Here is a 57671-nt window from a genome sequence, read left to right on the forward strand (position 1 = left end):
ACCACGACATCGTTCGGGCCGGGATCGGGAATGGTGATCGTTTCGATCGAGACGGGTGCGCCCTTGCTCTTGGCAACGACGGCACGGACCTGCTGGGGCATTGTTGGCACTCCTGAGTTGGACGGAGCAGAGGCGCGAGCCCGCTGCTGATATTGAAATGTCGTTAATATATCAGTTACCGAACAGTAACGAATGTTAAATGCGAGTATCGAGTTGGGGCGTCCAGTGCCGATCGGAGTCGCATACTCCCAGCTCCAAGCCTATGCGCTTGGGTAATGGGCGCGACGAGCGCGGTGAAACGGTCGACGAACTCTTGACATCGACCTCACGTCGGCTCACTCTTGTTCGGGTTCAGGCAATTCCGAGTTGCGCACAGAGCAACGCGTCGCGCATCTTCCGACAACCCCACGCTGCGTACACGGGCGACATACCTATTCGGCGAAAGCCGGAGGGAGAACGATGTGACAACGAACAGCAAACCCCGGAGCGACAAGACTCGGGTCGTGGCATCCGAGAAACATGCCCCCCATCATTACGGTCCCCTCGAGGTCTATCACCATGGAGAGGAGGGCAAGCCGCGCACAGACAAGGTGGTCTTCGGTATCACCGCCGCCATCGTGATCGCGATCCTGGCGTGGGGTGTCCTCGGAACCGAGAACATGAAGTCCGTCAACGCGTCCGTACTCGACTGGGTCGTGACCAACATCGGCTGGCTGTTCATCTTCTCGGCCACCGGATTCGTGATCTTCGCGATCTGGCTCGCGCTCAGTCGATACGGAAAGATTCCCCTCGGCAAGGACGGTGAAAAGCCGGAATTCAACACCGTCAGCTGGATCGCGATGATGTTCAGCGCCGGCATGGGAATCGGGCTGATCTTCTGGGGAGTGGCCGAGCCGCTCACTCACTTCGTCACCCCGCCGCCCGGAATCACCGATTCGACTGTGGGAACCGCACTCTCGACCGCCATCTTCCATTGGGGTTTGCATCCCTGGTCCATGTACGCGGTGGTCGGCTTGTCCATCGCGTACGGAACGTACCGAATGGGCCGTAAGCAGCTCATCAGCTCGTCGTTCATTCCGTTGATCGGACGACATGCGGAAGGGCCCATAGGCAAGGTCATCGACATCCTGGCGATCTTCGCCACGATGTTCGGAACGGCCGCCTCGCTCGGACTCGGTGCGCTCCAGATCGGCTCGGGCATAGAGGTTCTCGGTTGGGTCAACCAGGCCGGGACGCTTCTGCTCGTCGCTGTCGTCGCCATTCTGACGCTCGCCTTCGTGGCGTCGGCAGTGTCCGGAATCTCCAAGGGGATTCAGTGGTTGTCGAACATCAACATGGTGCTGGCCCTGGTGCTCGCTCTGTTCGTGTTCGTCGCCGGACCTACGGTCCTGATCCTGAACCTGCTGCCCACCACGCTCGGTGACTACGCCGCGCACATCGCCGGCATGTCGGCGCGTTCGGCTGCGTCGGGTGGCCCCGAGACCGAATCCTGGCTCTCATCCTGGACCATCTTCTACTGGGCCTGGTGGATCTCGTGGACCCCCTTCGTCGGAATGTTCCTCGCGCGCATCAGTCGCGGCCGCACCATCCGCCAGTTCGTCATCGGCGTCATTCTGATTCCGACGTCGGTGAGCCTGGTCTGGTTCTCGATCTTCGGCGGCGCAGCAATCGGGGAGCAGCAGAAGGGGACCGAGGATCTGGTGGCTCTCGGCGCGCCGGAATCGCAGCTGTTCGCGGTTCTCGACCAATTTCCGTTGGCCGCCATCTCGTCGGTGCTGGTGATGGTGTTGGTCGGCATCTTCTTCGTCAGTGGGGCCGATGCCGCCTCGATCGTGATGGGCACCCTGTCGCAGGGTGGCACCCTCGATCCCTCACGTGGTGTTGTCGCCTTCTGGGGTGTGGTCACCGGCGGAATCGCGATCCTGATGTTGTGGACCGGAGGATCCGATGCCTTGAGCGGGTTGCAGACGATGACGATCATCGTGGCGGCGCCGTTCGTGCTGGTGATGATCGGAACGTGTGTGTCGCTCTACAAGGACGTCACCAGTGATCCGTTCATCCTTGCAAGTCAGAAAAAGGTCAAGTCCGATAGATGAAGTGAGCCGATGGTGCGGGACGCGTCCAGACGCTCCCGCACCATCGGCGTTTCGGGGGTTGACCATGTCCATCTCTGCCCATACTCTTGATATATCAATTTCTGGTTAGTTGTCGTGCAGACCGTTGGTTCCTTCGGTCGAGCTCCATCTCTCCACCCCGATACGGAAGGACCACCATGGGTTCACCGAGAGTTGTCATCATCGGCGCCGGCATCGTCGGTACCAACGTGGCCGACGAGCTCACCGCACGCGGTTGGGATCGCATCACCGTCCTCGATCAGGGGCCGCTCCCTCTCACGGGTGGATCCACCTCGCACGCACCGGGTTTGGTGTTCCAGACCAATGCATCGAAGACGATGACCGAACTCGCCCGGTACACGGTCGAGAAGTTCATGGGCCTCGAGGTGGACGGGCAGTGGTGCTTCAACCAGCTCGGCGGGCTCGAGGTGGCAACCACCGAGGAGCGGCTCGCGGATCTGCATCGTAAGCAGGGGTGGGCCACGTCCTGGGGCATCGAGGGATCGGTCATCGACCCGTCCGAATGCGCCAAACTGCATCCGCTGATCGACCGTTCGCGTGTTCTCGGCGGCCTGTACGTCGAGACCGACGGACTCGCCAAGGCGTCACGCGCCGTCGTGGCACTGACCCGTCGCGCAGAATCGCGCGGAGCCGTCTTCCGTGGTTCCACCAAGGTTGTCGGTATCGAACAGACCGGCGGCCGCGTCACCGGTGTGGCGACCGATCAGGGCGTCATCGAGGCCGACATCGTGGTGTCCTGCGCCGGCTTCTGGGGCCCCGATGTGGGCGAACTGGTCGGCATGAAGGTGCCGCTGCTGCCCCTGGCGCACCAGTACGCCAAGACCGACCAGATCCCGGAACTGGTGGGACGCAACACCGAAGCGGCCGAGGCCGGCATGCCCATTCTTCGACATCAGGACCAGGACCTGTACTTCCGCGAGCACGTCGACCGTCTCGGTATCGGAAGCTACGCACACCGGCCGATGCCTGTCGACACCAAGACTCTGCCGGGCGGCAACGGTGTATCCGACGACGCCATGCCGTCCATGCTTGACTTCACGCAGGAGGATTTCGCCCCGTCGTGGGAGCAGTCCAAGCTGCTGTTGCCCTGCCTCGAGACCGCGAAGATCGACCACGCCTTCAACGGAGTCTTCTCGTTCACACCGGATGGCGGACCGTTGCTCGGCGAGTCCCCGGACATCAAGGGCTTCTGGATCGCCGAGGCCGTCTGGGTCACGCACTCGGCCGGCGTCGGCCGGGCCATTGCGCAGTTGCTGGTCGACGGGCGTTCCGAGGTGGAACTGCACGGATGCGACGTCAACCGTTTCGAGGACTTCCAGCTCGATCCCGCGTACGTCAGCGAAACCTCGCAGCAGAACTTCGTCGAGATCTATGACGTGTTGCATCCTTCGCAGCCGCGGTTGTCCCCGCGCGACGTGCGGGTGAGCCCCTTCAACGCGCGGCAGCAGCAACTCGGTGCGGTGTTCCTCGAAGGCGGCGGGTGGGAACGCCCGCACTGGTACGAGGCCAATGCCGATCTGGTGCAACAACTTCCCGCCGAGTGGCAGCCGCCCAGGCGCGACGAATGGGCCTCGATGTTCCATTCGCCCATCGCTGCGGCCGAGGCGTGGAAGACCCGTACGTCCGTTGCCATGTACGACATGACCCCGCTCAAGCGACTGCGGGTGCGCGGGCCCGGTGCGCTGGCACTGTTGGAAGGATTGACGTCCGGCAAGATGGACAAGTCCGTCGGGGCCGTCACGTACACCCTGGCTCTCGACGAAAAGGGCGGCGTCCGAAGCGACCTCACCGTCGCGCGGTTGTCCGCCGACGAGTTCCAGGTCGGTGCCAACGGCAACCTCGACTACGACTACCTGCGCCGCGAAGCGCCCAATGACGGCAGCGTCACCGTCGACGACATCACCGGATCCACGTGCTGCATCGGCCTGTGGGGCCCGCACGCCCGTGAGGTCGTCGAGAAGCTGACCCAGGACGACTTCTCCAACGAGAACTTCAAATACTTCCGCTGCAAGCAGGTTCGGATCGGGGGAGTGCCCGTCACCGCGATGCGATTGTCTTACGTGGGCGAGCTCGGGTGGGAGCTGTACACCACTGCCGATTACGGCCAGCGCCTGTGGGACATGTTGTGGCAGGCCGGTTCCGAGTTCGGCATCATCGCCGGTGGACGCGCTGCGTTCAACAGCCTGCGCATGGAGAAGGGCTACCGGTCCTGGGGCTCGGACATGACCACCGAGCACAACCCCTACGAGGCAGGGCTCGGCTTCGCGGTACGTCCGGCCAAGGGTGAATTCCGCGGCCGCGCCGCCGTGCTGGAAATGTCCGACGACACCGTCTCCAAGAAGCTGGTGTGCCTGAAGATCGACGACGGCACGTCGGTGGTCCTCGGCCACGAGCCCGTCCTGGTGAACGGTGAACCTGCCGGTTACGTCACCAGTGCCTCGTTCGGACATACCGTCGGTGCGCCGATCGCCTATGCCTGGGTGCCGGCCACCAGTGCAGAACCCGGTGCAGCAGTACAGATTCGATACTTCGACCGGCTCGTGTCCGCCACCGTCGTGGCCGAGCCCCTCGTCGACCCCGAGATGGCCAAGATCCGCAGCTGACGACCCACCAGTACCAGGAGATTCGATGACCGAGAACTTCACCCTCACGCTCAGCTGCGGACAGCGGCCGGGCATCGTCCGGGCCGTCAGTGCGTTCCTGTTCGACAACGACTGCGACATCGCCGAACACCAACAGTTCGACGACTCGACGGACGGGTCGTTCTTCCTGCGCACCTCGTTCGTAGCCGGTGGCAGCACCGACATCGAGAAACTGACCGAGAGCTTCCGCGAGGTGGCCGACCGATTCTCGATGATGTACACGTTCAACGGCTGCAGTCAGCCGCGCGTGTTGGTCATGGTCTCCAAGATGGGGCACTGCCTCAACGACCTCATCTTCCGTTGGCGCTCCCAGAATCTCGGCGGAGAACTGGTGGCCGTGGTGTCCAACCACGAGGTGCTGCGGCCGATGGCCGAGGCTGCCGGGCTGCCGTTCGTCCACGTTCCCGTCACCCCGGGTACCAAGGCCGAGGCCGAGCAGCGACTACTGGACCTCGTCGCCGAATACGAGGTGGACCTGGTGGTGCTGGCCCGCTACATGCAGGTGCTCTCCGACGAGACGTGTCGCGCGCTGCACGGCAAAGCCATCAACATCCACCACTCGTTCCTGCCCGGCTTCAAGGGTGCAAAGCCCTACCACCAGGCGTTCGATCGAGGCGTCAAGCAGGTCGGTGCCACGGCCCACTACGTCACCCCCGATCTCGACGAGGGCCCGATCATCGAGCAACAGGTCATTCGCATCGACCACACCCATGACCCGTCTCGTCTCGCCACCGTCGGGCAGGACGCCGAGGCGCTCGCACTGTCGCGAGCAGTGCGCTGGCACTGCGAAAATCGCGTGCTGCTGCACGGACATCGGACGGTGATCTTCAGCTGAGCCGACACACGAGGGGCCCGTACCGAATCGGTACGGGCCCTTCGTTGTTGTGGTGGTCGAGGGGAGTGGGGGGACCTCACACCTTTTCTGCCTAGTGCGCGCGTGTTCTCTTTGCGAAGAACACGCGCGCACCTTGCAAAAACGGTGTGAGGTCCCCGCTCCACGCTCTAACATTCAACGAAGTTGACCGGCACGTTGATTGCGAGGCCGCCGCTGGAGGTCTCCTTGTACTTCGAATGCATATCGGCACCGGTGGAGCGCATCGTCTCGATCACCTGATCCAGGCTGACGCGATGAGTACCGTTGCCGCGCAGCGCCATTCGAGCTGCGTTGATCGCCTTGCCGGCCGAGATGGCGTTGCGTTCGATGCACGGTATCTGCACCAGCCCGCCGATGGGGTCGCACGTGAGACCGAGGCTGTGTTCCATCGCGATCTCGGCGGCGTTCTCCACCTGTTCGGGCGTGCCGCCGAGTACCTCGGCCAGACCGGCTGCGGCCATCGACGCCGCCGAACCCACCTCGCCCTGGCAGCCCACTTCGGCCCCGGAGATCGAGGCCATCTCCTTGTAGAGCGATCCGATCGCGCCTGCGGTGAGCAGAAAGCGCACCGTGCTGCCGTCGGGATCGGCGATGCCTGCAGCGGTGTAGCGAGTGGCGTAGTGCAGCACGGCCGGGATGATGCCGGCCGCGCCGTTGGTGGGTGCCGTGACGATACGGCCGCCGGATGCGTTCTCCTCGTTGACCGCGAGCGCGACGAGATTGACCCAGTCCTCGGCGAATTCGCTCGAGCGGTGTGGATCCTCGGCATCGAGCCGGAGGAACCAGTCCCGTGCTCGACGCCGCACTCCCAGCGTGCCGGGGAGGTAGCCGTCGCGCGAGATGCCACGATTCTCGCATTCGACCATGACGTTACGAATGTGCAGCAGGCCGTCGCGAATCTCGTCGAGCGTCCGACGTTCGAGTTCGACCTCGGTCATGACGTCGCTGATACTGCAGCGTCGACGCTCGCAGAGCTGCAGTAGTTCCTTGGCGGACCCGAAGCCGTTCGCGGAGGCGAGGGGTGCTACGGCCTCGATGCTCTCGGCCTCGGTCACCACGAAACCGCCGCCGACGGAGAAATAGACCTCACTGTGCAGTTCGGTCGAATCCGACGCGCGAGCGGTCAGTTTCATTCCGTTGGGGTGGAACGGCAAGACCGTCAACGGACGCAGCACGATGTCGTCGACGGCCAGATCGATCTCGCGGTCACCGCCGAAAAGGATGCGCCCGGTGGCCGCCATCGAAGCCTGCCGCTCCTCCATCACCTCGGTCGTGATGCTCTCTGGTGCATGGCCTTCCAGCCCCAGCAGCACAGCGGTCATGGTGCCGTGGCCCGCTCCGGTCGCGGCCAGTGAGCCGTACAGGTCCACGGTGACGTCTCGAACGTCCTCGAATGCAGACATGGTGCGCAGATCGTCGACGAATCGAGCGGCCGCCCGCATCGGGCCGACGGTATGCGAGCTAGACGGGCCGACGCCGACGGAGAAGAGGTCGAACACACTGATCGTCATGGGTTTGCCATTCCTGCGCCGGTGGACTCGCGCGTGGTCAGGTCGTCGAACGTCGAGGCTGCGGGAGTCAGTACGGCGAACAACCAGCCGGCACCGAGCGGATCGGACACGACGATGGACGGGTCCTCGCGCACAGCCGGATTGACGATCGTGACCATGCCACTGGCCGGAGCGAACACCGTGACGGATCCGGCGGAGGTATGGATGGTCCCGCACGCCTCACCGGCGGTGAGCACGGTGCGAACCGCAGGCAGGTCGACGCCGACAATGTCGACCGCATCGCCCAAAGCCTCCGGTGTCACGCCCACGCGGCTCGGCGTCTGTGCGGGTGAACCGAACGGGTCGACGGCCATCCAGCCGTGGTCGGCACTGAAGAGTCGGCGGGCGGAGGAGAGAGATGCGGTCATGAGGTGGCCTCGGCATTCTTCGTGGATTGGCCTGGAATCGCGGCGAGTGAACGCAGTGCCCGCAGCACGGCCAGTGCGTCGATGGTGGCGGCGACGTCGTGCACCCGGAGGAGCGACGCCCCGTTCTGGGCCGCGATGATCGCGGCGGCGAGCGAGCCGGCGAGTCGGCCGTCGACCTCTCTGCCGGTGATGGCACCGATCATTCCCTTTCGCGACACACCCGCCATGATCGGCCGCCCGGCCGCGGTGAGATCCCGAAGGCTCTGCAGCAGTTGCAGATTGTGTTCGAGTGTCTTGCCGAATCCGAAGCCGGGATCGACCAGGATGCGGTACGCCGGGATACCGGCCCGGATGCACTCGGAGGCTCGGTCGTCGAGAAACCCGCGTACCTCGGCGGCGACGTCGCCGTAGTGAGGGCGGTGCTGCATCGTCGCCGGTTCGCCTTGCATGTGCGTCAGGCACACGGCGACGTCCAGCTCGGCCGCTGCGGCGAGCGCACCCGGAAGACGAAGAGCGCGGACGTCGTTGATGACGCTCGCCCCGGCGCGCACCGCCTCCCGCATCACCTCGGGACGTGAGGTGTCGACCGACAGCGGTGTCGAGGTGAGCTTGGACAGCGCCTCGATCACCGGGACGACTCGGGCGATTTCCTCGTCGACAGTGGGTGGAACCGACCCCGGCCGGGTCGACTCACCGCCGATGTCGAGCAACTCGGCTCCCTCGTCGACCATCGACAGTGCATGCGTCACAGCGCGATCCGAGTCCAGGAACATGCCCCCGTCGGAGAACGAATCCGGGGTGACGTTGACGATCCCGCAGACGACGGGATGTGAGGTCGTCAACCGGGTCAGCAGTCGGTCGCGCGCGTCGGCGGCCCGTGTTGCTGTGGATACGGTCGTGAGCACAGTGATCACCTCTTCTCTCGCGCAGTGCAACGGAAACGATCAGGCGTCGGTGTATTCCTCGGCCGCGTCGGTCAGCCAGTCAGCGAGATACCGTGCGAACGACGAGCGCACGAGGATGCGGTAGTCCGTTCCGGTGTCGTCACAGGCGATGAGGATCATGCCTGCCATCGCGAGCATCGTCTGTACCGTCGACCCGGCAGGAAAGACGCGGGGGTGCAGATCGATCGAGCATCCCTTCGCCAACACCTCGCGGGCTCGGGAACCGCTCAACCGCAGACTGGTTCGCTGCGCGGACACGTCCGTCGCTGCGCCCCGGTGTTCACGTACGGCCGAGCCGAGACGGTGTTCGAGCTCGACCGGATCCATGCCCGCTCCGATCACGAGCCACTCCTCGGGGCCGAGCCAGATCGACGTGGTGTTCGTGCCCTCGGCGACACGGCCGGGTCCGGGGAGTTCGGTGCCGAGCTCGGTCGAGGCAGCGGCACCGCCCGGTCCGTTCGGGTCGACCCACAGGTCGATTCCGGCGAGGAAGGGTTCCTCGACGATGCGGACGGCAGGCGAGTCCGGTAGCGCTGTTTCTGCGAGCGGGCTTCTGGCGGCGAGTCGGTCAGCCATCACGGCGGTTACCTTCCGGGTCGACGAGTACGGAGCCGGTGACTTCCACGGCGACGAGGGTGTCGCCCACCGGGACGTGCAAGATGTCGCCGAGTCGGTCACGGCCGGCCTCGAGCAGGGCCAACCCGAACGGTCGGCCCAGTTCTGCGCTGGCGTAACTCGACGTGACGTGGCCGAGCATCGGTACCGGCAGTTCGGGCAAAACACCGCTGTCGGAGTGTTCGATGATCTGCGAACCCTCTGGAAGGACGGTCTCGCGATCGACGGGCAGGAGTCCGACGAACTGCTTGCGCAACGGGTTTCGGTTCTCGGCCCGGTCGAACGACCGCTTTCCGATGAAGTCGAGCTTCTTCTTCGATACCGCCCAGCTCATGCCGAGATCCTGCGGGGTGACGGTGCCGTCGGTGTCCTGACCGACGATCGGGTAGCCCTTCTCGGCCCTCAGCACGTGCATGGTCTCGGTGCCGTACGGGGTGATGCCGTACTTCTCACCCGCCGCGATCAGCTGCGACCACAGTGCGTGGGCATGCCAGGAATCGATGTTCACCTCGAAGGCGAGTTCACCGGAGAAACTGATGCGCGCCACGCGCACCGGTACACCGTCGATCGAGGCATCTCGCCAGGCCATGAACGGGAACGCCTCGTTGGAGACGTCGAGCTCGGGGAAGATCTCGCCGACGAGATCGCGGGAGCGCGGCCCGACGACGGGGAAGGTGGCCCACTGCTCGGTCACCGAGGTCAGCCGAACCGCGAGGTGCGGCCACTCGGTCTGCAGCCATTCCTCCATCCAGTCGAGCATTCCGGCCGCGCCGCCGGTGGTGGTGAAGACCTGGAATCGGTCGTCCGCCAACCGCATCACGGTGCCGTCGTCGATCACCATGCCGTCGGCGCCGCACATCACGCCGTACCGAACCATGCCGACTTTCAGATTGCTCATCATGTTCGTGTAGAACATGTCCAGCACCGCGCCGGCGTCGGGGCCCTGCACGTCGATTTTGCCCAGGGTCGAACCGTCGAGCATGCCGACTCCCGCACGCACGGCCGCACATTCGCGGAGCACGGCATCGTGCATCTCCTCGCCGGGCAGTGGGTAGTAGCGGGGCCGCTTCCACTGTCCGACGTCCTCGAAGACCGCGCCGCGGGCGACGTGCCAATCATGTACTGCAGTAACGCGTTCCGGGTCGAAGGCCATGCCGCGGTTGCGGCCGGCCAACGCCGCGAACGCCACCGGGGTGTACGGCGGGCGGAACGTGGTGGTGCCCAGGTTCTCCACCGGCTTGTCGAGCAGTTCGGCCACGATGCCCGAGGACACCACACCGGAGGTCTTGCCCTGATCGTGCGCGGTGCCGATCGTGGTGTAGCGCTTGATGTGTTCCATCGACGACATGCCTGCCCCGACCGCGCGGACCAGATCGGCCACCGTCGCGTCACGTTGTACGTCGACGAATTGGCTGTCGGCTCCGAAGTCGTCGCGCACCCGCCACAGCACCAGTGACGGGCTGCTGGGTTCGGAAGCGACTGCTGGTGAGAGGGTTTCGGAAACAGAGAAGCCCAGACGGTTCAGCGCGCCGGCCGCTGCCGAGCTGCCGCCATCGATGCAGCCGGCCAGGTCGAACACCCCCGAGGCCGACCCGGCGACACTGATGCCCTCGACGTCGTCTGCGGGTACGAATGCGCCGAGTGTGCCGTCGTAGCGCAGTTTGCCGCGGGCCTGGCTGAACAGGTGCACCGCGGGGTTCCAGCCGCCACTGACGAGCAGTACGTCGCACGCCACGGTGTCGGTGGCACCGTCCGCCCCGGTGACCAGTGCGTGGGTGACGCGGGAGTCGCCGCGGGTGCCGGAGACGACGCTTCCGGTGCGCACCTCGATACCGCGCTCGCGGCACAGGCCGAGCCAATGTTCCGGTGCCTCGGAGCGGGCCTCGACGATGCTCGCGATGCGGACCCCGGCGTCGTGCAGATCGACGGCGGCCTTGTATGCGCTGTCGTTGGTGGTGAAGACGACGGCCTCGGTTCCCACCGTCACGCCGTAGCGATGCAGGAACGTCCGTGCGCTGTGCGCCAACATGATTCCGGGGCGGTCGTTGTCGGTGAACACGACGGGACGTTCGTGAGCACCAGTGGCCACCAGTATGTGCCGCGAACGAATACGCCAGACGCGCTGGCGGCTCAGTGCTGCAGGCGCTTCGAGACCCAGGTGATCGGTGCGGCGCTCGAGCGCGAGGACGAAACCGTCGTCGTAGGAACCGAACGCGGTGGTGCGGCGCAGCACCCTCGCATCGGGGAAGGTCGACAACTCGGTCACCGCATCGGCCACCCAGTCCAACGCGGGCTTGCCGTCGATGACGTCGTCGGAACCGAGGAGGGAGCCGCCGAACTCGCACTGATCGTCGACCACGATCACGCGAGCGCCGCTGCGGGCCGCGACCAGAGCGGCGGTCAGCCCGGCCGGGCCTGCGCCGACGACCAACAGGTCGGCGTGGGCGTGCATGGCGTCGTACTTGGCGGAGTCGGAGATCTCGGCGAGACGCCCCTGCCCGGGGATGCCGCGGGCGACCAGGCCGTCGTACAGCTCGATCGTTGTGGCGAGCAGCATCGGCTCGGGGAACGGCTCCTCGATCTGTACGAGTCCGCCGGTGTCCTCGGCCCACGCTGCGGTGAATCCGCGGGGCCTGCCGAGCTTGATGCTGGTGGTGACCTGATGGATACCGTTGGCGAGCAACGCAGATGCCAGCGTGTCGCCCGGGTGGCCCTGCAGGGCCGAGCCGCCGAATGTGAATTCGAAGGTGCTCGTGCGGTCGATGCGGCCGCCGGATGCGGTGCGGAATGCGGTCATGGATTCACCGGCTTCGGGTCGTCGAGGCGATAGACACTGTGGATTCGGTAGGAGGCGGTGTCTCGTACAGCGTTGAACCAACGCCGGCACCCTGCGCTGTGGCTCCACCGTTCCGCGAAGAGCCCCTTGGGGTTGTCGCGGAAGAACACGAAGTGCGCCCACTGTTCGTCGGTCAGGGCCGAGGGATCCTCGGGGTAAGCGATGTGCGCCTGGCCGCCGTAGTGGAACTCGGTCTCTTCTCGACTCCCGCACCACGGGCATTCGATCAATTGCATTGCCACTCCAAGATTTCTCGTTCGGGTGCTGCGTGGGTCGGGGCGGAGCAACTAGTGCGCGACGCCTGCGGCACCGTGCTCGTCCACCAGTGCGCCGGTGACGAATCGGTCCAGACTGAACGGTGCGATGTACTCGTGCACCTCGTCGTTGGCGATGGTGTCGGCCAGGCACCAACCGGCACCGGGGGTCGCCTTGAATCCACCTGTGCCCCAACCGCAATTGAGGAACACGTTGTCGAACGGCGTGCGCCCGACGATGGGGGAGGCGTCGGGACAGACGTCGACGATGCCGGCCCAGGTGCGCAGCAGATGCGCGCGAGCGAACACGGGGAACAACTCGACCGCAGCGGCCATCTGCCGTTCGATGATATGGAACGCACCGCGCTGGCCGTAACCGTTGTAGGAGTCGACGCCTGCACCCATCACCAGTTCACCCTTGTGGGCCTGGGAGACGTAGACGTGCACGGCATTCGACATGACCACCGTGGGATGCACCGGCTCGAGCAGCTCCGAGACGAGGGCCTGCAACGGATGGCTCTGCAGCGGAGTCTTGATGCCGAGCATGTCCGTGAGAGTCGAGGTGTGGCCGGCCGCGCACAGAGCCACCTGGCCGGTGGCGACGTCGCCGCGCGTGGTCTTGACGCCGGTGACGCGGTTGCCGTCGGTGGTGAAGCCGGTGACCTCACAGTTCTGGATGATGTCGATACCGGCGGCGTCGGCGCGTCGGGCAAATCCCCACGCGACGTAGTCGTGCTTGGCGATGCCGGCGCGCGGCTGATACGTCGCGCCGAGTACCGGGTATCGAATGTCGCTGGAGATGTTGACGATCGGGCACAGCTTCTTGACCTCGTCGGGGTCGACCCACTGAGCGTCGATGCCGTTGAGTCGGTTGGCCTCGACGCGTCGCACGCTGTCGCGCACGTCCTGCAGGCTGTGCGCGAGGTTGAGGACTCCGCGCTGGCTGAACAGGATGGGGTAGTCGAGGTCGTCGGCGAGCCCCTCCCACAGCTTCAGAGAGTGCTCGTAGATGCGCGCGCTCTCGTCCCACAGGTAGTTCGAGCGGATGAGGGTGGTGTTGCGCGCCATGTTGCCGCCGGCGAGCCAACCCTTCTCCAGCACAGCCACATTGGTGATGCCGTGGTTCTTGGCGAGGTAGTGCGCGGTGGCCAGGCCGTGTCCGCCGCCGCCGATGATCACGACGTCGTAGGACTTCTTGGGCTCGGGGTTGCGCCACAGGAAGTCCGGGTGGTCGGGCAGATGTGCGCCCGGTGGGGTTGCGGGGGCGGTCATCGGTAGCCTTCCGTCAGGTCTGGGTAGAGGGGGAACTGCGCGGCGACGGCTTCGACCCGGGTGCGCAGTGCATCGAGTCCGCGGTCGTCGGTGTCGGGACGCAACGCGTGGGCGATGACGTCGGAGACCTCGGCGAACGCCGTGGCGTCCAGGCCGCGGGTCGCCAGAGCCGGGGTGCCGATTCGGACTCCCGAACTCACCATGGGCGGTCGGGGATCGAACGGAACTGCGTTGCGGTTCACGGTGATTCCAGCGTGGTGGAGTCGGTCCTCGGCCTGCTTGCCGTCGAGCTCGGACTTGCGCAGGTCCACGAGAACGAGGTGGACGTCGGTGCCGCCCGAGACCACATCGATGCCTGCGGCTGCGGCGTCGTCGGTCAGTAGTCGATCCGCCAGGATCTTCGCGCCTTCGAGGGTGCGCTCCTGCCGTTCCCGGAAGTCCTCTTCGGCAGCGAGTTTGAAGGACACTGCCTTGGCCGCGATGACGTGCTCGAGCGGTCCGCCCTGCTGACCGGGAAAGACCGACGAGTTGAACTTCTTCGCCAGAGCGGCGTCGTTGGTGATGATCACACCGCCGCGTGGGCCGCCGAGCGTCTTGTGCGTGGTCGAGGTGACGACGTGTGCGTGCGGTACGGGCGACGGGTGCAGGCCGGCGGCAACGAGCCCGGCGAAATGCGCCATGTCCACCATCAGATAAGCACTGACGTCGTCTGCGATGCGGCGGAATTCGGCGAAGTCGAGGTGACGCGGGTAGGCGGACCACCCGGCCATGATCAGCTTGGGGCGGTGCTCGTGTGCGAGGCGCTCGACCTCTGCCATATCGACGAGATGGTCGTGCTCACCGACGTGGTAGGCCGAGACGTCGTACAGCTTGCCCGAGAAGTTCAGCTTCATGCCGTGCGTGAGGTGACCGCCGTGGGCGAGTGCGAGACCGAGAATGGAATCACCCGGCTGCAGAAGTGCCGCCATCGCAGCAGCATTGGCCTGCGCGCCGGAGTGCGGCTGCACGTTGGCGAACGACGATCCGAACAAGGTATTGAGCCGGTCGATCGCGAGTTGTTCGATGAAGTCGACATTTTCGCAACCGCCGTAGTAGCGGCGGCCGGGGTAGCCCTCGGCGTACTTGTTTGTCAGTACCGAACCCTGGGCCTGCATGACGGCCAGCGGTGCGAAGTTCTCGCTGGCGATCATTTCCAGGGTGTTCTGCTGGCGGCCGAGCTCGGCACTGATGGCGCGGTGCACCTCGGGGTCGAGATCGGCGAGAACACGGTTCGTCACGCCCCTCGGGTGCGGTGCCGTCGCCGTCGGTGCGAAGTCCTGCGTCACGATGGCCGCCCTTCTGGAAGATCAATGGTCTGGAACTGATATATCAAGATGCCAATAGAGTAAGATCACAAAGCAGAGCCGTCAAGGGCGGGGCATCGACCGGGAGTGAGCAGACAAGATGACAATCGGAATCCAGCCGGTGATCGATGCAACGCAGTTTGTCGGAACCAATGCCGATCGGGCCTACGAAATAGTGCGTGAGCAGCTGATCATGCTGGAGATTCGTCCCGGTGAACCCATCAACGACGACCGTCTGGCCGAGCAGTTGGGGCTGGGCCGCACGCCGATCCGTGAGGGTCTCAAACGACTCGAGCGGGAGCGACTCGTCGTCGCTTACCCCCGTCGTGGAACCTTCGCCACCGCCGTCGACATGACCGACCTGGCCAACATCTCGGAAATTCGTAAGCAACTCGAACCCGCGGCCTCGGCCCGTGCGGCGCGCACGGCCACCCGAGCTGCGCGAGACCGGCTGGCGGAACTCGCGGCCTCCATCGCGAGCATCGAGGACACCGACGATTCACGCGAAGTTCTGCGCAAAGATGTTGCGGTGCATCGGGAAATCTATCGAGCGTCGGGCAATCCCCACCTCGAAGACATTCTGGTCAGCCTCGACGCGCACGCCACCCGCATCTGGTGCATGTTCCTCGACCGACTGCCGAACGTGGCCGGCCATGTTCGCGAGCACGTCGTGCTGTTGCAGGCCATCATCGACGGCGACGCCGACACCGCTGCCGAACTGACCCTCGAGCACGTCACCGGTTTCGAGAATGCCATCCGGGAACTGCTGTAGCCCTTGTGCGTGTTTTGCGTACCTGCAGGGGCGCAAAACGCGCACGACCCGAGCTCGTGCACTATCAGGCTGGCTGCTGACAGTCGGATAGGTTTCCATTCATGAGCTCTGTACGCCACGAGGCGTCGACCGTGGATCCGACGCGCATTCCGGTCATCGTGGCCGTCGGTGAAGCAAGTGGCCGCGGCGAACCCCTGGGCGTCGAACCCATCGAACTGATCGCACTGGCTGCGAGATCGGCACTCGAGAATTCACGTACGACGGAGCCGTGGATTCGCCGTGCGGACAGCATCGCGTTCTGTCATATAGCCAGTTGGGCGTACGCGAGCCCCGCCGCTGCGCTGGCCCGTCGGTTCGATGCCACACCCGTAGATCTGTTCGATGCTCCGATCGGTGGGCAATGGCCTGCGCGGCTTCTGGACCGCGCTGCCGCGCGCATTGCATCCGGAGAGTCGACGGTGGCGGTGATCGCGGGCGGTGAAGCCCAGGCGACGATGAGCGCTCTGATCAAGGCGGGTCGAGAGCCTGTGCGAGACGCGGGGTGGAGCGCAGACCCGGGAGGTCCGCCCACCTTCGATCTCGACCAACTCGGCAGCGCTGCAATGCAACAAGCCGGCTGATCTCACCGGTCCGAATCTACCCCCTGTTCGAGAGCCGCTTCAGATTCGAGGCCGGCTTGGATCCGGAGTCTCGACTGGCCGAGTGCAGCGACCTGTATGCCGCATTCTCCGTCATCGCCGAGAAGAACCCGTATTCGTGGAACGGTCGAGCGCGGACGGCTACCGACATCGGCACACCGTCGCCGAAGAACCGCATCGTCTGCGAGCCGTATCCGCTGTCGATGAACGCCATGCCGTTTGTCGACCAGGCCGCGTGCATCGTGTTGACGAGCCTGGCCGAAGCCCGTGAACGCGGTGTGCCGGAGAGCGACATCGTGTACGTCTGGGGCGGTGCTGGTGCCGAGGACTCCGTGGACATTCTCGCGCGCAACAGTTTCGGACGTTCGGCGGCGATGGAACACGCACTGGATCGAGCGATGAATGCAGCAGAGATCGGGGTCGAGCAACTGGACGTGTTGGACGTCTACAGTTGCTTCCCGATCGTGCCGAGTCTGGCCACCCGCCACCTGCAGACGCCGACGTCGTTGATTCCTACTGTCACAGGCGGACATTCGTCGTTCGGCGGGCCGCTCAGCAGTCATTCGTTGCATTCCATCACTGCATCCGTTCGTGAGATTCGTGGTGGCAAGAAGTGCGCGTTGGTCCACGCCAACGGCGGCTACCTGACGTATCACCACTCCGTGTTGCTCAGTGGCGATCAGCATCCACTCGGCTACGTCAGTGATCCCGAACCTGCAGTGTTGCAATCGGATCCACCGCATCGCGTACCTGTCGAGGACGGCGACCTCGTGGTGGAGACAGTGTCCGTCGAGCATTCGCGGCAACAAGAACCGAATCAAGCGTTTCTCGTTGCGCTGGACGAGCATGGTCGACGCGTCGCCGCCCAGACAGCCCCCGGGGATACGGCCAGTGCCCATGCGCTGTCTCTCTACAGGAGCGACCCTGCACGCGAAATCATCGGCAGCACAGTCACTGTCGACATCATCGAAGGGAACATCCGTGTCCGAAGCAGCTAGCACCGAACCTGTCGTCCTGACGAGTCGGGAGGGCCATGTACTCGTCGTCACGATCAACCGTCCGAAAGCGGCCAACAGCATCGATGCCCGGGTTCACACGTTGCTCGGGGAGGCGTGGGAGTCGGCCGAGGAAGATCGCGACATCCGGGCCGTCGTCCTGACCGGGGCGGGGACGTCGACCTTCTGCGGTGGTGCCGATCTGAAGGCTTTAGGTACAGGCGGGCCCGCCGCGGTCACCCCACCCGAGACCGAGCACTGGGGATTCGCCGGAATCGTGCGGCACCCTATCTCGGTTCCCGTCATCGCGGCGGTGAACGGGTCTGCCATGGGAGGCGGAACCGAGATCGCCCTGGTCTCCGATATGGTCGTCGCCTCGGACACGGCCGTGTTCGGTCTGCCCGAGATACACCGTGGACTCATCGCCGGTGCCGGGGGAGCGTTCCGGCTGATGTCCGCGGTGCCGGAACACATCGCGTTGGAGATTATCTTGACGGGCCGGCCGATCTCAGCGCAGGACGCCGCACGGTGGGGACTGGTCAACAGGGTGGTCGCACCGAACGACGTCCTCGATACGGCACTCGGTCTTGCTCGGCTCTGCGCGGAGGGCGCGCCGCTCGCTGTGCGCGCATCCAAGCGGCTGGCCAGGCGTATCACCGACGGCAATATTGCCCACGAGGAACATTCGTGGGTACAGAACCGTCAGGAACTGGATCGACTCACCACCACGAAGGATGTGGTCGAGGGAATCACTGCTTTCCTGCAGAAACGCGATCCGACCTGGACCGCGCAGTGAGCTTTCAAGCAGGTGCACTGAGCGAGCAGGTAACGAATCGGCTGCAACGGTGGACAGGGCCGCTCTGGTAAACAAAGGTTAAAGGTCGGCGACGGCACGCCCCAACGACCGCGTAGAAACCGAATCCGACGATCCGTGCCGTCGAGGATGGTGACGGCAATCGTGGACACACTTGCTCGCAAACTGGGCCTCAGAACCGACAATCACATCTTCTTCGTGTCGGCCGGGCTGACGATCACGCTGTTGATCTTGTTCCTCGTCTTCCAAGACTGGGTCGGCAACGCGTTCGGGGTCGGCCGGGAGTGGATCGTCACCAATCTTGGGTGGTTCTTCATCATCGGCGTCACGGTGTGGCTGATCTTTCTGATCTGGGTTGCGATCAGCAAGTACGGCCATCTGCGGCTCGGCGATGACGACGACAGACCCGCGTACTCCAACCTGTCGTGGTTCGCCATGCTCTTCGCGGGTGGTATCGGAACCGTATTGATGTTCTGGGGTGTGGCAGAACCGATCTCACACTTCTCGACGCCACCGTTCGACGACGTGGAGCCGTACAGCGTGGAAGCGTCCCAGGACGCGATGAGCATTTCGCTCTACCATCTGAGTTTGCACACCTGGGCGATCTTCACGCTGCCGGGATTGGCGTTCGGCTTCTTCATCTACCGGTACCACCTACCGATGCGCGTGTCGTCGGTGTTCTATCCGATTCTCAAAGAACGCATCTCGGGGCCGATCGGCAAGACGATCGACGTGTTCGCGGTGCTGGGGACGATCTTCGGCTTGGCTGTGTCGTTGGGTCTGGGTACGTCCCAGATCAACGCCGGCTTGACCGAGCTCGTGGGATTGCCCGATGCCGTGTGGGCGAAGGTTCTGATCATCGGACTGCTCACCGTGGTCGCCACGGTGTCGATCGCAGTGGGGCTGGACAAGGGCGTTCGCAGGCTGTCGAACCTGAACATCCTGGTGGCCGTCGGACTGATGATCTTCGTGCTGATCGCGTCGGACACCGTCTTTCTGCTGCGGCAGATCTTCGAAAGCTTCGGTAACTACGCGCAGGAGATCGTTCCACTGTCCTTCTGGAACGACGCCATGGCCGAGTTCACCTCCGACGGCGGGTGGGGATGGCAGGGCGGTTGGACCGTCTTCTACTGGGCGTGGACCGTCACCTGGGCTCCGTTCATGGGCGTGTTCCTCGCACGTATTTCGCGGGGCCGAACGATCCGCCAGTTCGTCGTCGGCGTTCTGGTCGCTCCCTCGTTGTTCACGCTCGTGTGGTTCGTCGTATTCGGTTGGTCCGCAATGCGAATCGACGGAATCGGAGGTACCGGCGGGTCGATCTCCGACGCGGTGGCCGAGAGCGTTCCGTTGGCGATGTTCACGTTCTTCGAGAATTTCCCGGCCGCGACCCTGGTGCAAGGAATCGCGGTGGTCGTCGTGGCATTGTTCTTCGCGACATCCTCGGACTCGGCATCGCTGGTGATCGATATGTTGTGTTCCGGCGACGGCGAAGCGGGCCCCGTGCGGCAGCGAGTGTTCTGGGGTGTCACCGAAGGCGCTGTGGCTGCGACGTTGATCGTGCTCGGGGGTGAGGCAGGACTGGAAGCCCTTCAACAGGTCATCACCGTGATCGGGCTGCCGATCTTCATCCTGGTATCGCTGATGATCATCGCGCTGGTGATGGGCCTGCGAGCAGAGAGGGTGAAGGTGCTGCCGGTGACCCGAGAACAATTCCGCGAACACAACGGCAAACCGACCGTCACCGAGTCCGAGAAGGTGCGCTCTTCATCGCTGGCACGGGATTCCGGAGACGACCGACCGTAACTGCCGTCCATCCTTCATCCCGTGGGTGGCTGCGGGGATCGACGCACAGCGGTGACCGCGATGCGCGCGGCTGTGCCGATGGCCTGATCGACCAATGGCAGATACGAGTCCATGCGCGCCGCCCGGGTGAACACCGACACCGTGACGGGCTCCTCTCCCGGAAACGACACCACCGCAACCTCGTTGCGAATGGGACCGACGGTGCCGGTCTTTCCCGCTACCGGCACATCCGGGTAGGGGATTCCGCTGCGGATTCGATGCGGCCACACCTGCTGGGACAACACCTGTTTCATGTACAGACACTGTTCCGGGGACGCCGCAGTACGTCGCCATATCGAGCGGAGGACGGCGTTGCTGTCACGAGGGGTGGTGCACGAGGTATAGGCCGGATCGAATCCTGCACTGTCCACCACCGTGTAATTGCTCGCCAGCAGGCCCAATGCTTCGTCCGCGCTCAATCGGCCGGTGTCTCGAACGATCTGATCACCCAGAGCTTTCGTTCCACCGACGATGCGCGTCTGCTCGAGCCCGAGATCTTCGATGACCCGGGTGAGTGCATCCAGGCCGAGTGCACCGAGAAGTGCGTCGGCAGCGGCATTGTCGGAGACGGTGATCATCGAACGCGCGATGTCGCGCCAACTCATCGTCACCGGGTCCGCGTAGCTCGAGATGCCCGTCGGCCCGGGACTGCACTGGGCTGGAACGAGCCGAACCGAATCGGTTGCAGTAAGGGACCCTTCGTCGAAAGCCCGAGCGGCGGCGACCAGCAACACGACCTTCCATACCGACGCGGCGACGACTGGCTCGTCGCCCTCGACGTCCACGACCGTGCCGGTGCCGTCGATACGTTCGGCCCGGACCCAGCCGCGGCAGCCGGCGTCTGCGAACACAGCCCGCAGTTGCTCGTCGATACTTGTCATCTCGCTGCCTGCAACAGGATTCGATCGATCAGCCGCGCCGACGGCTCCGCTTTCTCGTCGCGGCGCACGATGCGCACTCGCAGGGCGACGTCTTCGGCGGCGAGGTCGAGATGACAGGTCCCCGGCAGCACCGGGCTCGCGGCAGGCACGAGTCCGAAACAGCGCCCCGATGCGACGGCAACAGCCACATCGCGAAATGTGTTTGCCCAGAGTATCTCCGGATCGAGAGCATGATGTCGAAACGCGTCGAGAAGTAGATCGTGCGCGGGTGGATTGGCAGCACGCGGCGTGGTGGCGAAGACGAGGTCGGACAACATGGTCAGTCGTGGCCGCTTCGCCCTGGACGATCGGTGAGCAACCGGAACGCTGACCTGTCGGGGCAACGTGATGGCCGGTCCGGCCACCAGTCGGTCGAGTACCACCGGGTGATCGATCACCGCGACATCGAGTTCGTGTGCGCGCACCCCGTCCAGCAAAGCCACTGCGCCTGCGGTCTCCACCCGCGCCTGGACTCCGACGGACGCGGCAATGCGCGCGGCCAGGGCATCGTCGACTTGCGGGACGAGGCCGATGCGGACCGTATCGGCCGAGGTGAGCGACCGTGCGGTACTCGTCAATCGGCGAGCGTCGTCGACGATCAAGCGAGCACGAGGTAACAGTGCAGCCCCGTGCTCGGTGATCGCGGCCCCGTCCGGAGTCCGTTCGATGAGTGTGAGATCGAGGTGCTTCTCCAACGCCTTGATGGCCCTGGACACGGGCGGCTGAGTCACGCCGAGAATGGCCGCTGCGCGGCCGAAGTGGCGTTCCTCGGCGACGGCGACGAAATATTCGAGATGGCGAACAAGGTCCACGACCTATTGAAACACGTTCACCTGCCGCGATACCGAACAGGAATGACCTGGCAGTGCCCCGGGACTTGGCTCCGAGTCGGCTGGGTGTGATCGCATGACCCCATGCGTACCTCGACATCCACCCGACTGATCACCGTGATTGCAGCGGCAACGCTGACCGCAGGCGTTGCCTGCTCGTCGACGAGCACCACCGAACCACCGCGATCCGACACTGGCATCTCTAAGCCCATGGTCGAACAGCCCAGTGCCGACCAGTCGTATCTGGACCTCGAGGCCAGGGACACTGCACGGCTCGGGGTCAGTGCACTCGATCTCGACTCCGGGTCCGCCCAAAGCTACCGCGGCGATGAACGTTTCGCGTTCTGCTCGACGTTCAAGGTGTATGCCGTCGGTGCCATGCTCGCCGCCGTCGACGCAGGCAGGTTGCAGCTCACCGATACCAGAACGATCACCGCCGAGGACAAGGTGCCTGAGTCCACCGTCGACTGGGCCCCAGGTTCCGTCGTCACCCTCGCAGACCTGGCCGCTGCTGCATTGACCAAGAGCGACAACACATCCGGAAATCTGCTGATTCGCGAGGCAGGTGGCACCGCGGCGCTCACTGATTTCGTGCGATCGCTCGGTGACACAGAATTCAGGCTCGACCGCACCGAGCCGAAACTGAACACGGCAATCCCCGGCGATCCCCGCGACACCACCACGCCCAATTCTCTGTTGGCGGGCTACCGAACTCTGCTCGACGGCGATGTGCTGACTCAGGCCTCACGCGCACAGCTACTCGAGTGGATGGGAAATACCGAGACCTCCACCGCCCGATTTCGGTCGGGCATTCCGCCGCAGTGGACGTCGGCGGACAAAACGGGAACCGGTAGCTACGGCGTGTCAAACGATGCCGGACTGCTCCTCGGCCCCGACGGGCAACAGATCCTGCTGGTCGTGCTCAGCGCGACGACGTCGGGGATCGACGATGCACCAGCTATGAACACGCTCGTTGCGGACGCGACCCGGACGGTCGTCGACAAACTGCAGTGACTCGCGCCAGAGGTCTACGACGGCCTACGGGCGACGATGCGTCGAGCATGGGCCAGCACCGGGGCATCCACCATCTGACCGCGGAAGGCGAAGACCCCGCGGTTGTGTGCAACAGCCTCGAGCACGGCCGTGGCCCATTCGACGTCTGCGTCGGAAGGCGCGTAGGCCTGGCGGATGACGGGGATGTGGCTGGGGTGGATGGCCACCTTGCCGTCGAAGCCGACGGCCACCGCGTCGTCTGCTTCCGCCTGAACCCCGTCGAGATCGGGGATGTCGAGGTACACCGAATCCAGCGCGAACACCCCGCGTGCCTTGGCGGCCAACAAGGTCTGTGATCGAACATGTTGCGCAACATCGCGGTAGCGGCCGTCGCTCAGTCGACTCGAGTTGCCACCCATGGCAGCAACCAGATCCTCGGCACCCCACATGGCACCGACTGCGTTGTCGGCCGCGAGAGCGTCGAACACCGTCATCGCGCCGAGCGGTGATTCGATCAGGGCGACGACGTTCAGTGGTGCGAGAGATGTTATCTGAGAGGCGGATTTGCACTTGGGCAGCATGACCGTCGTGTAGTCGGTCTGCTTCAAGGCCTCGAGGTCGGCGGCTTGGTCTTCGGTACCGTGCGCATTGACTCGAACGATGGTGCGCGACGGGTCGAGCGGAGTCGCCACCACGGACTTGCGGGCTCCGGCCTTGTCCGCTGCACCGACAGCATCTTCGAGGTCGAGAATGACGATATCGGCTCGGGCGGCTGCCTTCTCGTAGCGCTCGGGCCGATCGGCCGGGCAGAACAGCCACGCCGGTCCCGGCGGGACCCAACTCACGACGGGTCCTCCGAAGGGTGCATCCGAACCAGCGTCTTGCGGACAGCGATCGCAACGACGTCACCGTGCTGATTGCGGCCCGTATGCGTGAATGTCACGATGCCTTCGCCGGGGCGAGACTTGGATTCACGCTTGTCCGATATCACCGTCTCGGCGTACAGAGTGTCACCGTGAAACAGCGGCTTGGGAAAAGATACCTCGGAGAAGCCCAGGTTGGCCACGATGGTGCCCTGGGTCAGCTGCGTCACCGACAACCCGACGAGGGTAGACACCGTGAACATCGAGTTCACCAGACGCTGCCCGAAAGCTGTTGTCTCACTGTAAGCCGCGTCGAGGTGCAGGGCCTGGGTGTTCATCGTCTGCGTGGTGAAGAGCGTGTTGTCGGCCTCGGTGATGGTCCGACCGGGCCGGTGTTCGTACACGGTCCCGAGCTCCATTTCCTCGAACCACAGGCCGCGCTGACGAATGCGTTTGTCCGTCATAGTCCCAGGCTCCGTGCGATCAGCATCAGCTGCACTTCGGTGGTGCCTTCGCCGATTTCGAGGATCTTGCTGTCGCGGTAGTGCCGGGCAACGACGTACTCGTTCATGAACCCGTAGCCACCGTGAATCTGCGTCGCGTCGCGGGCGTTGTCCATCGCAGCCTCCGAGGCGACGAGCTTGGCGATGGACGCCGCCTTCTTGAACGGCTTGTCCGCCAACATCAGTGCTGCCGCGTCGTAATAGGCCGTCCGTGCGGTATGGGCGCGGGCTTCCATCCGAGCGATCTTGAACGAGATCGCTTGGTTGCGGGCGATCGGGGCACCGAACGCTTCGCGTTCCTTGGCGTACTTGACGCTCTCGTCGACGCAGCCCTGGGCCGCGCCGACCGATACCGCTGCGATCGCGATTCGGCCCTCGTCGAGGATGTGCAGGAAGTTCGCGTACCCGCGGCCCTCCTGCCCAAGCAGATTCTCCTGCGGCACCCGCACATCGGTGAAGCTGAGCGGGTGCGTGTCGGAGGCGTTCCAGCCGACCTTGTTGTAGGCCGGTTCGGCGACGAAGCCGGGGGTGTCGGTGGGCACCAGGATCGAGGAGATCTGCTTGCGGCCGGTCGCCTCGTCCACGCCGGTCACTGCGGTGACGGTCACCAGTTCGGTGATGTCGGTGCCGGAGTTGGTGATGAACTGCTTGCTGCCGTTGATGATCCAGTCGTTGCCGTCGCGCTTGGCGGTGGTCTTGGTGCCGCCCGCGTCGCTACCGGCACCGGGTTCGGTCAAACCGAAGGCAGCCAGTGCCTTGCCGGCGGTGAGCTTGGGCAGCCACTGCTGCTTCTGCTCCTCGTTGCCGAAGCGATACACCGGCATGGCTCCGAGCGAGACGCCGGCCTCGAGTGTCATTGCGACGCTCTGATCGACCTTGCCGAGTTCTTCGAGGGCCAGGCACAGCGCGAAGTAGTCGCCGCCCATACCGCCGTACTCCTCGGGGAAGGGCAGACCGAACAAACCCATCTCGGCCATCCCCGCGACAACCTCGTACGGAAACGAGTGCTCGGCATCGTGTTTCGCCGAGACCCGTGCCACGACCGTCCGGGTGAAATCGGCAACGGACTTCACCAGTTGCTGGTACTCGTCGGGCAGATTCGACGACGACAGATGATCGGTCATGACTTGTCCTCTTCGGTGTGGGCGGGAACGATTCGGGCGAGGACCTGGTCCACGCGGACCTGATCCCCTACTGCGACTGTGAGTTCGACGGTGCCGTCGATGGGTGTGGTCAAGGTGTGTTCCATCTTCATCGCCTCGACCACCACGATGGCCGAGCCTGCAGTGACGGACGACCCGGTCGTGGTTCCGACCGCGATGATGGAACCTGGCATCGGCGAAAGAATCTCGGCGTCTCCGGAGTGCGCCTCGTCCTCGCGAACACTGGGCTCGGCAATGCGATCGATTCGCCAGGTGCCGCGCGAGCTGGACACCCAGGTCGATGATTCGTGTCGAGCCACCGTCATCGATTCGCGTCGATCGTCGAGAACGAGGTCGATAAAATCCCCGGTGGCAGAGGCGCGCAGTGTGCGCGGTTCTCCGTCGTCGACGACGACGTGGGCTGCGCCGAGGCTCCCGGTGATGGACACGTGCGCGGTTCGGGCACCGGACGCGAGTCGGAGCTGGAAGGGTGCGTGCGCGCCCACCCTCCATCCCGATGGCGTACCCCAGATGTCCTGGCCCGCCGATTGCCATACATCGAGCCAGGCGATGGCTGCCGCGGCGATCAGCGCCTCGTCGGTTGCGTCGGCGGCGAGGAAATCCTCCACCCGGCGGTCGAGCAGCCCTGTATCGAGGTTGCCGGCGCGAACATCGTTGTCGGCGAGTAGGAATCGTGCGAATTCGATGTTGGTGACGACTCCGAGTACTGCGGTGTCGGCCAGTGCGCGGTCCAGGCTGCGTAAGGCGGTTGCGCGATCGGGGCCGTAGGCGATGACTTTCGAGAGCATGGGGTCGTAGTTGCTCCCGACCTCGGTTCCGACGGCCAGTCCGGAGTCGACGCGAATACCGTTGCCGGTGGGCTCACGTAGCCCGACGACAGTGCCGCCGGTGGGAAGGAATCCGCGCCCGGGATCCTCGGCGTAGACGCGGGCCTCGATGGCGTGTCCGGTCAGCTCGATGTCGTCCTGGCTCAGTGTGAGTGCTTCACCGGCAGCGACGCGGACCTGCCATTCGACGAGGTCCAGTCCGGTCACCATCTCGGTCACCGGGTGCTCGACCTGTAGCCGGGTGTTCATCTCCATGAAGAAGAACTCGTTCGGGCTGTCGGCCGAGACGATGAATTCGACTGTGCCGGCCCCGGAGTAGTCGACGCTGCGGGCAGTGTTGCAGGCGGCCTCGCCGATGCGCGCCCGGGTCTGCGCGTCGAGCAGCGGTGACGGCGCTTCCTCGATGACCTTCTGATGGCGTCGCTGCAGACTGCATTCGCGTTCGCCGAGGTGGATGACGTTGCCGTGCCCGTCGGCGAGGATCTGAACCTCGATGTGCCGAGGCCGCAACACGAATCGCTCGAGGAACAACGTGTCGTCGCCGAAGGACGACGCTGCCTCGCGGCGTGCACTGGTCAATGCCGCGGGGAGGTCCTCGGCGCGCTCGACCAGGCGCATTCCCTTTCCGCCGCCGCCTGCCGAGGGCTTGACCAGAACCGGGAAGCCGACGCCGGGAGCGCCGGCGATGAGGTCGTCGTCGGACAGACCGGGTCGCGAGATGCCGGGTACGACGGGGACGCCGAATGCGCTGACGGCGGCCTTGGCGGCGATCTTGTCGCCCATCACTTCGATGGCCTTGGCCGGCGGCCCGAGGAACGCGATTCCTGCGCCGGCACAGGCGGTGGCGAAGTCCGAGTTCTCGGACAGGAAGCCGTACCCGGGGTGAATCGCCTGTGCGCCGGTGGCTTTTGCGGCGGCGATCACCTTGGAGATGTCGAGGTAGCTCTCGCGAGCGTTGGCGGGGCCGAGACGTACGGCGGTATCTGCTTCGTGGACGTGGCGGGCGTCGGCATCGGCGTCACTGTAGACGGCAACGGTGCGAATCCCCATGCGGCGCAACGTGCGTGTCACTCGGACGGCGATCTCACAGCGGTTGGCGATCAGAATGGTGTCGATCATCGTGGTCATTCCTCTCACATCCTGAAAACGCCGTAGGAGACCGGCTCGAGCGGCGCATTGGCGCACGCCGACAGTGCCAGTCCGAGAACCTGCCTGGTGTCGGCCGGGTCGATGATGCCGTCGTCCCACAGGCGGGCCGTCGAGTAATAGGGATTGCCCTGGCTTTCGTACTGGTCACGGATGGGAGCTTTGAACGTCTCCTGGTCTTCGTCCGACCACGGTTTGCCCGACGCGTCCAACTGGTCACCTCGGACCGTGGCAAGGACAGACGCCGCCTGCTCACCGCCCATCACCGAGATGCGCGCGTTGGGCCACATGAACAGAAAGCGCGGTGAATACGCTCTGCCGCACATGGAGTAGTTTCCGGCACCGTACGAGCCGCCGATGACGACGGTGATTTTCGGGACACGGGCGCACGCGACCGCTGTGACCATTTTTGCGCCGTGTTTGGCGATGCCGCCGGCCTCGTAGTCGCGGCCGACCATGAAGCCGGTGATGTTCTGCAGGAAGACGAGCGGGATGCTGCGCTTGTCGCACAATTCGATGAAATGTGCGCCCTTCATGGCGGATTCGGCAAACAGGACGCCGTTGTTGGCGATGATTCCGACGGGATGCCCGTGGAGGTGCGCGAATCCGGTGACCAGTGTCTTGCCGTATTCGGCCTTGAACTCATCGAATTCACCCGCGTCGACCACTCGGGTGATCACGTCACGCACGTCGTACGGGGTGCGAGGATCCGTGGGGACGACGTCGTAAATTTGGCTCTGATCGGCGATGGGTGCACGTGCGGTGATGACGTCCCACGGCCGTGGGGTTCGAGGGCCGAGTGTGGAGACGATGCGGCGGACGCGTCGTAGTGCGTCGCGATCGTCGTCGGCGAGATGGTCGGTGACGCCGGAGACCTTCGAGTGCAGATCACCACCGCCGAGTTCTTCGGCCGTGACGACCTCGCCGGTCGCGGCCTTCACCAACGGTGGGCCGCCGAGAAAGATGGTGCCCTGATTCTTGACGATGATCGCCTCATCGCTCATCGCCGGCACGTAGGCACCGCCCGCGGTGCAGGAGCCCATGACGGCAGCGATCTGCGCAATTCCTCTGGCGCTCATGGTGGCCTGATTGAAGAAGATGCGTCCGAAGTGGTCGCGGTCGGGGAACACCTCGTCCTGACGCGGGAGAAACGCGCCGCCCGAGTCGACGAGATAGATGCACGGCAAGTTGTTCTGCAGGGCGATTTCCTGCGCGCGCAGATGCTTCTTGACCGTCATCGGGTAGTAGGTGCCGCCTTTGACGGTGGCGTCGTTGGCGATGATCACGCACTCGCGTCCGGAGACGCGGCCGATGCCGGCGATGACACCGGCACCGGGGCATTCGTCGTCGTAGAGACCGTTCGCGGCCAGTGGGGCAATTTCGAGTAAGGGGCTACCGGGGTCCAGGAGCTCGTCCACTCGATCGCGGGGGAGCAGCTTGCCGCGGGCGATGTGCCGTTCGCGAGATTTTTCGCTGCCGCCGAGGGCTGCGGCGGCGAGCTTGTCGGCGAGCTGCTGCGTGAGGAGCTGATGATCTGCGCGGTTGGCAGCGGTATCGATCGCCATGAGGTGCACGCCTTAGGTGTCGGACGTCGGTGTCGCAGGAGTTCAGTTAATGGTTGATAACTGACAGAATAGTAAACTACGATTAACCGAGTGTCCAGAGTCGAGGGGGTGTGGCAGTTGGAGACGAAGCCGACGACAGTGCGCGAGCAACGTAAAGCCGAGCGGCGACAACAATTGCTCGACGCCGCGGCATCGCTGTTCGCCGACCGTGGGTTCACCTCCGTGCGGCTCGAGGATCTGGGTGCGGCCGTCGGCATCAGCGGACCGGCCGTCTATCGCCACTTCCCGAACAAGGAGGCGGTGCTCGTCGAGCTGATGGTCGGAATCTCGGAGTACTTGCTCGACGGCGGCCGCGAGGTGGTCGGTCGCGCAGAAATGAACGCCGATACGGTCTGTGCCCTGGTCGACTTCCACCTCGATTTCGCTTTCGAGACACCGGCATTCATCAGAATTCAGGATCGTGACCTACAGAGCTTGCCCGAGGGCGCGCGGCGCAAGGTCCGCCGAATGCAGCGCGAGTACGTGGAGTTGTGGGTCGAGGTGCTGTGCGCCGTCGACCCGGACTTGAACGAATCCGATGCCCGAACCACCGCACACGCGGTCTTCGGACTGATCAACTCCACGCCCTACAGCGCTGGGCGCAGTCCGTCGCGAAACGCTCGACCGGTACTGCGAGCGATGGCATTGAACGCCGTGAAAGCACTGACCTCAGCGCCCACAATTCGAAGCGAGGATCGCGATCCCGCCTGCGGACACCAATAGTGGGCGCTGAGGTCACCTACGCGGTGAGGTGGACATCCCGGATGCAGCGCGGCGTGACCGTCGGCTTCCGATCACCGCGACGGCAATTGCGGCGATGAAACAGCAGCCACCCACCGCATAGCCCACTGCGGGGCCGCGAGACGTCAGCCACGCAAGCTTGTCGGCCGCATCTCGCGCCGATGCCACCTGTTCGAGTCTGCCGACCTCGTCGAGGGCGAGTGCGGCCTTGAAGATGGTGATTTCCGGGACGGCGGAATCGCGTGCGAAATACTGATACGGCGTTTCCTCGCCCCACACCAGGCTGCCGCTCGTGGGCTCCACATAGATGTCTCGAACATTGGAGTACCACCGCTTCATCGTGATGGGTTCGTCTCCGTCGCCCACTCCCCATTTCGATGCCGGTAGCGTCACCGAATTGATCGGCGACTGCGTCGTGGTCGACAGGTCGACCTCGCTCACGACCGACCGGAAGTGATAGATCGGCAGCCCCTCCATTCTGGTCTCTTCGACGAAATTCGCCTCGAAGCTCGTCCATGCCGTCGCGTCGTAGACCGTGTAGGTGATCGGCTGGGTATCGAATGGAAAGCGGTGCTGTAATCCGTTGCGCAGCAGTGGAACAGCTGGTGAGTCCACTGTAGTTTGTAGTGAGCCCGCGGGCTCGACGGGTAGTCCGGTGCGCCGGTCGCTGGTCACGCGGTCGACCGAGGCGGTCAACAGCCCGGCATCTCCGGCGCGATCGGCGCGTCGAACCGTCGCTCCGACCTGAAAGGTGACGCGGTCGGCGTCGGATGGATCCTCGACGGTGATGAAGCGCTGGAGTGTCAGTGGCACGTTCGTGTCGATCGACAAAGGTCCTGATCCTGCAATGGTTTGTGCGTCGAGGACCTCGGCACCTGCGTCTTCTGCAGTGGTTGCGACCGTCGTGGCGGCGATGTCGAGCGGTGTCACCGCCAGCCGGTCGTACACGAGCGTGGGCAGAAGTACTGCGAGCACGATTGCGAAGCCGCCAGCGCCGGCAAGCACGCACATCGAGACTCGGAGCCTCGAAAAAGACATGGCACTACCCGTTTCCGACCTCCCCGTGCGAGATCTCTGTCGATTCGGGCATTCTCATCGTGCCGTCTGATTGCTGGGCCCAGTTGCGGTTTCGCGTTGTGACGTGTCAGCACGTTTTTCGAAAAGCTCAGAGATATCAACCGATGTTGAGGTTTTCGCGATGAGCCGGCGGATCGATGAGTACGGTCGGCGTGGGTGCGGCCGGGTGGACGCTGAATCGGGGGTTCGGGCATGGCGATCGGCTTCGATCCGACATCGGTGGTTCGCGCGCCCCGGTGGCGAAAGATCGGGACGCTGCGAACCGGTGCCGGTGCCTCCGCGCTTCCGTTCGGTTGGGGACCGGCGATCGTCTTGGTCCTCGTCGCCTTCGTCGACCGTATCGAATTCAGCCTCGTTGCAGCTGTGCTGCCGCAGCTGCAAGACGAGTGGGGCTTCGGTGACGCGGTGGCCGGCTCACTTCCCAGCGCGTCGGCCGTGGCCGCGGGCGTCCTGGCGATACCGGCGGCGTACTTGGCCGACCGCCACGACCGCGGAAGAATTGTGACCTGGGTTGTCGTCGTGTGGTCGCTGGCAACTCTGGGTTCAGCGCTCGCTCCGACCTTCGTCATCTTCTATCTCGTGCGCATCGCACTGGCAGCGGCGGAGGCCGTCGACAATCCGGCCAGCGCGAGCCTTCTGGCCGATTTCTACCCACCTGCGACGCGATCGACGGCATTCGGTTGGTGGCGCACCTCGGCCTACCTCGGCGGCGCCGGCATCGTCCTGGGCGGCGTGCTGGCGGACTGGTTGGGCTGGCGCGGTGCCTTCATGGTCATGGCGATTCCGGGATTGGTCGTTGCCGTGCTCGTCTCTCGACTACGCGAACCCGAACGTGGTTATGCGGACAGGCTTGCGGCTCACGGCGAGATCACCGACCTCGGCGATGTCCCCTCCGGAACGCTGACCTCGCAGCTTCGACGACTGGCACCCATCCGCACGCTGTGGTTCACCGGGGCCGCACTGACGGTCATGAGTCTGTCGATCGGCGGCCTGACATTTTGGCTACCGAGCTTGCTGCAGCGCAGATACGGATTGTCCGAGTCCGCTGCTGCGACTGCGGGCGGCGGAATGACCCTCCTGGGAATCGTGGTCGGAACCCTCGTTGCTGCGATCGCAACCCGAAGAGCGTTGATCGGCACCAGTCTTGCACAATGGCGAGTCATGTTGGGCGGCAGCGGAATATTGCTGGGTAGCGTGTTCATCTCTGTTGCCCTCGGGATGAACAGCGCGGCGGCGTTCATCGTTCTCCTCACTGTGTTCGCCTTCTTCTCTGCGTTCGCACTCCCGACTCTGACGGCGTGCGTCGCCGATGTCGTTCCGGCGCGCGATCGAGGACTCGGCTTCGGGATGTTGCAGGTCGCCGCGACTGTAGGCGGGGCAATCGGTCCGCTTCTCGTCGGCGCGGTCTCCGACATCACGGATTCGCTCACAACGGGTGTGGTTCCGTTGCTTCCGTTGCTCGCGGTCGGCGGGGTACTCGCTCTCCTGGCCTACCGGTCGGTGGAACACGAGTCCGAGCGTGTGTTGATCGGGGCTCGCACACAGGGAGAGTAAATCGTCGTCATCGGCGACAATGTTCGACATGACGACCCAACTATCGCGTGTCGAGCTCGGCAGACGGCAGAGTCGATTCACTCGCGACGAGGTTCCGCGGCTGCTGGCGATGGTCGGCTTCATTGCCGCTCTCCATGTGATCGGCTGGGGTTTGTTCACCCATTACGACTCCATTCCCAGTATTCACGGGCTCATCGGAGCCGACGGCACTCTCGTCTACGCCGGAGCGGGCGTCCTGGCCTACACGCTCGGTCTGCGGCACGCGTTCGACGCCGACCACATTGCCGCGATCGACGACACCACCCGTTTTCTGCTCCAAAAGGGCAAGCGGCCGTTGGCCGTTGGGCTGTTCTTCTCGCTCGGGCACTCGACCGTCGTATTCGTGTTCGTCGCCGCGATTGCCTTCGTCGCCTCGCAGGCGACGGCGTTCCAGGACGCGTTCTCGGGGGTCGGCGGCATCATCGGGACATTGGTGTCGGGCACTTTCCTGTACCTCATCGCTGCGCTGAACATCGCGGTCCTGGCCGGCATCGTCGGAGTCTGGCGGCGTGCGAAACGCGGAGAATTGACCGAGGACGGGCTCGACGAGCTGCTGGCCAAGCGCGGCCTGATGAATCGACTGTTCCGGGGTCGCTACGACAAGATGATCAACCACTCGTGGCAGATGTATCCACTCGGCCTGCTGTTCGGTCTCGGTTTCGATACCGCCACTCAGGTGGGTCTACTCGCGATCGCCGGCACCACCGCTATCGCCGGTGGACTCCCCCCGATGGCGATCATCGCGCTGCCGGTCCTGTTCGCCGCGGGTATGACCACGATGGACACGATCGACGGCATCTTCATGTCCAAGGCATACGGCTGGGCGTTCGTCACTCCAGTCCGCAAGATCTACTACAACATGACGATGACGGGTCTCTCGGTCTTCGTGGCCCTGGTGATCGGCACGGTGCAATTGCTGACGCTGCTCGCCGAGCAGTTCGAGCTGACCGGTGGATTGTGGGACGCACTGGCCATCATCGATCTGGGCCTCGCCGGCCAACTCGTCGTCGGCACGTTCTTCGTTGTCTGGATCGGTGCGGTCGTGTATTACAAGGTGGCGCGCATCGACGACCGCGGTGCACCCACACACTCGAATGCAACGGAGACCCAGTGATTGCTCGTCGTCGGATCGGTGCCCTTCTAGTCGTTACCGCGCTGGCGTCGAGCATGGCTTCCGGCCTGCTGGCCACCTCTGCCTCGGCTGCTCCGGTGATCACGCAGAACATCGGCGACGTCGTCTCCACTCGAGCTCTCGCGCAGGAGTTCTGGATTCCCGGTGCGTCCTCGGCCGAGGTACTCACCTACGTCACTACTGACACATTCGGGCAGAAAGCGCTCAGCACCGGCACCGTCTTCCTCCCGCAGGGCACTGCGCCCGAGGGCGGTTGGCCGGTGATCTCGTGGGCCCACGGAACCTCCGGACTCGGCGACTCGTGCGCACCGTCTGTCGCGGGACCGGCGTTGGCCGAGCGGGATCTGCCGTACCTCGGCAACTGGCTCGCGCAGGGATACGCCATCGTGGCCAGTGATTACGCGGGCCTCGGTACTCCCGGCTTACAGGCATATCTGGACGGGCGGACCACGGCGCACAACGTTGTGGACATGGTCAAGGCCGGCCGAAACCACAGCGTAGAACTCTCGCGCAAGTGGGTGGCGGTCGGTCAATCGCAGGGCGGCGGTGCGGCGATCCACACTGCGCGCTACGCCACCGAATTCGGTGGACCGGACCTGGACTATCGGGGCGCAGTCGGAACCGGAACCCCGGCGTACATCGAGAAGCTCGTCTCGATCGGTGGGCCGGGTATGCCGCCGGTCGCACTGCCGGCCGGTCTGACGGCGTACGTTGCGTACATCGGTGCTGCTCTTCGCTATTCGCATCCGGAGTTGGGCCTGGACAGCATCCTCACTCCCACCGGGCAGAAGTACGCGGCTCTGGCCGAGACAGCGTGTGTCGCCGACCTCGAGGAGCAACTCGACGGGGTGAAGATCGGCGAATTCTTCACCGCGCCGTTGACGAGCCTGCCGAATTTCACAGCCGTGCTCGACGACTACATGGCTATGCCGGAGAGTGGCTTCGACAAGCCGTTCTTCATGGGTAACGGGCTGCGGGACACCGACGTTCCGTTCCCCACCACCGCCGCTTATGTTGCCAGGCTCGCCATGAACGGTCAGCCCGTGACCTTCCGGCCGTACGACGCCGACCACAGCGGTGCGCTCGTCCAATCACAGGCCGACACGATCCCATTCGTTGCGAACCTGTTCCGTTAAGTCACCGGCCGCTTGCTGGGCAGTCCGTACGCCCGGGCGGTAAATTTCTCGAGCACGGTGCGCGGCAGCAAGCGTTGGGCGAGGAACACTGCCGGTGCGTTGCTACCGACGGCGTAGATCGGGAGGGTCTTCTCGTCCTCGACGGCCCTCAGTACGGTCTTCGCAACCGTCTCGGCCGAGATGCCTTGTGCTTCTTTGGCGTCGAGCCGAGCGATCACCGTGGTGAAATCGCGTAGATACGGCGAATGCGGTCCGTAGTATTTCGTGCGACGCGCCGATAGTCCGGTGGCGATCGAGCCGGGTTCGACTGTGGTGATGTCGATTCCGTACGGTTCGAGCTCGTACCGCGCTGCGGTGGCGAACCCCTTGATCGCAGCCTTCGTCGCGGCATAGGACGAGCGGCAGGCCAAGGGGAAGCTGGCAAGCATCGACCCGATGTTGATGATCCTGCCGCGTCCGCGCTCACGCATTGCCGGTATTACGGCCTGGGTCAGCTCGATCGCGCCGAAGACGTTGAGCTGGAACAGCCGGGCGATCGCATCGATGGGGAGTTCTTCGATCGGTCCGCACTGGCTTTCGCCGGCATTGTTGATCAGTACATCGACCTCGACGTCGGCCAGTCCATCGACGAACGTCCGGATGGAGGCCGGGTCGGTCAGATCCAGATCGCGATAGTCGACGCCCGGAATGGGGTCGGCCACGGCCGAGCTGTTGCGACTCGTCCCGATGACGCGGAAGCCGCGGGCAATCAGGACCTCGGCGATGGCCTCACCGATTCCGGACGTCGCTCCAGTGACGATTGCGGTCTTCATCTACGCCTCCTCGCTGCAGTGTTTCTGGCCTTCGGTGCTGTGGTCGGGGCCGTAGGTCTCGGTCGGTTGGCACGGCGGAGCGTCGTGCTCGGTACCCGGGTGTGCAAGGCCGGTACCGATCTACCCGACGCCATGACGGTGCGGTCCGGACGCACGATGGCCGCCACCGCGCGACCGCGCCGCAGCCAACGCCCGAGTTCGGAGGAGGCTGCGACCTCGACCACGACGGCACCGCGGCGGTCGACCTCGCGGCGCTGTTCGACGGTCACTGGGGTGGTCGAGACGAACAGGAACTGTCCCTGTCCCACAGAGTCGAGTCGAGTTCCGTTGTCCAGAACACTGTTCGGGCACAATGCGCCGACGACCGAACCGGCCTGACCGATGGGTCGCTGGACGAAATCGGATCGTGTGAGCGGGGGAGTGGTGCTGTCGGACACCTTCGATCCGACCAGCGGGAGACGGCCCAAAGCCGGTGCGACGTTGGTGCGCATGATGCCGGTGAGTCGACTGCCGCCGGTCATCGCCCAGCCCATGGCCACGGCCATCCGAATCATGGCTTGGGCATGGGTCTTTCGTTCGACCTCGTAGCTGTCCAGCGCAGAATCGGAGATGTGCCCGTCCAGTGCCCCGACGATCTTCCAGACGAGGTTGCGCGCATCGCGCAGGCCCGCGCCCATTCCCTGTCCGATGAACGGTGGAGTCAAGTGCGCGGCGTCGCCGAGGACGAACACACGTCGGTCGCGCCATCGACCGGCGGCCTGTGCGCGAAAGGTGTACTCGGCACTACGAATCAATTCCAGGGCGGGATCACCTGCAGAGCTCAACCACGGTGCTATCAAAGGCCGGACGGCCTCGAGATCCTCGAACTCGCCGAGGGTCTCGCCGTCGAGCATTCGAAACTCCCAGCGGTAGCGGGTAGATCCGATCCGCATGTACGTGGCGGATCGTTCGGAGTCGCACACCTGGTGGACGCCGTCCCACTGATCGAGGTCTGCGTCGGTGGCGATGTCGATGACCAGCCACCGCTGTGCGAAACCGAGATCCTCCATCTTCGACCCGATGGACCGTCGCACGATGCTGTTGGCACCGTCGCAACCCAGTACGTAGTCTGCAGTCACCCAGTGCGGGGTTCCGTCCTCGGTCGAGTCGTACCGCACTCGGACAGCATCTTTCAGGTTCTGCACATCGACGATCTCGCATCCGCCGCGCATCTCGATGGTGTCGTATCGGGCGATGTGTGTGCGCATGAGGCGCTCGAGGTCCGGCTGGTCGAACATGTTCGCCTGGGGATAGCCGTGTGGTTTGTCGTCGGGATCGCGCTCGAACTTGGCCAGCGTGCGCAGGTCCTTGGTGCACAGTCGCAGCCCGCGCCCGGGACGGGAGATGTCGGCGAAATCCTCGGCCACACCGATGTCGTCGAGAATTCGGTACACCTCGTCGTCGAGATGCACTGCGCGAGGCTGCGGGTATAAGTCCGCCCAGCGATCGAGGACCAGGCAGTCGATGCCGTATCGCGCCAGGAGCAGAGCGGCCGTCATGCCCGTCGGGCCGGATCCGACTATGACCACCCGATGGTGTGTGCCGTCGGACCCGCGTTCGGTCATCGGTAGGAGACCCGGGTGCGCTGTACTCCCAGGTCGAGGGCACCGTCGGGAGTCGAGCAGGTCAGCTCCAGTACGTCGCCGTCCTGGAGGAAGTCGGGATTCTTGGCCTGCTTCTTGAAGAACACCTTCCACTTGAGCGCCGGTGGAATCAGAGCTCCGATCATTTCGATCGGCTTGGCCGGTGCCTTCAGCGCAGTGCCGCCGGGCGTGCCGGTCAGCAGCAGATCGCCTGCATCCAACCGCTGAAACTTGCTCAGCGCCTTCAGTGATTCGACCGGCCGGTAGATCATGTCTGCGACTGTGCTGTCCTGTCGCACCGTGCCGTTGACGCGCAATGTCAGCGCGAGGTCACCGAACCGGTCGAACTCTCCCGGCTCTAGAAGCACCAGGCGCGGCCCTACCGGTGTGAACGTGGGGTACGACTTGCCCTCGTAGAACTGAGTTTTGGGCAACTGGACATCGCGCGCCGAGACGTCGTTGGTGATGACGAGTCCGGCAACGTACTCGGCGACATTGGTGGCGTCGATCTTGGTGCCGACGGTAAGGGTCTTGCCGAACACCAGACCGATCTCGATCTCGTAGTCGAGGAGTTTCACGTGCGGCGGCTTGACGATGTCGTCGGTGGGGCCACTGATCGAACCCGACGTCTTTCGGAAGAACGTCAGTGGCACCGTCTCGGGGTTCATGCCCGAATCCTTCACGTGCGACACGAAATTGGTCATGTTCGCGACGACGCGGCACGGTGCGGTGACCGGCGAGACGAGCGAGAGTGTCTCCACCGCAACGACATCGGTACCGGTCCTCGCTGCATCCACAGCTGCGCGATCGGCGAGGAGCTCGGCGGTGGTGGTGGCCGACGTCTCGATGCGGGACGCGCCGTTCGGGGTCTCGACCCACCAGGCGTCGGCGGTGCGGAGTACAGCGATGCTCATGAGGATGCCACTTTCATCAGGCCGCGAAGGCGGTCGGTGTCGAATTCGTTGTCGTTGCGTAGCGAGGAGAGGATTGATTTGAGTTCGTGCAGAGAGGCTTTGCTCGGCGCAATTCCGAGAAAGTCCTTGGACGCGGGCGGACCCCACTGCGCGAGGCCCGACGCCGTCATGGGTGCCCAGCCGGGTTCGAGGGAGTTGTCGAACATGTCGCCGTCGCTGAAATGCTCCACCAGGAAACCGTCGGGATCACGCCAGTAGTCGAAGATCTGGCTGCCCTGGATGTGTCTGCCGATGCCCCAGGAATGCTTGTACCCACGGGCAGTGAGGAATTCGCCTCCGGCGGCGATGGCGTCGATGTCGGTCACCTGGTAAGCGGAGTGCACGTACCGATTGGACGGGCCGAGAGTCATGGCCAGCGTGTGATGATCGGACGGGATGCTGCCGCGATCGCAGCGGATGAAGCTCATCACCGGTCCGCGGTCGCGTTGGCCGTCGTAGTACAAGAAATCGCTGACGATCAACCCCAGGTGATGCAGGTACCAGTTCAGGTTTTCCAGGTAGTCCACCCGCTGCAGCACCACGTGTCCGAGTCGTTGGACTCGAGCGGGCTGATGCGGTGGCCGTTGAGTTGCGTTCACTCGGTTGCGGGGATCGTCGAAGTTGTAGGTGTGTGCGTCCTGGCCCGGAAGCTCCGGGTGTTCGGTGTATCCGGAGACGACCTGAACGGGCTGGCCGCCCGGATCGGTCAGTGTGACAGCGATGCCGCCGAGGGTGTCGGGTAGTCGGTGGACGCGCTGCCCGGTGGCCTCGGCGAGACGGACGACGTCGGCGTCCTCGGCGGCGGCAAACGCTGCACCGACGAAGCGCGTTCGCTTACCGCGCCGGATGATGACGCATGGTGAGCCGACGTGAGTGCCGCGCAGGTGGATTTCCTCGGGCGTGCGCAGCGAGACGGTGAACCCGAACGCCACGGCGAATGCCTCGGCTTTGGCCAGATCGGGCTTGCGGAACTCGAGCCAGGCGATGTCGCGCACCTTGATGATCGGGTCGGTGGCTTTCCCGGGGTGTTCGCCTGGTAGCGCGCCCTGATCCACGTGCATGTTCTTGTGGCCGTCGACGTCGTGTCCCATCAGCCCTCCCTCGTTGTTGACACTATCGTCACCTATGACTGCTGAATCAGTCAAGGGTGTTGACAAGTTCGTCAGCGATGAGGAAGGGTCAGCGGACAGGCCGGCGTAGACAGAGGTGGGCAACATGGTGGAGACCCAGAATCGCCTGGAGCGACGAAAGGCACGCACTCGTGGCGCGCTGATCTCGGCGGCGCAGGGCTTCATCGCTCGCGGGGAGTTGAACGCTCCGATCGCGGAGATCACCCAGGCAGCCGACGTGGGAATGGGCTCGTTCTACAACCACTTCGCCAGCCGCGAGCAGCTGTTCCAGTCGGCGGTCGACGGGGCTCTGGAACTGTTGGGCAGCTACCTGGACTCGTTGACCGACGCCGCCGCCGATCCCTCCGAGGCGTTCACCCGATCCTTCCGTATTTCCGGCCGACTCTTTCGGCTGCAGCCGGAACTGAGTCGAGTGCTCATCCACTCCGGTCCCGAGCTGATCACGTCGCAGCACGGTCTCGGTCCGCGCGCTGCCAGGGACATCATGGCCGGCATCGGCGCCGGATATTTCCGAGTCGACGACATCCAGCTGTCCCTCGCTTTGGTCGCCGGGGCGCTACTCGGGCTCGGGCAGCTTCTGCTCGAGCAACCCGACCGCGACGACGCCGAGACCGTGGACCGGATGGCGTACACGGTGCTGCTCGCGCTGGGTGTGTCCGACGGCGACGCCCAGGATCTGTGCTCGCGGCCGCTGCCGCCGATGAGTGACGTCCCCAGCGTGGGGGACGAACTGGACTAGTACAACTGTAGTTAGGCTAGGCTGCCCAGTCATGCCTGGTTTTTCTTCGTTCGACAACCGCTCGACTGGTCCCCTGAGAGGGGTCGGCTCCGCGCGCCGTCGCCGGTACGCGCTCACCGGCGCACTGTCCTTGGCCTTGGTCGCCCTGGTCGGTTGCTCGAGCGCCACCACGGAACCGTCGGATCCGGCCGAGGCTGCGGGCACCAGAACGGTGCAGGACTACTTCGGTCAGGTCGAGGTTCCCGCCGAGCCGACACGAGTTGTCGCCGCCGACCCGATATCTCTGGCGCTGATGCTCTCGCTCGACGCGAAGCCGGTCGCGGCGTCGTTCAATCCGCTGGCCCTACCCGCCCACGTCGACCAGCGCGCCGCCGATATCGAGAATATTGCCGGCGAAGGTGGTGGATTCGATCCGAACGTCGAAGCAATCCTGGCTCAGGATCCGGATCTGATCGTCGTGGTCGCCGGCTACGACGGCGAAGGCGAGAAGGCCTGGAACAAGGAGATCTACGACAAGCTCGAGGCCAGTGGAGTACCGACCTTCGGGTTCGCGTACAACGACGGGGTATCGCTCGAGGATGTGTCCAACGGCGTTACCGCCGTGGGAGAGGCGTTGGGGAAGCAGGCGAAGGCATCGGATTCGATCCAGGGCCTGGGCGATCGAATGGCCGCGTTGAAACAGCGCGTCGCCGATGCAGGACTCGCCGACAAGCCCGTCTCGGCCGTGCGTCTGAGTGAGCGAGGCGAGTATTCGATTCGGGTCGGAACCGGAGAGAGCATCGCCTTCCGTGGGTTGGGAATGGCGCAGCCGGAGGGTCAGCAGGATCCGAGTGTGTTCCGCATCGACATCACGGACGAAACACTGAACATTCTGGCGTCCGCCGACACCGTGTTCGTCTACACGGACGAGGGGGCAACGGCCGAACGAGACGCGATCAGCAGCGCACCACTGTGGTCGACACTGCCTGCTGTGCAACAGGATCGGGTGCATTGGGTGTCGGCAAGCGCGTGGAACTCGTCCGATCCCATCGGCCTCGGCCTGATCCTCGACGACATCGAAACGTTGTTCGTCGAGCCGGCCGAGCAGAGCTGACGCCTCGTCATGGCCGGCCGACGTGATGAGGGCGGATACCTCACCGCGCGAGTGGTCGAGTCGATTCGATTGTCGCCGTCGCTGATTCGCGTCGTGTTCGATTGTTCCGATGCGAATGGGTTCGAGTCGAGCGGTGCGCCCGACGAAATAGTGCACCTGTACTTCCCCGCCGACGGAGAGACTGCACCGCCCGAAATGACCCGTCGCAACGGAGTTCTCGCTCACCATGACGGCGTGGCTCGTGAATGCCGCAACTACACCGTCAGGCAGTGGGACGGGAACCGGATCACGATCGACTTCGTGGACCATGTCGGCGGGGTCGCTGCGGACTGGGCCCGCTCGGCCGAGCCGGGTACGGCCTTGGGGATGTGGGGAACTCGGTCGTGGTACGAGCCGCCCGCCGACGCGGAGTGGATGTTGTTCATCGCTGATCTACCGGGTCTACCGGCTCTCTGCCGTGCACTCGAGCAGTTGCCGGCCGGCCTGCGAGCACACGCGATCATCGAGGTGGCTCACGACGACGACGTACTGGACGTTCCATCGGCGGCCTCTGTCACCCTGGACTGGCGAGTGGCCGGAAACGGCCGCGCACCATCGGAATTGGCCGCTGCAGTTCGCGCGTACGAGATACCGACGGGCAACGGCTACGTCTGGTTCGGTGGGGAAGCCTCGGCAGGCAGAGCTGTGCGCAAGTACATGCGCGGTGACGTCGGCATACCCGCGAAGCGACTGGCCATCGTCGGCTACTGGCGTGACGACAAGGAGGCATGGATCGAACGCTACGAACGCGTCGCCGATTCATTGATAGACGACTATGACCGGATCGCGGCGACCGGCATGGGTGAGGCCGAGGCCGAGATTCACTGGGACGAGATCCTCGAGCGCGCTGGGCTGTGAGCGGCCAGCCCTGACGAACTCGACGTTATGGATGGATGTGCGTCCGAATTCGTCCATAACGTCGAGTTCGGCGAGAATCAGGACTCGAGCCAGGCCGCGAAGGTAGTAGTGGACAGCTCGGCCCCATCGCCTGGAACCAGCTCGCGGTCGTGCAACAGTGCGCCGAAGTACGGAGCCTGATCGTCGGCGACGACCGTTCTGCTGTCGTCGCGTGCCTGGCCTCGGCGGCGCTGCCCAGCATGCGATAGGCAATCCCGAACAATCGCGGGCGTACCAGCTCGAATGCAGCGGTGCCGTCGTCGGTCATCGGCGTGGTCTCACTCTCTGTCTCGTGGGGACACTATCGTCCATGGGGTGGCTGGCAATGCTCGAGACCCCGGAGTCTCGGTGGCCGTGCGGCTGCTGGCCTTGCTCGGTGTGTTCGACGAGACGACCCCTGCACTGACGCTGACCGAACTGGCCGGCGGTGCCGGTCTGCCCATTGCCACAGCGCATCGAATGGTGCGCGAACTGGTGGAATGGGGCGCACTCGTCCGCGCAGAGGACGGTCGCTACGTCGTCGGTCGTCGGTTGTGGAAACTGGGCATGCTCGCACCCGATCAGTCCGATCTTCGCGACATCGCGTCACCGTTTCTGCACGACATCTACGGGGCCACGCTCGCTACCGTGCACCTGGCCATCCGCGACGGGGACGAGGTTCTCTATCTCGACCGGTTGGCCGGCCACGCATCGGTTCCGGCAGTCAGTCGCGTCGGTGCTCGGCTGCCCCTGCACGCCACCGGCGTCGGCAAGGTGTTGCTGGCGTACGCGCCGAGGGATGTACAGGAGCGAGTCATGCACTCGCTCAATCGCATCACCGCGTATACGGTGACGCAGCCCGGTCAACTCGAGAACGAACTGCGCCGAGTGCGTCGCGAGGGCTTTGCGCAGACGGTCGAGGAGATGACCCTCGGTGCGTGTTCGGTGGCAGTGCCCGTCCGTGCCGGCGAAGACCGCGTGGTTGCCGCTCTGGGAATCGTGGTCCCGAAGCTGGGCCGCGATCGGGTGAAACTGGTTGCTGCGCTCGCTGTTGCGGCCCGCGGGATCGGACGAAGTCTGGGCCGATAGTCCGGCGCTTCCACTCAGTGGAAGGGAGGCCTTGTAAGGGTCGAGATCCCGCGGTCTACTTCCCCACATGCGTACACAGGTTGCCATCATCGGTGCAGGGCCCGCGGGTCTGCTGCTGTCCCACCTGCTCGGCGAGCAGGGAATCGACTCGATCCTGATCGAGTCACGTACCCAGGAATACGTGCTGTCTCGAATTCGAGCCGGAATCCTCGAGCACTCCACGGTCCAGTTGCTCGACGAACACGGACTCGGTGAGCGACTGCACCGCGAGGGCCACGAGCACCGGGGCATCTACCTGCAGTGGCCGGAAGAGCGGCACCACATCGATTTTCGTGAACTGGTCGATCGGACCGTCTGGGTGTACGGGCAGACGGAGGTCACCAAGGATCTCGTGGCAGCACGCGATAAGGCCGGCCAGCAGATCTACTACGACGTCTCCGACACGGCATTGCACGACGTCGAATCGGACGCACCGTACGTCACCTTCACCGACGCGTCGGGCAATGCGATGCGCATCGACGCGAATGTCATTGCCGGATGCGACGGTTCGTTCGGGCCGAGCCGGGCTGCCATGCCCGATTCGGTGCGTAATACCTGGGAACGTACGTACCCCTTCTCCTGGCTCGGTGTGCTCGCGGACGTCGCACCCTCGACCGACGAACTGATCTACGCCTGGCATCAGGACGGATTCGCGATGCACTCGATGCGGTCGTCGACGGTCAGTAGGCTCTACCTGCAGGTACCGAACGGCACCGACATAGACACGTGGTCCGACGACAGAATCTGGGATGCCTTGGCGGTACGTCTCGGACACGGTCAGGACGGGTGGGAGCTGACTCCGGGCCCCATCACCGAGAAGAGCGTGCTGCCGATGCGCAGTTACGTGCAGACCCCGATGCGGCACGGAAACCTCTTCCTGGCGGGAGATGCCGCGCACATCGTGCCGCCGACCGGTGCGAAGGGCCTCAACCTTGCCGTCGCTGACGTGGCTATGCTGGCACCGGCTCTGGCGCAGAAGCTGAAGGGCAACGATTCCCGAGCGGCCGACAGCTACAGCGACACCGCACTTCGACGCGTGTGGCGCTGCACCCACTTCTCCTGGTGGATGACGACGATGCTGCACACCGGCGACGACCCCTTCGACGCGCAACTGCAGCTCTCCCAGCTGAAGTGGGTGGCGTCCAGCGAAGCGGGTGCCATGGGGCTGGCGGAGAACTACGCCGGTCTGCCGATCGGTTTCTGACCTAGTGCGCTGCAGAACTCGAAGTTATGGACGGATTCTGCCCATAATTCATCCACAACTTCGAGTTCGGCGGTCCAGCACGTAGGTGACGGTGACACCGGCGACCAGTCCCCAGAACGGAGCCCCGAGGCCCCCGACGTCGATGCCCGAGATGGTGACCAGCAAGGTGATCAGGGGCGCGAGCACCGGGCGGCCGGTCGAGTCCGAGAACGCGGCAGTGAAGGCACCGCGCAGCGCCTCGAGCATGGCCAGACCTGCGAGGGCGGCAATGAACGTTGCGGGTACCACGGCCACGCCACGCACCAGCAGTGGTGCCAGTAGACCCACCACGACGGCCATTGCGCCGCAGGTCATTCCGGCTGTGTACTGCCGCGACCGCTCGCCGACGGCAACGAGCAAGGCGTTGGTGGGACCGGCGAGACACGTCGATACCGCACCCAGCGGAGCGACGAGAAGCGACCCGACCCCGCATGCGATGGTGAACACGGTCATCGGCGGTCGATGGCCCGCAGAAGTCAGTACTGCGGCACCTTGACCGTTCTGCACCGCGATCACCGTGATGGCGAGCGGTATGACCAACTGCGCCAGTGCCGCACCACTGAACGTCGGCGCAACGAGCTCCGGCAGACCGATCAGGGTTAGCTCGGCCGCAGGCCCGGTCACTCGGGCAAAACCGCCTGTGACCACGAGGGCGGCGAGACCGGCAAGCAATGCCGCGAGCACCGGCGGTATCCGCTTCGACCACGTAGCGGATCGGGTCAACGCAATCCATGCCACGACCATGGCACCGGCTACGATCACGTTGGACGAAACAGACTGCACCAGTCCGGTTCCGAACGACAGAAACGCGCCGGCGACCATCGCCATCACGACGCTGTGTGGCAGGAAGGCCATCAGTTTCGTGACCACCCCGGTGGCTCCGAGAACAATGATGAGGACTCCGGTAGCGAGGTAGGCCCCGACAACTTCCGGCCAGGTCAGCGTGGCCAACGACTGACCGACCAGAACAGTGCCCGGAATTGTCCAGAAGAAGCTCAGTGGCATCCGGTAGACCCAGCTCGCCAGCACGGTGAGGATGCCGTTGAGCACGAACACCCCGAACACCCACGACGCGGTCTGCGCGGCGGTGAGTGAACCCGCTGCCGCGGCTCCCATGATGACTGCAACCGGCCCGGTTGCACTGAACAGCACTCCGGTGGCTCCTGCGCCGAAGTACTGCCCGCCGAAGTCGGCGCGCAGATCACGCAGACTCGGCGGGCGACGCACGAAAATACCGGTCATTCAGCCACTTTCATCGGTTCGCTGGATACTGGATCGGACTGGCGCAGGGCCCGCATCGCGGGAACAGCGGTGGTGACGAGAGCGCCAAGCAGTGCTACGACGGCAAAGATGTAGAACGCCGTGGACGACGCGATGCCGGCTCCGAGCAGGATTCCGCCGAGCAACGGTCCGAGGATACCGCCGAGCCGGCCGAAGCCGGCGCACCAGGCAACGCCGGCCGCGCGAGCGGTGGTGGGGTAGTAGTTGGAGACGAATCCGTAGATCAGCACCTGGGTTCCGATGGCACCGATGCCGGCACCTGCCACGGCGACGAGTAGAACTCCGATCGGGAAGTTCAGCGTGAGCAGTACCAATGACAGCGCGGCGAGGCAGAACGTGACCGCGATGACGCGTTGGGGTCCGGTACGGTCTGCGATGCGCGATGCGATCAAACCACCGACGATGGCACCGCCGTTGAGCACCAACAAGGACGACAGTGATCCCTTGGCGTTGTAGCCGGCCTCGGACATGATCTGCGGCAACCAGGTGTTGAGGCCGTAGGTCAGCAGCAGCCCGGAGAAACTCATGAGCCCGAGCAGGGCAGTCGGTCGTAGCAGCGGCTTGCGGGCCAATGCTGCGAATCCGACGCGATCGCCGGCGACGACCGGTTCGCCCCGGGCATCGGAATGCCGGTCCGTTCGCAGATCTTCTGTGCGTCGGCGACGCGTCCGTGCGCGAGTAGCCAGCGCGGGGACTCCGGCATACGAAGCAGGGCCAGCGGCAGCAGTACGAACAGTGGCAGCGCACCCAGCCAGAACAGTCCGCGCCAACCGATGGAATCCTGCAAGGTGATCGCGGCCAAGGATGCCAGCACACCGCCGGCCGGAATTCCGCTGTAGACGATGGCGTTGAACAGGTTTCGCCGTCCTGGGGGTGCGAATTCGGCAATCATCGCTCCGACGGTGGCGACGAGGCCGCCGACCCCGATGCCGGTCAGGAACCGCAGAACGCCGAACATCGTGACGTTCTGTGCGAGGGCGGTGGCCCCCATTCCGATCGAGAACCAGACGATGCACGTCAGCATCGTTCTGCGACGGCCGATCCGATCACCGAAGGTGCCAGCGGTGAGAGCGCCGACCATGACCCCGATCAGTGCGTAGGAACCCAGTGCACCAGCGGTTTCCGGATCCAGCGCACCCAGCTGAGCAGAATCGGCAAGTAGCGTCGGCAGCACGGTACCGTAGACGACGAGGTCGTACCCGTCGAAAACGATTGCGGCCGTGGACAGTGCGACGATCCACAGCACGCTGCGGCGGTGTCGATCACTTTCCCAACTGGTGGTGGCGGTGGAGGCCGGTGCAGTCATCGGGGATCCTTGTCGGTCAGGGGAGTACCGCTTCGCGGAGCGAATCGGCGCGGACGGCCGAGCGGGTCGAATCACTGTCCCAAACAGTGGGCTGAGTCACACCAGGGCTTTGCCTAGTGCTTACCTCGGCATTGCGGGAACCGGCGCGTCCCGATCATGTTGTGGAGCCGTCGTCGGTGGTTCGCGCCGCGGCCAGCTCGGCTCGCGAACGGACACCCATTTTCGCGTACACCCGGGTCAGGTGAAACTGAACCGTCTTGACCGAGAGGAACAATTCGGCCGCCACCTCACGATTGGTCATGCCGGTAGCAACCAGGCTCGAGACGGCGTCCTCCTGCGGGGTCAGTGCATCGTGCGCTCTGTCCTTCAGAACTGCATGCACGCCACCGGCTTTGAGCTCACGGTCGCACCGCCGTACGTACGTGTTGGCCCCCAGCGTCAGATAGCCTTCACGGGCCGCACTGACGACAGCATCGGCCTCGCGTCGCTTACCGGCTCTACGCAGGGTCTGTCCGTAGGCGTAGTTGACCCGGGCGCGGTCGTACGTCAGTGGCAGTGGTGCCAACGAAGCGAGTGCATCCTCGAATGATGCTCGGGCAGAATCGAGATCGCCCATTGCGCCGTGCAACCGACCACGAGCACAGGCAAGGCGTGCGCGTGCGGACCGATGCCCACGATCGCGCACTCTCGCCTCGTGCGGACTCAGGAACTCGTCCGCCTCGTGGAGTCGGCCTTCGACTATCAGCGCATTGGCGTACACATCGGGCCACGCCCAGAAGCCGGGTTCGGATACGTCGGCCTGAGCCCACTGTTCGGTCAACGGGGCCAGTGCGCGCAGGACCCCGGCGTAGTCGGCTCGAGCCTCCGCGATGGCTGCCCGACCGAGAGCGGTTGGTACCCGCATGATCTCGTAGTCACGCGCACCGGAGTCGCCTCGGTGTGCGCTGGTGGCTGCGGCCTCCCAGTCGCCGCGGAGCGCGTGTATCTGCGTCGCGGTCCATTGGAGCAGCGGAACGATCAACGCGGCACCGGAGCGGTCGGCGAGGTCGGAACCGGCTCCTACCAACCGAAGCGCCGCATCCCACTCACCGGTGACGAAATACGTGCGCGCCAGCCAACCGTGGGCCCACAACGAGATTCGCGTGGAACCGCCGAGAAAGTCGGTCGGTGCGGCGGCTTCGAGTTCCGAGCGCGCGAGGTCGATGTGGTCCGTTGCGAAGTGCAGCCAGCCTGCACCCATCTGGACCCGTTGTCCGACGGCCCCGGTACTGGCGTGACCCCACAGGTCTCGGTAGCTGGTCAATGCTTCTGCTACACGGCCCGTGCCGGCCAAGCCGAGACCTCGAATGGACTGCGCTTCCACTGCGGTCGCGTGGTCTGCTCCGACCAGTTCGACTGCGCGATCGGCCCACATCACGAGATTGGCACCGTCGCACCGGGCCAGATTGTGCAGTACCTGCCGATGACAGATCACGGCTGCGACCTCAGGGTCGTGCCGCGTCCGTACCAGCTGCCATGCCCGAGTGAGCCGAGCGTCGGCCTCGTTGGGGCGCCCGCGCAGAATAGCCAGATAGCCGAGTACTGCATTGCGAGTGGGGGTTTCCCGGAAGCTCTCGATCTCGGCGATGTAGTCGGAGGCAGTCCGCATGTCCCCGGCACCGATGAGGGCATCCACCGCACGCACGAGCCGGTCCTCGCGCGCATGCGGGTCCTCGGTCGATCGACTCGACAGCAGATACAGCCTTGCGGCCGCAGCCCATTCGCCGATTCCTGCGCGTGACGCCGCTAGTACGTCCAGGCGGTCCGAGACCAGCGGATCGGGCAACGGCGACGCGTGAACCAGATGAGCCAGCTGATCGGCCGGGTCGGTCTCCGCTGCGGCAGCGGCGCGATGTACCTGTGCCCGCTCGACCCTGCTCATCGTCGCGAGCACGGCAGCGCGGACCATGGGATCGCGAACTTCGAGGATGGTCGCCGCGGAGCTGCGTCGAACGGTCACCAGGGCCAGTTGTTCTGCGAGATCGACAGCAGGCCAGGGATCGTCGATGCCGGCGACCTCGCACACCGTGGTCAACGGCCGGCCGTCTTCGAGAACGGTGACGGCCGAGACCAGAGCCCGCGCGTCGTTTGTGCAGAGAGCCAGTGTGGTCCGAACGTATGCCTCCACGAAGGCGGGCGCAGGTAGGTCGGGGCGAACACCCTTCCAGGTCTCGCGCGGCACCTCGTCCAGTAGCGCCGAGGCGTGTCGCGGACGTCCACCGGTGTGATGCGTCAGGTGAGCAGCGGCGGACGGTGACAGGACGACCCCCTGCAATGCGGCGAGCTCGGCAATCGCCGAGCTCGCCAGCGCCGGTACGGCCAGGGACATGTCTGCAGCGCGATCGAGAACCCGGTGCGAGTCGATCGATCCGTCGGGCAACGGCTTTCGCGTACAGATGACCATGAGTTTCGCGGCTCGGTGATGCCGAACGGCGGAGGCGAAGGCGCGGAGCGAGTCCGCATCGCAGTCGTGCGCGTCGTCGATCAGCAGGATCGTCGTACCGTCCGTCGACAACGCGTCGGCGATGCGGTGTCCCCACTCGACCGGGTCCGTCCCTTCGTTCGACACTTCCGGGACGAGTTGCGTCACCAGGCCGAACGGCAGGTGCGTCTCCCACGGCACAGCACCTGCGCGGCGCACCACCGGGCGCACTCCCTCGCCGCCGACCGTCCGTTCCACTTCACGCAGAATCGACGATGCACCGATACCTGCCGGGCCGGTCAGCACCACGAAGGTCGCCGAACCGTCGAGTGCATGGATCAGGACGTCCAGCAGTTCACCGCGGCCGATCAACGGTGAAGGGGACATGACGTCACCGTATCCGCGTCGCGCGGGTGCGTCCGCCGATCGAACCAACACAGTCATGCCTCAGCCCGGGTCGCCGCCGGCCACCGGAAGCACGGTGCCGGTGATGTACGACGCCTCGTCGGAGGCAAGGAAGCAAATGGCAGCGGCTTGCTCGTCGAGGGTTCCGTAGCGCTTGAGCAACGACGAGTCCACGGTCTGGTCGACTATGGCCTGGTACCAATCCTTCTCCTGCTCCGTCGAGGGTGCGGGACCACGAGCGACGCGTCGCGGCGGAGCGTCGGTGCCGCCGGGAGCCGTGGCAACCACGCGAACCCCGTACGGTGCTGCCTCGAGGGCCAGAGTTGCCGTGATGGCGTTGACGCCTCCCTTCGCGGCTGCGTAGGGCACCCGGTGGATGCCGCGGGTGGCGACCGAGGAGACGTTGACGATGGTGCCCCCGCCGCGTTCGATCATGTGCGGAATCACGGCGCGGCAGGACCACAGCGTCGGGAAGAGCGACCGGGATATTTCCTTCTCGATCTGCTCGGGCGGATACTCGGCGAACGGTTTGGCCCAGATGGTGCCGCCGACGACGTGAATGGACACGTCGACGCGGCCGTGCGTGCTGAGCGCGGCGTCCACCACCGACGAAGCGTCCTCCCATGTTTCGAGGTCGGCGATGACGGGAGTGGCTTCGACTCCGTCTTGCCGAAATTCCTCGGTGAGAGATTCGACCAACTCGGACCGGTCGGCCAGAATCAGTGCTCCGCCTTCGGCTCCGATCCGGCGAGCCACGAATTCGCCGATACCTTGGGCCGCGCCGGTGATCAACACGACCTTGCCTGCGAATCGACCCGGACTGACGAACTTGGGCCTCTTCTGGGTGCGAGATTCGTGCATGGCGCGTTTCATCGTCGCCTTCGAGCGGTCGGCATGATCGGCGATCAATGTCCGAGCGCGGTCACGGTCCTCGGCCTCGAATGCGTCGACGATGTCCAGGTGATCCTGGGCGCACAGCGGATCGCACCACGTCGCGTTGCGCAATACGTCTTCCATCGCGGCCTTGACGCCGAGAGCCCGATAGGCCTGCAGCAGATGCTCGTTGCCCGTCTGGGTGAACAGGTAGTCGTGAAAAGCGGCATTGGTCTCGGTGTATGCCGCGGCATCGACGAACCGATCGCCGTCGACGTAGCGAGTGGTGGTCTCGGCCAACAGCCGATATCCGGAGATCTGCTGCGACGACAGTCGGCCGATCACGAGTTCGAGAGCACCGAGTTCGAGGGCGCGCCTGGCCTCGAACACGGCATCGGACTCGTGTACCGAGGGGTGCTCCTCACCGATCTCGTACCCCGAGGTCGAAGCAGGGGAGGGTTCGGGACTGCGCGCGACGAGGGGCTGGATATCTCGCGACGGCCAGATTCGCTGCGCTGCAACCGAATGTGCCTCCGGTGACTGCAACAGATCGGCGTCCTCGTCCAATCCGACCCGATCGGCCGTCGACCCGGCCACGGCGACGCGCTGACCGGCGATCGCACGCATGGTGTCGACCTCCTCGGTTGCCGAAATGCCGGTGCCGTGCGAGCGCAGAGGTTCCGCCGAACTACTCGCGAACACCGCTCTCCCGAAGATGGTCCTGCCGTCCGAACTGGGCTCGACGCCCCGCTGTGGCGAAGGAAGAACGGCAGGCTCGGCTACATCGTCCACTGCGGCCGGCTCGTCATCGACCAGAACCTCAGGGGCCGGTTCTTCGTCGAGACTGTCCTTCGCAGCTGCCGAGGACGGTGCGAACTTCTCGTAATAGAAGCCGGTCGGTCCGATGCCTGCCTCGGTGAAGTGTGTTCGGACGGCCTCGACCATGGGAGGGGGACCGCACAGGTAGACCGCGACGTCGCCGTCGTTGAGGTGTGCATCGGTCAACAGGGCGGTGACGTATCCCTTGTTCGCGGCGGTGCTCGCGGGGTCCGACACACAGTGATCCCACGTGAATTCATCCAACGACGAGGCCAGGTCGGCGAGCTCGTCCAGCTGAACGACATCGTCGTCGGTGCTGGCACCGTAGACGAGATGCACGGAACGAGTACTCGATTCGGCCGCCATGGTGCGCAGAATCGACAGGATGGGAGCCAACCCGGTGCCGCCGGCCAGTAGTAGCGCCGGTCGCTGAGCCTCGCGGAGAAAGAAACTGCCGTGCGGGCCGGTGAACGAGATCTTGTCGCCCACGGCGGCGGTATCACTCAGGTAGGTGGACATCAGTCCGCCCGGGGTGAGTTTGACCAGGAACTCCAACTCGTCCGAACCCGACACACAGCTGAAGGAGTAGGACCGGGTTTCCTCGGAACTGGGGACGGTGATGTTGACGTACTGGCCGGGGAGGAAAGCGAGGGTGCCACCTGTGGGTGCCTCGACGGCGAGTCTGACCGTTGTGGGAGAGAGCTTTTCCACAGCGCTCACCATCGTGTCGTGAGTTGCCGCTCGAGTTTTCGCGACCGCCGAGGTGCTGGCGATCTGCAGCACCAGATCGGAGGAGGGCTTCATGCTGCAGGGCAGACAGTATCCTTCGTCCGATTCCGACTGTGAGAGTGCATCGTCGAGGTAGGTGCCTCCGTCGTATTCACCCGATTCGCACAGAGCCTTGCAGGTTCCGCAGGCACCGTCGCGGCAGTCGAGGGGAATGTTGATCCGCGATCTGTAGGCGGCGTCGGCGACGGTCTGATCGGCCTCGCAGGTGATGAAGCGGGTGACGCCGTCCTCGAAGGACAGTGCGACGGAATGGCTCACGATGGAACTCCTCGAATTACGGCAGGTCGATCAGAAGTGGTAGATGTCGACGACGTGGTGGATGTAGTCGTTCTTGAGCACCACGGTCTTGCGTCGGATGAGCGGCGAGTCGCCGGAGAAGTCGATCGTGTAGAACGAGGTTCCGTAGTACGGATCGATCGTCTTGTAGCGGAAGTACATCGTGTGCCAATTGAATCGGACGTCGACGATGTCTCCCCGGCGCTCGATGACCTCGACATTGCTGATGTTGTGACTGGTCCGGGGTTCCGGTATCGATGTGGCACTGGAGCGTTCGGTCCGGATGCGGAACACGCGATCTTCCAGACCACCCTTGTTCTCGTAGTAGATGAGCGAGATGTCGGTCTGTGGATCCTCGGTGAGCAGGTCGTTGTCGTCCCAGCAGGGCATCCAGTATTCGACGTCGTCCGCGTAGCACGTGAGCCACTTCTCGAACTCACGATCGTCGAGGTAGCGCGCTTCGCGGTACAGGAACTGCTCGATGGACGACTGGGTGATCAGGCGAGCCGGGGCGCTCTGCCGGTTATCGGTGTTGTCGACGGTGGCAGTCATGTCAGACCTCCTGTGCTGCAGCGGTTGCGCGCTGCTTGTCGAGGGCAGCAAGCAGAGTCTTGCGCCAGTAGCCGTGCTGAACGGGGAACAGCCCCTCGTCCTCGTTCTTGACTCCCGCCGAGATGACACCGGGCATGTCCAGTGCCTCGGCCACCGGATCGGGTCCGGTGAGCCAGTGCTCCGCGCCGCGGCTCATGTCGTTCCACGGCGCGTTGGTCGCCTGGAACGTCAGCTGGCACGAGCGGAACTCCTCCAGGTCGTCGGGTGTTGCCATGCCGGAGGCGTTGAAGAAGTCCTCGTACTGCCGGATTCTGTGTGAGCGAGCCTCTTTGCTTTCGCCCTTGGGCGCGATGCAGTAGATGGTGACCTCGGTCTTGTTGGGCGCGATCGGCCGGAAGTGCCGGATCTGGGTGCTGAACTGGTCCATCAGGTAGACGTTCGGGTACAGGCACAGGTTGCGCGAACCCTTCACCATGAATTCGCCCTTGGCGTCGCCGAATTTCTCCTTCAGCGCGTCCATCTGATCCCAGAGCGGGCGGTCCTGCGGGTTGGCCGCCCAGGTCCACAGGCAGAGATGACCGTTGGGATAGGACCAGTAGCCGCCGCCGGACTTGCCCCAGCCGCCGGCGTCGAGCGCCTTGGTCGTGTTCTTGGATTCGCCGTTGTTGCGGCGCGAGGTGGTCGCGGCGTAGTTCCAGTGCACCGCGCTGACGTGATATCCGTCGGCTCCGTTCTCCGCCTGCACTTTCCAGTTTCCGTCGAAGGTGTACGACGAGGATCCGCGCAGAACTTCCAGGCCCTCGGGCGACTGGTCGACGAGCATGTCGATGACCTTCGTGGTGTCACCGAGATGCTCGGCAAGGGTCGAGACATCGTCGTTCAGGCTCGCGAAGAGAAAACCGCGGTAGCTCTCGAAGCGAGGGACCTTGGTGAGGTTGTGCGATCCGTCGACGTCGAATGTGTCGGGGTAGCCGGCTCCGTCGGGATCCTTGACCTTGAGCAACGTGCCGTCGTTTCGGAATGTCCAGCCGTGGAAGGGGCAGGTGAGCGTGGTGCGGTTGTCCGTCTTGCGCCGGCACAGCATCGCACCGCGGTGGGCGCAGGCATTGATGAGGCAATGCAGCTCACCGTCCTTGTCGCGGGTGATGACAACGGGCTGACGACCCATGTGAACCGTGAAGTAGTCGCCGTTGTTCGGCAGCTGACTTTCGTGGGCGAGGTATATCCAATTCCCCTCGAAGATGTGCTTCATCTCGAGCTCGAAGACCTCTTCGTCGGTGAAGATGCTGCGGTTGGCGCGGTAGATGCCCGCAGCCGCGTCGTCGATCACGGCTCTGTCGATCGTGTTCTGTACCTGATCCAGCATGTCGGTCATATCGGGTTCCTCCAGGCGCTTCGAGTTCGATTACAAGCGACTGTGTCAGGGAGTGGCCGCCGTCACACCAGGGCTTTGCCTAGGCCCAACCTGGGTGCGTATTGATCGTTGCTACTTATCAATCGACAGCAAATAGGTCTTTGTCAACGATGGATTACCGCCATACTGTGGTCAGGGTCACCCACTGACGTGCAGAAAGGCTCGGTCATGGAACTTCGTCACCTGTACCACTTCGTGGCCGTGGCCGAGACCCGGCACTTCGGGCAAGCGGCGACGCGGCTGCACCTGGCTCAGCCGGCTCTCTCGCAATCGGTTCGCCAGTTGGAGGCGGAGTTGGGTGTGACGCTGCTGGCCAGAACGACCCGTCAGGTGAGCCTGACTCCAGCGGGCGAGTTCTTCTATCGAGAGACGCTTCGCAACCTGGACAACCTCGAGCAGAGTGCGCGGGGAGTGCGACGGATTGCCGACGGCCGATACGGATTGGTGCGCATCGGCTTCACCGGTACCGCGGCCTTCGATCAACTGCCGCCGATCGCTCGGGCGATCAAGCAGCGACTGCCCGGTATTGCGCTCGAAATCCATGGAGATCTACTGACCCCGGCCCAGGTGGAGGGTCTGCGCTCGGAGCATCTGGACGTTGCGGTGCTGCGGCCACCCGTGGCGGGTGACGACCTGGTGCTACGGAAGATCACCACGGAATCGTTGGTGCTCGCGTTGCCCGTCGATCACCGTTTCTCCACCGAACCGGCGCTCGACGTCGCCGATCTCGCGTACGAGGACTTCGTCATGTATGCCGACACGCATTCGGTGGTCAACGAAGCCGTGGTGACGAGCTGCAGAGCCGCGGGCTTCACTCCGAGGCGCGAGCACGAAGCCCCGGACACCTCGGTTCTCCTGGCACTCGTCGCGGCCGGTTTGGGCGTGGCGTTGGTCCCCGAATCCGTCCGCGCCCTGCAGTTGAACGGCGTCGTCTTCCGTGACATCTCCGGCGCGAGCACCATCGATCTGGCGTTGGCCTGGTGCCGAGATCGGCCGTCGGCGCTCGTCGATGCGCTCGTCGCTGCCCTCGAAGACGCGGGAGTGCTCCCTCCACTCGAACTATCCGAACCGTCTGCTCAGCTGAAGGACCAGTCATGAAAATCGTTGCCGTCGATGCGATCCCGTACTCGATTCCGTACCGAAAGCCGCTGAAGTTCGCCAGCGGCGAGGTCAGTGCCGCCGAACATGTTCTGGTTCGAGTTCATACCGACGACGGGGTCGTCGGAGTCGCCGATGCTCCGCCGCGGCCGTTCACGTACGGCGAGACTCAGCGTGGGGTAGTGGCGGCGATCGAGACTTTGTTCGCGCCCGCGGTTCTCGGACTCCCGCTCACCGCGCGTGAGGTTGTCAACGCGAAACTTGCTCGTACAGTGGGCAACCCGGTTGCAAAGTCCGCTGTCGACATGGCGATCTGGGACGCTTTGGGGCAGAGCCTGGATCTGCCGGTGACCGAACTTCTCGGCGGCTACACCGACCGAATGCGAGTGGGCCACATGCTCGGGTTCGACACCCCGGCTGCGATGGTCGACGAAGCAACCAAAATGCGCGAGACGTACGGCATCGAGGTCTTCAAGGTCAAGGTCGGCCGTCGGCCCATCGACCTCGACACGGCAGTCGTACGCGCTCTTCGAGAAGGACTGGGCGAGAGCGTCGAACTCTATGTGGACGGCAACCGAGGCTGGACCGCAGCCGAGTCTGCGCGCGCCATGAAAAACATGGCAGATCTGGGCCTGACCCTCGCCGAGGAACTGTGCCCGGCCGACGACGTTCTCGGACGTCGCTGGCTGGTGAAGCAACTCGACGTTCCGTTCGTCGCCGACGAATCGGCGACCACCCCCGCCGAAGTCACTCGCGAGATACTCGGCGGTTCCGCGACGGCAGTGAGCATCAAGACCGCTCGCACCGGGTTCACTCGCTCGCTCCGAACTCACCACCTGTGCGAAGGTCTCGGCGTCGACGTGGTGATGGGAAACCAGATCGACGGCCAACTCGGCACAGCCTGCACCGTTGCCTTCGGTGCAGCCTTCGACCTCACCTCCCGCCGAGCCGGCGAGCTGTCGAACTTCCTCGACATGAGCGACGACTTGCTCACCGAAAGCCTCGTCATCCGCGACGGCGAACTGCACGTACTGCCGGGTTCCGGTCTCGGCGTCCGTATCGACCCCGACAAACTCGCGAGATATCGCATCGACCACTGATTTCAGCCCGAATCCCACCTTCGACCAAGGAGTTCTCCATGAGCATCGACCACGCCCCCTCGACGGAATCCAGCACCGAGGTGGCCACCGCAGCCGCATCGGGTGCCAACGCCACCGAACGTTTCACCTCCGACAAGCAGGCTGCCGCGGACACCCCGCCCGAGCGTGTGAGCCTGCTTGCCCGCCAGGTTCTTTCGGCGGTGCACGACACGATTCGCGAACACAAGGTCACCTACGACGAGTACAACGCCCTCAAGGCATGGCTGATCAACGTCGGTCAGACCGGTGAATGGCCGCTGTTCCTCGACGTCTGGGTGGAGCATGTTGTCGAGGAAGTTGCCGGTGAATCCCGTGAGGGCAGCAAGGGCACCATCGAAGGTCCGTACTACGTCCCGAACGCACCCGAGCTCGGGTCTGCGGCAATTCTGCCCACTCGCGACGGCGAACAGGGCACCCCACTGCTGTTTCAGGGACAGGTCACAAGCGTAGACGGCAGCCCACTGCCACATGCGGTCATCGAGATCTGGCATGCCGATTCCGATGGCTTCTACTCCCAGTTCGCGCCCGGAATTCCGGAGTGGAACCTGCGTGGCACGGTGACCTCCGACGATCAGGGCCAGTTCTGGATTCACACCATGAAGCCTGCGCCGTATCAGATCCCGACCGACGGTGCGTGCGGCAATCTCATCTCCGCCGCCGGGTGGCACCCGTGGCGGCCGGCGCACCTGCACCTCAAGGTCGCGGCCGATGGCTACCAGCAGATCACCACTCAGCTCTACTTCCCGGGTGACGCCCACAACGACGACGACGTCGCCAATGCCGTCAAGCCCGAACTGATTCTCGACCCTCGGGACGTCGACGGCGGCCAAGAAGTGACGTACAACTTCGTACTCGACAAGGCCTGAGCCACATGCTCTTTGCAGTGAACATGGCCGTCGCGCTGCCGCAAGACCTCGATGCCGATGTACGAGCCGACACCCTCGCCAGGGAGAAGGCGTACTCGCAGCAACTGCAGCGCGACGGGGAATGGGTGAGTATCTGGCGGATCGTCGGCCAGTACTCCAACCTCAGCATTTTCGACGTCCGGGACAACGAGCGGCTCCACGAGATCCTGTGGAATCTGCCGCTGTTCCAGTACATGACGATCGAGGTATCCCCGCTCGCGCAGCACCCGTCGGATATTTCTGCGGTGTGAAAGCTCTGCCGAACTCGAAGTTATGGACGAAATGCGGCTGAAATC

Annotated in this window: 47 protein-coding genes and 1 pseudogene; 22 read left to right on the forward strand and 26 right to left on the reverse strand. The window is 64.4% G+C overall.

Annotated features, from left to right (window positions below; genetic code table 11):
- Positions 1 to 590: 590 nt before the first annotated feature.
- The 3 genes from ACIGGF_RS18360 (at position 591) to purU (ending at position 5612) form a co-directional block, all read left to right on the forward strand.
- Positions 591 to 2096, forward strand: a complete 1506-nt coding sequence (locus ACIGGF_RS18360) for a BCCT family transporter (RefSeq protein WP_397522685.1) — start codon at positions 591 to 593, stop codon at positions 2094 to 2096.
- A gap of 176 nt (positions 2097 to 2272) precedes the next feature.
- Positions 2273 to 4738, forward strand: a complete 2466-nt coding sequence (locus tag ACIGGF_RS18365) for an FAD-dependent oxidoreductase (RefSeq protein ID WP_397522594.1) — start codon at positions 2273 to 2275, stop codon at positions 4736 to 4738.
- A gap of 25 nt (positions 4739 to 4763) precedes the next feature.
- Positions 4764 to 5612 (forward strand): formyltetrahydrofolate deformylase, encoded by an 849-nt coding sequence (gene purU, locus ACIGGF_RS18370; protein ID WP_397522595.1) that lies wholly within the window; start codon positions 4764 to 4766, stop codon positions 5610 to 5612.
- 167 nt (positions 5613 to 5779) lie between these two features.
- Here the strand turns inward: purU and ACIGGF_RS18375 are convergent, their stop codons facing one another.
- From ACIGGF_RS18375 to glyA, 8 genes are read right to left on the reverse strand one after another with little or no spacing between them, the layout of a single operon-like run.
- Positions 5780 to 7162: an L-serine ammonia-lyase gene (locus ACIGGF_RS18375; RefSeq protein ID WP_397522596.1), complete on the reverse strand. Its 1383-nt coding sequence runs from the start codon at positions 7160 to 7162 to the stop codon at positions 5780 to 5782.
- On the reverse strand, positions 7159 to 7569 hold the full coding sequence (locus ACIGGF_RS18380) for a glycine cleavage system protein H (protein ID WP_397522597.1): 411 nt from the start codon (positions 7567 to 7569) through the stop codon (positions 7159 to 7161). The genes ACIGGF_RS18375 and ACIGGF_RS18380 overlap by 4 nt, the downstream gene beginning before the upstream one ends.
- The gene (folP, locus tag ACIGGF_RS18385) at positions 7566 to 8474 is read right to left on the reverse strand and encodes a dihydropteroate synthase (RefSeq protein WP_397522598.1); all 909 of its coding nucleotides are present in this window, start codon (positions 8472 to 8474) and stop codon (positions 7566 to 7568) included. Before folP ends, ACIGGF_RS18380 begins: the two co-directional genes overlap by 4 nt.
- Positions 8475 to 8513: 39 nt before the next feature.
- Positions 8514 to 9089: a sarcosine oxidase subunit gamma gene (locus ACIGGF_RS18390; protein WP_397522599.1), complete on the reverse strand. Its 576-nt coding sequence runs from the start codon at positions 9087 to 9089 to the stop codon at positions 8514 to 8516.
- On the reverse strand, positions 9082 to 11925 hold the full coding sequence (locus ACIGGF_RS18395) for a 2Fe-2S iron-sulfur cluster-binding protein (protein ID WP_397522600.1): 2844 nt from the start codon (positions 11923 to 11925) through the stop codon (positions 9082 to 9084). Before ACIGGF_RS18395 ends, ACIGGF_RS18390 begins: the two co-directional genes overlap by 8 nt.
- Positions 11922 to 12200, reverse strand: a complete 279-nt coding sequence (locus ACIGGF_RS18400) for a sarcosine oxidase subunit delta (RefSeq protein WP_397522601.1) — start codon at positions 12198 to 12200, stop codon at positions 11922 to 11924. The genes ACIGGF_RS18395 and ACIGGF_RS18400 overlap by 4 nt, the downstream gene beginning before the upstream one ends.
- A gap of 51 nt (positions 12201 to 12251) precedes the next feature.
- Entirely contained in the window at positions 12252 to 13490 is a 1239-nt protein-coding gene (locus tag ACIGGF_RS18405) for a sarcosine oxidase subunit beta family protein (RefSeq protein WP_397522602.1), read from the reverse strand.
- Complete coding sequence (gene glyA / locus ACIGGF_RS18410) at positions 13487 to 14767, reverse strand: serine hydroxymethyltransferase (protein WP_397522686.1); 1281 nt, start codon at positions 14765 to 14767, stop codon at positions 13487 to 13489. The genes ACIGGF_RS18405 and glyA overlap by 4 nt, the downstream gene beginning before the upstream one ends.
- A 166-nt stretch (positions 14768 to 14933) precedes the next feature.
- Here glyA and ACIGGF_RS18415 point away from each other — a divergent pair, with 166 nt between their 5' ends.
- The 5 genes from ACIGGF_RS18415 (at position 14934) to ACIGGF_RS18435 (ending at position 19855) form a co-directional block, all read left to right on the forward strand.
- Positions 14934 to 15605, forward strand: coding sequence for a GntR family transcriptional regulator (locus ACIGGF_RS18415; RefSeq protein WP_397522603.1), 672 nt, complete (start codon positions 14934 to 14936; stop codon positions 15603 to 15605).
- A 101-nt stretch (positions 15606 to 15706) separates the two neighbouring features.
- Complete coding sequence (locus ACIGGF_RS18420; protein WP_397522604.1) at positions 15707 to 16225, forward strand: hypothetical protein; 519 nt, start codon at positions 15707 to 15709, stop codon at positions 16223 to 16225.
- A gap of 56 nt (positions 16226 to 16281) precedes the next feature.
- A complete protein-coding gene (locus tag ACIGGF_RS18425; protein WP_397522605.1) occupies positions 16282 to 17241 on the forward strand; it encodes a hypothetical protein in 960 nt (319 codons plus the stop codon).
- Complete coding sequence (locus ACIGGF_RS18430; protein ID WP_397522606.1) at positions 17225 to 18034, forward strand: enoyl-CoA hydratase-related protein; 810 nt, start codon at positions 17225 to 17227, stop codon at positions 18032 to 18034. Before ACIGGF_RS18425 ends, ACIGGF_RS18430 begins: the two co-directional genes overlap by 17 nt.
- 162 nt (positions 18035 to 18196) lie before the next feature.
- Complete coding sequence (locus ACIGGF_RS18435; protein ID WP_397522607.1) at positions 18197 to 19855, forward strand: BCCT family transporter; 1659 nt, start codon at positions 18197 to 18199, stop codon at positions 19853 to 19855.
- Positions 19856 to 19869: 14 nt separating this feature from the next.
- Here ACIGGF_RS18435 and ACIGGF_RS18440 read toward each other — a convergent pair whose 3' ends face one another.
- Positions 19870 to 20775 (reverse strand): serine hydrolase, encoded by a 906-nt coding sequence (locus ACIGGF_RS18440; RefSeq protein ID WP_397522608.1) that lies wholly within the window; start codon positions 20773 to 20775, stop codon positions 19870 to 19872.
- The gene (locus tag ACIGGF_RS18445; protein WP_397522609.1) at positions 20772 to 21626 is read right to left on the reverse strand and encodes a LysR family transcriptional regulator; all 855 of its coding nucleotides are present in this window, start codon (positions 21624 to 21626) and stop codon (positions 20772 to 20774) included. Before ACIGGF_RS18445 ends, ACIGGF_RS18440 begins: the two co-directional genes overlap by 4 nt.
- A gap of 102 nt (positions 21627 to 21728) precedes the next feature.
- On the opposite strand from ACIGGF_RS18445, the gene bla reads away from it, so the two are divergent.
- Entirely contained in the window at positions 21729 to 22658 is a 930-nt protein-coding gene (bla, locus tag ACIGGF_RS18450; protein ID WP_397522610.1) for a class A beta-lactamase, read from the forward strand.
- A gap of 14 nt (positions 22659 to 22672) precedes the next feature.
- Here the strand turns inward: bla and ACIGGF_RS18455 are convergent, their stop codons facing one another.
- Genes ACIGGF_RS18455 through ACIGGF_RS18475 form a run of 5 tightly spaced genes read right to left on the reverse strand, consistent with a single transcriptional unit; the run spans position 22673 to position 28704 of the window.
- Positions 22673 to 23482: an HpcH/HpaI aldolase/citrate lyase family protein gene (locus tag ACIGGF_RS18455; protein ID WP_397522611.1), complete on the reverse strand. Its 810-nt coding sequence runs from the start codon at positions 23480 to 23482 to the stop codon at positions 22673 to 22675.
- On the reverse strand, positions 23479 to 23964 hold the full coding sequence (locus tag ACIGGF_RS18460; RefSeq protein ID WP_397522612.1) for a MaoC family dehydratase: 486 nt from the start codon (positions 23962 to 23964) through the stop codon (positions 23479 to 23481). Before ACIGGF_RS18460 ends, ACIGGF_RS18455 begins: the two co-directional genes overlap by 4 nt.
- Positions 23961 to 25127, reverse strand: coding sequence for an acyl-CoA dehydrogenase family protein (locus ACIGGF_RS18465; protein WP_397522613.1), 1167 nt, complete (start codon positions 25125 to 25127; stop codon positions 23961 to 23963). The genes ACIGGF_RS18460 and ACIGGF_RS18465 overlap by 4 nt, the downstream gene beginning before the upstream one ends.
- Positions 25124 to 27121 (reverse strand): acetyl/propionyl/methylcrotonyl-CoA carboxylase subunit alpha, encoded by a 1998-nt coding sequence (locus ACIGGF_RS18470; protein WP_397522614.1) that lies wholly within the window; start codon positions 27119 to 27121, stop codon positions 25124 to 25126. The genes ACIGGF_RS18465 and ACIGGF_RS18470 overlap by 4 nt, the downstream gene beginning before the upstream one ends.
- Before the next feature lie 5 nt (positions 27122 to 27126).
- Positions 27127 to 28704 (reverse strand): carboxyl transferase domain-containing protein, encoded by a 1578-nt coding sequence (locus tag ACIGGF_RS18475; RefSeq protein ID WP_397522615.1) that lies wholly within the window; start codon positions 28702 to 28704, stop codon positions 27127 to 27129.
- Positions 28705 to 28794: 90 nt separating this feature from the next.
- On the opposite strand from ACIGGF_RS18475, the gene ACIGGF_RS18480 reads away from it, so the two are divergent.
- Positions 28795 to 29466 carry a TetR/AcrR family transcriptional regulator gene (locus ACIGGF_RS18480; protein WP_397522616.1) on the forward strand — a complete coding sequence of 224 codons (672 nt, stop codon included), beginning with the start codon at positions 28795 to 28797 and terminating at the stop codon, positions 29464 to 29466.
- A gap of 12 nt (positions 29467 to 29478) precedes the next feature.
- Here ACIGGF_RS18480 and ACIGGF_RS18485 read toward each other — a convergent pair whose 3' ends face one another.
- Positions 29479 to 30489, reverse strand: coding sequence for a DUF3068 domain-containing protein (locus ACIGGF_RS18485; RefSeq protein WP_397522617.1), 1011 nt, complete (start codon positions 30487 to 30489; stop codon positions 29479 to 29481).
- Positions 30490 to 30753: 264 nt separating this feature from the next.
- On the opposite strand from ACIGGF_RS18485, the gene ACIGGF_RS18490 reads away from it, so the two are divergent.
- Genes ACIGGF_RS18490 through ACIGGF_RS18500 form a run of 3 tightly spaced genes read left to right on the forward strand, consistent with a single transcriptional unit; the run spans position 30754 to position 34422 of the window.
- Complete coding sequence (locus ACIGGF_RS18490) at positions 30754 to 32115, forward strand: MFS transporter (RefSeq protein ID WP_397522618.1); 1362 nt, start codon at positions 30754 to 30756, stop codon at positions 32113 to 32115.
- 28 nt (positions 32116 to 32143) lie between these two features.
- On the forward strand, positions 32144 to 33268 hold the full coding sequence (locus ACIGGF_RS18495) for a HoxN/HupN/NixA family nickel/cobalt transporter (protein WP_397522619.1): 1125 nt from the start codon (positions 32144 to 32146) through the stop codon (positions 33266 to 33268).
- A gap of 53 nt (positions 33269 to 33321) precedes the next feature.
- Positions 33322 to 34422 carry a lipase family protein gene (locus ACIGGF_RS18500; RefSeq protein ID WP_397522620.1) on the forward strand — a complete coding sequence of 367 codons (1101 nt, stop codon included), beginning with the start codon at positions 33322 to 33324 and terminating at the stop codon, positions 34420 to 34422.
- On the opposite strand, the gene ACIGGF_RS18505 is transcribed toward ACIGGF_RS18500, so the two are convergent.
- The 4 genes from ACIGGF_RS18505 to ACIGGF_RS18520 are packed head-to-tail and all read right to left on the reverse strand — an operon-like array spanning position 34419 to position 38900.
- Positions 34419 to 35234, reverse strand: coding sequence for an SDR family oxidoreductase (locus ACIGGF_RS18505; RefSeq protein ID WP_397522621.1), 816 nt, complete (start codon positions 35232 to 35234; stop codon positions 34419 to 34421). The two genes, ACIGGF_RS18500 and ACIGGF_RS18505, sit on opposite strands and share 4 nt — an antisense overlap.
- The gene (locus ACIGGF_RS18510; protein WP_397522622.1) at positions 35231 to 36838 is read right to left on the reverse strand and encodes a bifunctional 3-(3-hydroxy-phenyl)propionate/3-hydroxycinnamic acid hydroxylase; all 1608 of its coding nucleotides are present in this window, start codon (positions 36836 to 36838) and stop codon (positions 35231 to 35233) included. Before ACIGGF_RS18510 ends, ACIGGF_RS18505 begins: the two co-directional genes overlap by 4 nt.
- Complete coding sequence (locus ACIGGF_RS18515) at positions 36835 to 37770, reverse strand: fumarylacetoacetate hydrolase family protein (protein WP_397522623.1); 936 nt, start codon at positions 37768 to 37770, stop codon at positions 36835 to 36837. The genes ACIGGF_RS18510 and ACIGGF_RS18515 overlap by 4 nt, the downstream gene beginning before the upstream one ends.
- Complete coding sequence (locus tag ACIGGF_RS18520) at positions 37767 to 38900, reverse strand: VOC family protein (protein ID WP_397522624.1); 1134 nt, start codon at positions 38898 to 38900, stop codon at positions 37767 to 37769. Before ACIGGF_RS18520 ends, ACIGGF_RS18515 begins: the two co-directional genes overlap by 4 nt.
- A gap of 124 nt (positions 38901 to 39024) precedes the next feature.
- Here ACIGGF_RS18520 and ACIGGF_RS18525 point away from each other — a divergent pair, with 124 nt between their 5' ends.
- The 5 genes from ACIGGF_RS18525 to ACIGGF_RS18545 all read left to right on the forward strand — a co-directional run bounded on the left by ACIGGF_RS18525 (position 39025) and on the right by ACIGGF_RS18545 (position 44018).
- Positions 39025 to 39678, forward strand: coding sequence for a TetR/AcrR family transcriptional regulator (locus ACIGGF_RS18525; RefSeq protein ID WP_397522625.1), 654 nt, complete (start codon positions 39025 to 39027; stop codon positions 39676 to 39678).
- Positions 39679 to 39709: 31 nt separating this feature from the next.
- Entirely contained in the window at positions 39710 to 40771 is a 1062-nt protein-coding gene (locus ACIGGF_RS18530; RefSeq protein ID WP_397522626.1) for an ABC transporter substrate-binding protein, read from the forward strand.
- Positions 40772 to 40780: 9 nt separating this feature from the next.
- Positions 40781 to 41668, forward strand: coding sequence for a siderophore-interacting protein (locus ACIGGF_RS18535; protein WP_397522627.1), 888 nt, complete (start codon positions 40781 to 40783; stop codon positions 41666 to 41668).
- A 354-nt stretch (positions 41669 to 42022) separates the two neighbouring features.
- Positions 42023 to 42775 (forward strand): IclR family transcriptional regulator, encoded by a 753-nt coding sequence (locus ACIGGF_RS18540; RefSeq protein ID WP_397522628.1) that lies wholly within the window; start codon positions 42023 to 42025, stop codon positions 42773 to 42775.
- A 67-nt stretch (positions 42776 to 42842) separates the two neighbouring features.
- Positions 42843 to 44018 (forward strand): 4-hydroxybenzoate 3-monooxygenase, encoded by a 1176-nt coding sequence (locus ACIGGF_RS18545; protein WP_222095436.1) that lies wholly within the window; start codon positions 42843 to 42845, stop codon positions 44016 to 44018.
- A gap of 48 nt (positions 44019 to 44066) precedes the next feature.
- Here ACIGGF_RS18545 and ACIGGF_RS18550 read toward each other — a convergent pair whose 3' ends face one another.
- From ACIGGF_RS18550 to benA, 6 genes and pseudogenes are all read right to left on the reverse strand, one after another.
- Complete coding sequence (locus tag ACIGGF_RS18550; RefSeq protein ID WP_397522629.1) at positions 44067 to 45299, reverse strand: benzoate/H(+) symporter BenE family transporter; 1233 nt, start codon at positions 45297 to 45299, stop codon at positions 44067 to 44069.
- A pseudogene (locus ACIGGF_RS18555) lies at positions 45296 to 46644 on the reverse strand (MFS transporter). Before ACIGGF_RS18555 ends, ACIGGF_RS18550 begins: the two are co-directional and overlap by 4 nt.
- A 154-nt stretch (positions 46645 to 46798) precedes the next feature.
- The gene (locus ACIGGF_RS18560) at positions 46799 to 49492 is read right to left on the reverse strand and encodes a LuxR C-terminal-related transcriptional regulator (protein WP_397522630.1); all 2694 of its coding nucleotides are present in this window, start codon (positions 49490 to 49492) and stop codon (positions 46799 to 46801) included.
- A 60-nt stretch (positions 49493 to 49552) separates the two neighbouring features.
- Positions 49553 to 52249 carry a benzoate 1,2-dioxygenase electron transfer component BenC gene (gene benC, locus ACIGGF_RS18565; RefSeq protein WP_397522631.1) on the reverse strand — a complete coding sequence of 899 codons (2697 nt, stop codon included), beginning with the start codon at positions 52247 to 52249 and terminating at the stop codon, positions 49553 to 49555.
- Positions 52250 to 52279: 30 nt separating this feature from the next.
- Positions 52280 to 52819, reverse strand: coding sequence for a benzoate 1,2-dioxygenase small subunit (benB, locus tag ACIGGF_RS18570; RefSeq protein ID WP_397522632.1), 540 nt, complete (start codon positions 52817 to 52819; stop codon positions 52280 to 52282).
- Position 52820: 1 nt separating this feature from the next.
- A complete protein-coding gene (benA, locus tag ACIGGF_RS18575; protein WP_397522633.1) occupies positions 52821 to 54194 on the reverse strand; it encodes a benzoate 1,2-dioxygenase large subunit in 1374 nt (457 codons plus the stop codon).
- Positions 54195 to 54401: 207 nt separating this feature from the next.
- On the opposite strand from benA, the gene ACIGGF_RS18580 reads away from it, so the two are divergent.
- Genes ACIGGF_RS18580 through catC form a run of 4 tightly spaced genes read left to right on the forward strand, consistent with a single transcriptional unit; the run spans position 54402 to position 57626 of the window.
- Positions 54402 to 55331, forward strand: coding sequence for a LysR family transcriptional regulator (locus ACIGGF_RS18580; protein ID WP_397522634.1), 930 nt, complete (start codon positions 54402 to 54404; stop codon positions 55329 to 55331).
- Positions 55328 to 56431, forward strand: coding sequence for a mandelate racemase/muconate lactonizing enzyme family protein (locus ACIGGF_RS18585; RefSeq protein WP_397522635.1), 1104 nt, complete (start codon positions 55328 to 55330; stop codon positions 56429 to 56431). The genes ACIGGF_RS18580 and ACIGGF_RS18585 overlap by 4 nt, the downstream gene beginning before the upstream one ends.
- A 38-nt stretch (positions 56432 to 56469) precedes the next feature.
- Positions 56470 to 57336: a catechol 1,2-dioxygenase gene (gene catA / locus ACIGGF_RS18590; protein WP_397522636.1), complete on the forward strand. Its 867-nt coding sequence runs from the start codon at positions 56470 to 56472 to the stop codon at positions 57334 to 57336.
- Between the two features lie 5 nt (positions 57337 to 57341).
- Complete coding sequence (gene catC, locus ACIGGF_RS18595; RefSeq protein WP_397522637.1) at positions 57342 to 57626, forward strand: muconolactone Delta-isomerase; 285 nt, start codon at positions 57342 to 57344, stop codon at positions 57624 to 57626.
- Positions 57627 to 57671: the final 45 nt, after the last annotated feature.

Source organism: Rhodococcus sp. NPDC078407 (genome assembly GCF_044542515.1).
Taxonomy (GTDB): Bacteria; Actinomycetota; Actinomycetes; order Mycobacteriales; family Mycobacteriaceae; genus Rhodococcoides.

Excerpts from the sequence above, each read along its gene's own strand:
- ACIGGF_RS18365 (WP_397522594.1), top strand. The coding sequence starts at position 2,273 with ATGGGTTCACCGAGAGTTGTCATCATCGGCGCCGGCATCGTCGGTACC.
- purU (WP_397522595.1), top strand. The coding sequence starts at position 4,764 with ATGACCGAGAACTTCACCCTCACGCTCAGCTGCGGACAGCGGCCGGGC.
- ACIGGF_RS18375 (WP_397522596.1), bottom strand. The coding sequence starts at position 7,162 with ATGACGATCAGTGTGTTCGACCTCTTCTCCGTCGGCGTCGGCCCGTCT.
- ACIGGF_RS18380 (WP_397522597.1), bottom strand. The coding sequence starts at position 7,569 with ATGACCGCATCTCTCTCCTCCGCCCGCCGACTCTTCAGTGCCGACCAC.
- ACIGGF_RS18390 (WP_397522599.1), bottom strand. The coding sequence starts at position 9,089 with ATGGCTGACCGACTCGCCGCCAGAAGCCCGCTCGCAGAAACAGCGCTA.
- ACIGGF_RS18395 (WP_397522600.1), bottom strand. The coding sequence starts at position 11,925 with ATGACCGCATTCCGCACCGCATCCGGCGGCCGCATCGACCGCACGAGC.
- ACIGGF_RS18400 (WP_397522601.1), bottom strand. The coding sequence starts at position 12,200 with ATGCAATTGATCGAATGCCCGTGGTGCGGGAGTCGAGAAGAGACCGAG.
- ACIGGF_RS18405 (WP_397522602.1), bottom strand. The coding sequence starts at position 13,490 with ATGACCGCCCCCGCAACCCCACCGGGCGCACATCTGCCCGACCACCCG.
- ACIGGF_RS18415 (WP_397522603.1), top strand. The coding sequence starts at position 14,934 with ATGACAATCGGAATCCAGCCGGTGATCGATGCAACGCAGTTTGTCGGA.
- ACIGGF_RS18420 (WP_397522604.1), top strand. The coding sequence starts at position 15,707 with ATGAGCTCTGTACGCCACGAGGCGTCGACCGTGGATCCGACGCGCATT.
- ACIGGF_RS18440 (WP_397522608.1), bottom strand. The coding sequence starts at position 20,775 with ATGACAAGTATCGACGAGCAACTGCGGGCTGTGTTCGCAGACGCCGGC.
- bla (WP_397522610.1), top strand. The coding sequence starts at position 21,729 with ATGCGTACCTCGACATCCACCCGACTGATCACCGTGATTGCAGCGGCA.
- ACIGGF_RS18460 (WP_397522612.1), bottom strand. The coding sequence starts at position 23,964 with ATGACGGACAAACGCATTCGTCAGCGCGGCCTGTGGTTCGAGGAAATG.
- ACIGGF_RS18465 (WP_397522613.1), bottom strand. The coding sequence starts at position 25,127 with ATGACCGATCATCTGTCGTCGTCGAATCTGCCCGACGAGTACCAGCAA.
- ACIGGF_RS18470 (WP_397522614.1), bottom strand. The coding sequence starts at position 27,121 with ATGACCACGATGATCGACACCATTCTGATCGCCAACCGCTGTGAGATC.
- ACIGGF_RS18475 (WP_397522615.1), bottom strand. The coding sequence starts at position 28,704 with ATGGCGATCGATACCGCTGCCAACCGCGCAGATCATCAGCTCCTCACG.
- ACIGGF_RS18490 (WP_397522618.1), top strand. The coding sequence starts at position 30,754 with ATGGCGATCGGCTTCGATCCGACATCGGTGGTTCGCGCGCCCCGGTGG.
- ACIGGF_RS18495 (WP_397522619.1), top strand. The coding sequence starts at position 32,144 with ATGACGACCCAACTATCGCGTGTCGAGCTCGGCAGACGGCAGAGTCGA.
- ACIGGF_RS18500 (WP_397522620.1), top strand. The coding sequence starts at position 33,322 with ATGGCTTCCGGCCTGCTGGCCACCTCTGCCTCGGCTGCTCCGGTGATC.
- ACIGGF_RS18505 (WP_397522621.1), bottom strand. The coding sequence starts at position 35,234 with ATGAAGACCGCAATCGTCACTGGAGCGACGTCCGGAATCGGTGAGGCC.
- ACIGGF_RS18510 (WP_397522622.1), bottom strand. The coding sequence starts at position 36,838 with ATGACCGAACGCGGGTCCGACGGCACACACCATCGGGTGGTCATAGTC.
- ACIGGF_RS18515 (WP_397522623.1), bottom strand. The coding sequence starts at position 37,770 with ATGAGCATCGCTGTACTCCGCACCGCCGACGCCTGGTGGGTCGAGACC.
- ACIGGF_RS18520 (WP_397522624.1), bottom strand. The coding sequence starts at position 38,900 with ATGGGACACGACGTCGACGGCCACAAGAACATGCACGTGGATCAGGGC.
- ACIGGF_RS18525 (WP_397522625.1), top strand. The coding sequence starts at position 39,025 with ATGGTGGAGACCCAGAATCGCCTGGAGCGACGAAAGGCACGCACTCGT.
- ACIGGF_RS18530 (WP_397522626.1), top strand. The coding sequence starts at position 39,710 with ATGCCTGGTTTTTCTTCGTTCGACAACCGCTCGACTGGTCCCCTGAGA.
- ACIGGF_RS18535 (WP_397522627.1), top strand. The coding sequence starts at position 40,781 with ATGGCCGGCCGACGTGATGAGGGCGGATACCTCACCGCGCGAGTGGTC.
- ACIGGF_RS18545 (WP_222095436.1), top strand. The coding sequence starts at position 42,843 with ATGCGTACACAGGTTGCCATCATCGGTGCAGGGCCCGCGGGTCTGCTG.
- ACIGGF_RS18550 (WP_397522629.1), bottom strand. The coding sequence starts at position 45,299 with ATGACCGGTATTTTCGTGCGTCGCCCGCCGAGTCTGCGTGATCTGCGC.
- ACIGGF_RS18560 (WP_397522630.1), bottom strand. The coding sequence starts at position 49,492 with ATGTCCCCTTCACCGTTGATCGGCCGCGGTGAACTGCTGGACGTCCTG.
- benB (WP_397522632.1), bottom strand. The coding sequence starts at position 52,819 with ATGACTGCCACCGTCGACAACACCGATAACCGGCAGAGCGCCCCGGCT.
- benA (WP_397522633.1), bottom strand. The coding sequence starts at position 54,194 with ATGACCGACATGCTGGATCAGGTACAGAACACGATCGACAGAGCCGTG.
- ACIGGF_RS18580 (WP_397522634.1), top strand. The coding sequence starts at position 54,402 with ATGGAACTTCGTCACCTGTACCACTTCGTGGCCGTGGCCGAGACCCGG.
- ACIGGF_RS18585 (WP_397522635.1), top strand. The coding sequence starts at position 55,328 with ATGAAAATCGTTGCCGTCGATGCGATCCCGTACTCGATTCCGTACCGA.
- catA (WP_397522636.1), top strand. The coding sequence starts at position 56,470 with ATGAGCATCGACCACGCCCCCTCGACGGAATCCAGCACCGAGGTGGCC.
- catC (WP_397522637.1), top strand. The coding sequence starts at position 57,342 with ATGCTCTTTGCAGTGAACATGGCCGTCGCGCTGCCGCAAGACCTCGAT.